This window comes from Roseovarius halophilus (ex Wu et al. 2025) (assembly GCF_047086965.1).
This window is the reverse complement of the sequence record NZ_JBKOTX010000016.1, coordinates 1-53,434: the sequence shown is the minus strand read 5'-3', so window position 1 is coordinate 53,434 and position 53,434 is coordinate 1. Positions and strand designations below refer to the sequence as shown.

Here is a 53,434-nt window from a genome sequence, read left to right as displayed (position 1 = left end):
GCCACCGCGGCCAGCAGCGCCGAGGCCCCCGGCACCGCCAGCACGGGATGCCCGGCCGCACGCACCGCGCGAGCCAGCTGGAACCCCGGATCGGCAAGAAGCGGCGTGCCCGCCTCCGAGACATAGGCGACAGCCTGCCCGGCCGCGATCGCCGCGACAACCTTGTCCCGCGCCCCGACCCCGGAGTGGTCGTGATAGGCCAGCATGGTCCGGCTGCGCGTTTCAAGCCCATGGATTTCCATGAGTTTTCGCGCGGTGCGCGTGTCCTCGGCCGCGATCAACCCGGCGCAGGCCAGCACATCGAGCGCCCGAAGCGTGATGTCGCGCGCGTTCCCGATGGGTGTGGAGACGAGGTACAGACCGGCGTCCAGGGCAATTTCACGGTGATTCATGACTCGAAACTTTCGGCGTGGTCCGTATGATGCAAGTCTGAAGTTGCCGCTCCGCGACCGCCCGCGCGTCGCCGAATGCAAAGGAGTATCTGTCCATGGCTGCCCCTAGCACGCCCGCGCCCCTCTTTCCACGCCGCCTGGCCGCGCGGCTGACCGCCCTGGTATCCTTGGCCTGGCTGGCCGCCTGTGACGTGCCGACCATGCCGGCCTCGGGACCTGGCGGCGGCCAGAGGATCGACCCCGGCGCGACGGTGCAGGTGGCCATGCTGGTGCCCGGCGGCGACAGCAGCGAGATGGCGCGCATCTCGTCCAGCCTCGAGAGTTCCGCCCGCATGGCGATCTCGGAACTGGATGGCGCACGGGTCGACCTGAACGTCTACACCACCAACCGCGACCCGGAAACGGCGGCGGCCATGGCCAATCGCGCCGTGCGTGACGGGGCCAGCATCATCCTTGGCCCGCTGGATGCCCAGAGCGCGATTTCCGCAGGCAACGCCGTGGCCGGGGCCAACGTGAACGTGCTGGCCTTTTCCAACAACCCGGTGGTTACCGAGACCACCGGGTCCAACACCTTTATCCTGGGCCGCACCTTTGCCAATACCGCCCAACGGCTGGTAAGCCACACCATGCGCGACGGTATAAGTGACTACGCCGTTGTCCACCAGGACGACATCGCCGGGCAGACCGGGCGCGATGCCATCGCCAGCTCGGTGCGGGCCAGCGGCGGCACGGTGAGCACGGTCCAGTCCTATACCTTCTCGCAGTCCGGCATCTTCGAGGCGGCCCCGGAAATCGCGAACGCCGTGCGGGGCTCCGGCGCCGGGGCGGTCTTCGTGACCGATACGGTCCAGGGCGGGCTGTCGCTCATGGCAACCTCGATGGTGGATCGGGGAATAGACCCCGCCGAGACACCCTTCATCGGGCTGACCGACTGGGGCGTGACCGGCCAGGCCGCGACGCTGCCACCGCTCCAGAACGGCTATTTCGCGCGGCCCGATGCCAGCCTCGCTGCGCAATTCGAGCAACGCTATGCAGACGCCTACGGTTCTCGGCCGCACCGGCTGGGCGCGCTGGCGCATGACGGGATCGCCGCCATCGGATCGCTGGTGGCCAGTGGTGACCCCGAGGCGCTGACCGCGAGCAGCTTGACGCGGCGCTCGGGGTTTGTCGGGGCCACTGGCATCTTCCGGCTGAACCCCAACGGCACGAATGAGCGCGCCCTGGCCGTGGCCCGCATCCAGGACAATCAGGTGGTGGTCGTTGACCCAGCTCCAAACCGTTTCGGCATCGGCGGCTCCTGACGCCGCAGCGCCCGCCGCGCTGTCCGACACCCTGGTCCGACCGGCCGCCGAGATCGTCGATCCAGCGGTCCTGCGCCAGCGGCTGCGCGCGGCAGTGGAGGCGGCCGGCAGCGATGCCATGGAACGCCGAAAGGCGGCCGTAGCTGTTCTGCGCGACGCCCAGGCCCAGGGGCGCGCGGCGATCGCCGCGGCGTTCCGGGCCAATCCCTTTGCCGCCAGCCCCACCACTCGCGCCTATGCCTGGCTGACGGATCAACTGGTCGGGGCCACCTTCGATCTCGCCTGCGAGGTGCTGCACCCCGCCCCCGCGCCGACCGCCCAGGAACGGCTATGCCTGGTCGCGGTGGGCGGGTACGGGCGTGGAGAAATGGCCCCCTATTCGGATGTCGACCTGCTGTTTCTGGCCCCCTACAAGCTCACGCCCTGGGCCGAGACGGTCATCGAGTCCATGCTCTACGTTCTTTGGGACCTGAAGATGAAGGTCGGCCACGCCAGCCGAACGGTCAAGGACTGCCTGCGCCTGGCACGAGAAGACTTCACCATTCGGACCTCGCTTGTCGAGCGCCGCTACATCGCCGGCGATGCCGAATTGTCCGACCTACTGTCCGAAAAGCTGCAGAACGAGCTTTTCGCCGACACCGTCCCCGAGTTCATCGAGGCCAAGCTGGAGGAACGCGACGCCCGCCACCGCAAGCAGGGCGGCCAGCGCTACATGGTCGAGCCCAACGTGAAAGAGGGCAAGGGGGGCCTACGCGACCTTCAATCGCTCTACTGGATCGGCAAGTATATCCACGGCGTCCACGACGCCTGGGAACTGGTCCGCCACGGGGTCTTCACCCAGGAGGAATACGACAGTTTCCGCGCTGCGCACGCGTTTCTCTGGGCCGTACGCTGTCACATCCACCTGCTGTCCGGGCGGGCCACGGACCAGTTGACCTTCGACATGCAGGTCGAGGTCGCCGCGGCCATGGGGTATCGCGACACGCGGGCCCGCCGCGCGGTCGAGGTTTTCATGCAGGATTACTTCCGCCAGGCCACCGAGGTGGGCGAGTTGACGCGCATCTTCCTGACCGCGCAGGAGGCCGCGCACCTCAAGACCGAGCCCATGCTGCAACGCCTGCTCAAGCGTCGCCGCCGGGCCAGGCCGCCCTACGCGATCAAGCAGAACCGGCTGACCGTGGCCGACCCCGAGGCCTTTCTTGCCGACAAGCTGAACCTGCTGCGCATCTTCGAGGAGGCGCTGCGCACCGGCACCTTGCTGCACCCGGATGCCCTGCGCCTGATCAAGGCCAACCTGGACTGCATCGACGAAGACATGCGCGCGGCCCCCGAGGCCAAGCGCATCTTCCTCGATCTGATGCTCAAGCAGGGCAACCCCGAACGCGCCCTGCGCCGGATGAACGAAATCGGCCTTCTGGGCAGTTTCATACCCGAGTTCGAACCCATCGTCGCCATGATGCAGTTCAACATGTATCACGCCTACACGGTGGACGAACACACCATCCAGTGCATCAGCCATCTGGCCCGGATCGAGCGCGAAGAGCTGGACGAGGAACTGCCCGTCTCCACCGACATCATCCGGGGCGGCATCAACCGGCGGGTGCTTTACGTGGCGCTTTTGCTGCACGACATCGGAAAGGGCCGCGACGAGGATCATTCGGTTCTTGGTGCCCGGATCGCCCGCCGGGTGGCCCCGCGGCTGGGGCTGTCCAAAAGGGAAAGCGCCACGGTGGAATGGCTGGTGCGGTATCACCTGCTGATGTCCGACATGGCCCAGAAACGCGACATCGCCGATCCGCGCACGGTGCGCGATTTCGCCAAGGCGGTGAAAACCCAGGAGCGGCTTGACCTGCTCTGTGTGCTGACGGTCTGCGACATTCGCGGCGTCGGCCCGGGCACCTGGAACAACTGGAAGGCGGCGCTGCTGCGCGCGCTCTACCGCCAGACCCGGACGGCGCTGCAGGACGGCATGGAGGCGCTCAACCGCGAGGAACGCGGCTCGGAGGCGCGCAAGAACCTGCGCGCGGCGCTCACGGGCTGGTCGGACAAGGCGATCCGGCGCGAACTGGCCCGGCATTACCCGCCCTACTGGCAGGGGCTGCATGTCACCGCGCATAGCGATTTCGCCGAGCTTCTGCACGACATCGAGACCGACCAGATCCGCATCCGCCTCACCCCGGACGCCGACCGCGACGCCACCCGCGCCTGCTTTGCCATGGCCGATCACCCTGGCATCTTCAGCCGCATGTGCGGGGCGCTTTCGCTTGTCGGAGCCAACGTGGTGGACGCGCGCACCTTCACCACCAAGGATGGTTTCGCCACCGCTGCCTTCTGGATCCAGGACGCCGAGGGCCACCCCTACGACGAGGACCGCCTGCCGCGCCTGCGCTCCATGATCGAGCGCACACTCAAGGGCGAGGTCGTCCCCAGCGAGGCGCTGGCCGACCGCGACAAGATGAAAAAGCGCGAAAAGGCCTTTCGCGTGCCCACCTCGATCACCTTCGACAACGAAGGGTCCGAGATCTACACGATCATCGAGGTGGACACCCGCGACCGACCCGGCCTGCTGTACGATCTGACGCGCACGCTGGCCGCGCAGAACGTCTATATTTCCAGCGCGGTCATCGCCACCTACGGCGAGCAGGTCGTGGATGCCTTCTACGTCAAGGACATGTTCGGGCTGAAGTTCCACTCCGAAACCAAGCGCCGCGCGCTGGAAAAGAAACTGCGCGAGGCGATCGCCAAGGGGTCGGAACGCGCGCGCTCCTGAGGGGGCCACCGGGTCGCGCGCCTCATGTGTCGGCCGCAGCGCGGCAACGGTGGGGGGAAAAAGACACCCGCCGCGCTTGCGCCGGCCCACGAGAGCGTGGGAAGGCAAGACCAGCCACCGCCGCCGAAGGACTGTCTCCGTTGAAACCCATCCGCCTTGTATCCGGCTTTCTGACCGTCGGCGTCTGGACCCTGCTGAGCCGCATCCTGGGATTCGTGCGCGACATCCTGATCGCGGCCTTCCTGGGGACGGGTCCGGTGGCCGAGGCCTTCCTGATCGCCTTTGCCCTGCCCAACATGTTCCGCCGCTTCTTCGCCGAGGGCGCCTTCAACATGGCCTTCGTGCCCATTTTCTCCAAGAAGGTCGAGGGCGGCGACGACGCCCTGGGCTTTGCCCGGGATGCCTTCGCGGGGCTGGCCACGCTCCTGATCGTCTTCAGCGCGCTGGCCATCCTGGCGATGCCCTGGCTGGTCGTCGCCATGGCGGGCGGTTTCATCGGGGACGCGCGCTTCGACCTGGCCGTGCTCTATGGCCGGATCGCCTTTCCCTACATCCTGTTCATCTCACTGGCCGCACTTTTGTCGGGCGTGCTCAACGCAGTGGGCCGCTTCGTGGCCGCCGCCGCCGCCCCGGTCCTGCTCAACATGCTGTTCATCGGGGCGATGACCTTGGCGGTGCAAGTGGGCTGGAACGTGGGCGATGCCCTGGTCTGGACCGTTCCGCTGGCCGGGATGGCGCAACTTGCGCTGGTCTGGGGGGCGGCGAAACGCGCCGGATACCACCTGACGCCGCGCCGCCCGCGCCTGACCCCGGAACTCAAGCGCCTTGCCGTGATTGCCGCCCCGGCCGCGCTGGCCGGTGGGGTGGTGCAGGTGAACCTGCTGATCGGGCGGCAGGTGGCAAGCTTCTTCGAGGGCGCGATCGCCTGGCTGTCCTACGCGGACCGTCTCTATCAACTGCCGCTGGGCGTGGTCGGCATCGCCGTGGGCGTCGTGCTGCTGCCCGACCTTTCGCGCCGGTTGCGCGCGGGCGACACCGAGGGCGGCGCCCATGCCTTCAACCGCGCGGCCGAGTTTTCGCTGGCGCTCACCGTCCCGGCGGCCGTCGCGCTCGTGGTGATCCCGGTGCCACTGGTCAGTGTGCTGTTCGAACGCGGCGCCTTCGCCTCGGATGACACCGCCGCCACGGCGCTGGCGGTCGCAGTCTACGGGCTGGGCCTGCCCGCCTTCGTTATGCAGAAGACCCTGCAACCGCTGTACTTCGCGCGCGAGGATACGCGGCGGCCCTTCAACTACGCCCTCGTCTCGATGGTGGTGAATGCCGTGGTCGCCATCGGGCTGGCCCCTGTCATCGGCTATATCGCCGCCGCCTTCGGAACCACGCTGGCGGGCTGGGCCATGGTCTGGCTGCTGTGGCGCGGCAGCCGGGGCATGGGAGATGCCGCGGGTCTGGACGCGCGGTTCAAGCGGCGGCTGTGGCGCATCGTGCTGGCCGCGCTTCTGATGGGGGGGCTGCTTTGGGGCGCGGTCCTGATGGTCGGGCCCTGGTTGGGCGTGCCGATGCTGCGCTATGCGGCCCTCGCCCTGATCATCGGGACCGGCATCGCGGGCTATTTCGGGATCGGCCAGCTGTTGGAGGCCTTCCGACTGGGTGAGTTCAAGGCGGCGATGCGGCGCGGCTAACGCTGGCGCACCCGTTCAAGAAACCGCCGCCAGCCGCCGGGGGCGACCATGGGCGCCAGCAGCAGCCCGGTGACAAAGCCCGAAAGCTCTGCGATCCACCAGGGCGTCGGCCCGAACAGCATGGACCAGATCAGCATCAGCCCCATGAGGATACCGATCAGCGTGAAGGCGCGATACTGGTTCTCGCCCAGCCGCCCCAGGGTCAGCCACATCATGTAGGTATAGGCCCCGATAAGCCCGTAGATGCCCGGGTAAGCCCCGATCAATCCCATGTTGCGCGGGCTGGCCAGCCCGTAGATCAGCGCGCCGACAATGGCCGACCCGAAAAACAGAAGCGCGAAGGGCACCGGGCGATAGGCGTCACCGACGAACTTGCCCAGCGCCAGCAGCAGCACACAGGCCCAGAGCGTATGCGTGAAGGAACTGTGCAGGAAGATGTAGCTGACCGGCCGCATCAACATGTCGAGCGACAGGTTGCCCTGGACCATCACCTGATCCAGCACCGCCGGGGCGAAGGCATAGTCCTGCATCGCGCCTGCACGCCAGCCGATGGCCGCGGGGCCGCCGACAAAACCGGCCGCGCCGGACGAAAGGACAAGCTCGACACCGGCGATGATCAGCACCAGCGCCAGGGGCACCGGGGGGATGGCGTTGAAAGGGCTCTGGTTGTCCACTGCTCGGCTGTCCTTCGGTTGACGGGACTTGCCCGCATGGGTAAGCGAGTGCGACCCGCATTTCCAGCCCCCCGCAACGCATATGGCGACCCAACCATGACAGATGTCCAGTTCACCCCGCGCGTCTTTTCCGGGATCAAGCCCTCGGGCGGGCTGACCCTTGGCAACTACCTCGGCGCGATCAAGCGCTGGGTCGCCATGCAGGACGAGGCGAGCGAGAACATCTATTGCGCCGTGGACATGCACGCGGTGACCGTCTGGCAGGACCCCGCCGCGCTGCGCCAGGGCACGCGCGAGATCGCCGCGGGACTTCTGGCCGCGGGGATTGATCCGGCCCGCTCGATCCTGTTCAACCAGTCCCGGGTGCACCAGCACGCCGAACTGGCCTGGGTTTTCAACTGCGTGGCCCGTGTCGGCTGGATGAACCGCATGACCCAGTTCAAGGACAAGGCGGGCGCCAATTCGGAAAAGGCCTCGCTCGGGCTCTATGCCTACCCGTCGCTCATGGCCGCCGATATCCTGCTGTACCATGGCACCCATGTGCCCGTGGGCGAGGATCAGAAACAGCACGTGGAACTGACCCGCGACATCGCCGCCAAGTTCAACCACGACTACGCGGTGGACTTCTTCCCCCTCACACAGCCGGTGATCGAGGGGCCGGGCACCCGCGTCATGAACCTGCGCGACGGATCAAAGAAAATGTCCAAATCGGGTGACAGCGACATGGAGCGGATCAACATGCTCGATGACGCGAACACGCTCGCGAAGAAGTTCAAGAAGGCCAAGACCGACCCCCAACCGCTGCCCGAAACCGTGGAGGGTCTTGTCGGCCGGCCCGAGGCCAAGAACCTTGTCGACATCTACGCGGGCCTGACGGACCAAACCGCCGAGGCGGTCATCGCGGAGTATGCGGGTGCGGGCTGGGGCCTGTTCAAGCCAGCGCTCGCCGAGCTTGCGGTCTCGAAACTGGCGCCCGTGTCGGACGAGATGAAGCGCCTGCTCGATGACCCTGCCGAGATCGACCGCACCCTGGCCGAAGGCGCCGAGAAGGCCCGCGCCATCGCCGCGCCGATCCTCGACCGCACCTGCGAAATCGTCGGGTTCCTCAGGTCCTGACTACCCCGGCCGATCCTGCCCACCCGGATCGCGCAGGCCCTGCAAGCGCAGCGCGGCGTGGCGCGCGAATGTCCGGGTCACGACCTTGCGGCGGGCCCCGGCCAGCGGCGCCTCGGGTCCCATGCGAACGATCTCGGCATCGTAGGCATCGGCCACGATCAGGCCGGTCTCGTCGGGCAAGATATCGATCGGGAAATCGGCATCGACCGCCCAGAAGAACCGGTCGCACCAATCCAGATAGCCGGTCCACTTCCTGTCCGACAGGAAGTCCGCGCGCGAGGATTTGCATTCGACCACCCAGACCTCGCCCGCCGCGCCCAGCGCCATCACATCGACGCGCAGGCCCCGCGTGGGCACCAGTTCCTCCAGGCAGGCAAAACCCTGCGCCTGTCGCAAATGGCGGCACACCCCGCGGGCCAGCAACTGGCCGGGCATCATGACACTGACAGGTCGCTCCTCGGGCATGGGGCGAAGATGAACAATCCATGAACACGATGCAAGCCCGATCGGCCCCCGCCTGTCCGAAATGCGGGACTCCAAACATCCTGTCCGCGACCCCGGTGCCGCACTTTGACGCGCCGACGCGGGCTCGCCCCTTGTCGGCCGGACCAGCGCGCCCTATCTGATGTAGCGGCGGGTTACTGCGCTTCGCGTTATACGGGTTCGTTCCAGTGACCTTACTCAAATCCGAGGGAGCTGGCTCTGTTCAGGCCGTGGTCTGATTACCTGGCGCCCACCTGTTCACACAGGTCCTCGGGAATCGCACACCCATACGGTCGTTGCGGTGCCCGCCACCTTCACCCATCGCGACTCGGATCAGACAGAGCGCGACAGCGCCGCGAACCCGATTCCGCTGGTCAGGAAATTCAGCCCCACAAGCAGGCCCAGGGCCCACATGGCAGTGCCGGGCAGGCCGATGACCAACAGCAGGGCCAACACGAGCGAGGCCACTCCGGACAGCACCATCCAGACCCAGCCGCGCGCCGCGCGGTGGGTCAGCCCCATGCGCAGCTCAATGACCCCTTGGATCGAGAAAAGCACGGCCAGCAGCACTGTCAGCCCAACGAGGCCCGTCATCGGAAAGAAAGCCAGGTAGACCCCCAGCGCCAGGTGCAGCACTGCCACAAGCCCGGCCCAGAGTGCGGCGTTCCAGCTGCGCGCCTGGAAGGCTTGCCAGAGCGTCACTGCCCCGGCCACGAGGATCGCCCAACCGATCATCACCTTCGTGACGATGGAGCCGATGACCGGGAAGACGACCATCAGCGCGCCGATGACGCAAAGGACAATCCCCAGCCAGAACACGCGCCCGCGGTTCTCGCGCAGCTGTTCAAGCAGGTCATTCGGCATCCGGTTCATCGGGTCGGACATGGTGCCCCCGTGGCGTCATGGGGATGGGCAGGGTTCAACCGCGCTGGTCCGTGCTGCGGACCGGGATCGGCTCGGCCAGACGGACCGGCAGGGGCCGACCGCCCTGGTCGTCGTCGTCATCATCGGCCATCGACATGATCGAGATCCCGAACTGGACCCCGGCAAAGACGATGCCGTTGAAGATCCACATCATCAGCACCGCGACGATGCCCATCGAGGACCCTGTGACAAGCCCGCGAAGGCCCACAACATCGAAGGCCAGCAACAGGCTGACGAACACGGCCGAGGCACCAAAGCCGATGGCGCAACTTTTGATGTAGAGTTTGATCAGGTCGGGCGTCTTGTGCTTTTGCATGACAGACCTCCTTTCGTGAAACAACGTAACATCACGCGGACACCTGTCCAGTGCCGCTGCTGGCGGCGGCGGCGATTTGCCGTGGCCCCGCGGCCAACGGCTTGGCATTCCCCGGCCGCCTGCCTAGTGTCGCGCCATGTCGCGCGATGCCCTTACATTTTCGGACGACCAGGCCGAGGCCTGGGATGCGATCTCCGGCGCGCTGCGCACGGCAGGCGTGGACCTCACGGCGGGCAAGACGACCCCGCCGCGTGAGGGCGACGCGGGGCGCATGCTGGCGGTTCTGGGCAAGGCGGGCAGCGGCAAGACCATGCTGCTGGCCAGCCTCTACAGCAACCTGAAGCAGGCCGGGGTGCGCGTGGTTTCGGGCGACTGGGAAGGCCGCCGGCGCAAGGATCAGCGCACGCTGGCCATTCTGGCCCCCACCAACAAGGCCGCCAGCGTGCTGCGCAATCGCGGCGTGCCCGCCACCACGATTCACCGTATCCTCTATACCCCGGTCTATGACCCGGAATACGAAAAGGTCGCCGCCTGGCTGGCCGGCGAGGGCGATCGCCCCGAGATCGAGGGGCTGTCGGACACGGCGCTGGATCGCGCCTGGGAGTCCTACCAGGGGCACAACTCCGTGCCCGCCGCACTGGCTGCCGCCGGGCTGCGCGGCTCGGATTTCATCACCGGCTGGAAGCGGCGCGACGACCCGCTCGATATCGGCTTCGTCGACGAAAGCTCGATGCTGGACGCCCGGCAACTGGAGGACCTGCAAGAGATCTTTCCCACCCTGATCCTCTTCGGGGATCCGGCCCAGCTGCCCCCCGTGAAATCAGAAGGCGGGGGCATGGTCTTCGACGGGCTGCCGGACAAGGGCAAGCGCGCGCTTCACCGCATCCACAGACAGACGGCGGACAACCCGATCCTGGACCTGGCCCACGCGCTGGCCGACCCGATGCTGGATTTCTACGGCTTCGAGCGCATGGTCGAGGAAATCGCGGCGCGCGACGACCGCGTGGTTCTGGCCCAGCGGGTCGAATCCGACCTGATGGCCCGCTCTCCGGTGCTGGTCTGGCGCAACGCGACGCGCATCCGGCTGATCCACGCCTTTCGTGCCGCTCATGGCGCCCCCGAGGATTCGCTGCTGCCCGGCGAACCGCTGATCTGCGACGGCATCGAACTGCCGCTGAAACATCGCAAGAAACGGCTCGACCTGGAGGCGCGCGGCCTGATCAAGGGCGCGCAGGTGATCTACAAGGGGCCGGGGCGCAAGCCGGGGTTCAGCCGCCTGCACGTCATCGGCGCCGAGGACCCGCAGGTCAGCGCCGCCTCGATCGTCAAGATCGAAAGCCAGGTCGCCGATGAGGAACCCTTCATCCCCTTCGCCGCCCGCATGGGGGCCACCTTCCTGCACGGGGCGGCGGTGACCATCCACAAGGCGCAAGGATCGCAGTGGCCCGCCGTGCAGGTTTTTGCCCCCGACATCGAGGTGGCCAGCCGCATGGGCCGCGTCGAGGCCGGCCAGCCGCTGTGGAAACGGCTTGCCTATGTCGCCATCACCCGCGCCGAGGAGCGCCTGCACTGGGTGGTGCGCAATCGGCTGGCCCGTCCCGACGCGCCCCTGACCACCAACGATCTGGAGGCCCCAGCAACGCCGTTTGAACTGGACGCCGAGACGCCGTGACCGCGGTGTCGGTCCTACCGCTGCAACATCCGGAAGGCTGTCGAGGCGCTCCAGCCCGCGGCGATGGCGATGGCCAGTGACATCAACCCGTAAAGTAGCGGTTGGTTGCGCGACATCTCGTAGAGCCAGCGTTCCAACCCCACCTTGTTGACCGCGATGGTGCTCTCGTAGACATCCACGACCGTGCCGTCGCGGGTCAGGAAGATACGTGTCCGGTAGGGACCTTCGGTCAGGTTCGCGGGCAGCGTGACCTGCCCGCGAAAGAGTGTGTCCTCCTCCAGATCCACGGCGGCCTCCAGCACCTGGTAAAGACCCGCACGTTCGCGGATGCGAATGAGCGCGTCGGTGAAGGCCGTGGCATCCGCTACCGTCATTGGGGCACCGACGGACCGGATGGCGCGCGGCATGCTGATATCGTAGCGCAGGTCCTCCACCTCGCGCAGGGCCGCATCCAGCGGCGCGGAACTGAGCACCGCGTAGAAGGACGGGGCCGCGTCCACCTCGACGGCATCGACATTGGCCCAGATGCCCGCGACCCGGTCCTTGCGGCGCACAGTGACGCGTTCCGAAGGGCCGGCCAGGGTCATGATGACCTCCAGTTCGGTCTGGTCGGGAATCGGCGCCTCGCGCTTGATGGCGCCGAAGACAAGGATTTCGGACCCGTCGAAGGTGGCGGTGATCGCCACCTCGTCACGCGACAGCCCCAGCACCACCTCTTCCGCCCGCAGCGGCGCGGCCAGAACCACGAACAGGACCAGCCAGCGCAGCATCAGTGCCCTCCCCCCGACGAGCCGAGCGAATAGATTTCCGAGGGAGTCAGCAGCAGATCGAGCGCGAGCTTGCCGCAGACCACAAGAACCATGGCCGCCAGCAGGATGCGCAATTGCTCGGCCTTCATGCGCGTACCGATCCGGGTGCCGATCTGCGCACCGATCACCCCGCCGACCAGCAGCAGCACCGCCAGCACGATATCCACCGTGAAATTCGTGGTGGCATGCAGCAGGGTGGTGAAGGCGGTCACGAAGATGATCTGGAACAGCGAGGTTCCGACAACCACCTTGGTCGGCATCCCCAACAGGTAGATCATCGCGGGCACCATGATAAAGCCGCCCCCCACCCCCATGATGGCCGCCAGGACGCCCACGAAGACCCCCACGATCAGCGGCGGGATCACCGAGATATAAAGCCCCGAGACCCGGAACTTCATCTTGAAGGGCAGGTTGTGGATCCAGGTGTGGCGCCGCCGTTCGCCCCGCGAGACGCCCCCGGCACTGCGGGTGCGCAGCAGCGCGCGCAGGCTTTCGAGGAACATCAGCCCGCCGACCACGCCCAGGAAGACCACATAGGACAGCCGCACCAGCAAATCGACCTGGCCCTGCGCCTTGAGATAGTTGAACAGCAGCACGCCCAGCGCAGCCCCCACCAGACCACCCACAAGGAGCACGGTGCCCATCTTCAGGTCCACGGTCTTGCGCCGCAGGTGCGCCAACACGCCGGAGAAGGACGAGGCGACGATCTGATTGGCCTCGGTCGCCACGGCCACCGCCGGGGGGATGCCGATGAAGAACAGTAGCGGCGTCATCAGAAAGCCGCCGCCCACGCCGAACATGCCCGAAAGGACACCCACCATTCCGCCCAGTCCCAAAAGGAGAAAGGCGTTCACCGAGACCTCGGCTATCGGGAGGTAGATCAACATATCCCAAATAGCCATGCCACGGGGGCGAGCGCAACTCAAAGGTCGGAAAAACCGCGCCCTACAGCGCCCGCAGAAGCCCCCGCAACACCTTTTCCAGCTTGGCCGCCCCCAGCGGCGCCATGGCCTTGGTATGGGCATGGCTGATCGCCTCGTCGCTCATCCCGGCAGCCATGTTGGTGATGGTCGAGATGGCAGCGCAGCGCAGGCCCAGGAAGCGGCCGAGGATCACCTCGGGCACAGTGGACATGCCCACCGCGTCGGCGCCCATGCCGCGAATCGCACGGATCTCGGCCGGGGTCTCGAAGGAGGGACCAGAATACCAGGCATAGACGCCGTCGTGCAGCCTGACGCCCCCCGCCTTCGCGGCATTTTGCAAAGCGACGCGCAGGTCGGGATCATAGGCTGCCGTCATGGGAACGAAGCGCGCCTCGCTCGGCTCGCCGATCAGCGGGTTGAGGCCCGAGAAATTGATGTGGTCGGACAGGCACATGATCTCGCCCGTGGGCATGTCCGGGTCCAGCGACCCGGCGGCATTGGTGGCGATCATGGCCTCGGCGCCCAGGGCCTTGAGCACCTCGAGCGGCAGGCGCATGATGTCGCCGCGGCCGGTCTCGTAGTAGTGCGCGCGGCCGCCGAAGACGGCAACGCGCTGGCCTTCCAGCTGGCCGATCACCAGCTGCGGGACATGGCCCGAGACGCCCGCCGCGGGAAAGCCCTCAAGCTCGTCATAGGGGATCGAGACGCCATCGACCGCGCCGGACAAGTGCCCAAGCCCCGAGCCCAGGATCAGCCCCAGCCGCACCGGGGCATCGCCCGCGACCTCGCGGATGGTCGCGGCAAGGGCCTCAGCGTTCCCTGACATAGGGCTGCGCGATCGAGGCCGGCGGCATCGCCCGGCCAATGAAACCGCCCAGGATGATGACGGTCAGGATGTAGGGCAGCGTCTGCGTGAATTGCACGGGAATGGTGAACAGACCGAAGACGTCAATGTCGGGATAGAGGTTCGCGACAGCCTCGAGCAGGCCGAACAGAAGACAGGCCCCCATGGCGTGGATGGGGCGCCACTTGGCAAAGATCAGGGCGGCCAGCGCGATGTAGCCGCGCCCCGCGGTCATCTCCTTGCCAAAGCCCGCGGCCTGCGACGTAGACAGGTAGGCCCCGGCGATCCCGCAGAGCAACCCGGTGATCAGCAGCGCCTTGAACCGCATGCCCACCACCGAGATCCCGGCGGTGTCCACCGACGACGGGTTCTCGCCCACCGCGCGCAGGCGCAACCCGAATCGGGTGCGGAACAGCACCCACCAGACCAGCGGCACGGCCAGGAAGGCGACGTAGACCAGCGGCTTGTGCCCCGAGATCAGCTCGGAATAGATCGGCCCCAGCACCGGCACGCCGCTCAGCGCGTCGGCGAGGGGCAGCGTGATCTCGCCGAAGCGGGCGCCGCCTGCCAGCACCGGGGTCTGCCCGCCCTGCCCGTAGATCGCATCGCCCACCACCACCGTCAGGCCCGAGGCGAGGAAGTTGAGCGCCACGCCGGAAATGATCTGGTCCCCGCGATACAGGATCGACGCCACGCCGTGGATCATGGCGAAGACCAGAGAGGCGGCCATGCCCGCGGCCAGCCCCACCCAGACCGAGCCAGTTTCGTAGGCGATGGCGGCGGCCACGAAGGCCGAGATCAGCATCTTGCCCTCCAGCCCGATGTCGACGATGCCCGAGCGTTCGGAAAACAGCCCCGCCAGGCAGGCCAGCAGCAGGACCGTGGACAGCCGCAGAGTGGAATCGAGCGTCAGGAGGAATTGCAGGAAATCCATCAGTCGGACCTCTTCGCGTAAAGGCGCAGGAAAATGCGTTCGATCGGATCACGGGTCATGTTCACCAGCGCCCCGGTGAAGATGATGATGAGCGCCTGGATCACCAGCACCATCTCGCGGCTGATCTGCGGCATTTCCCACATCAGTTCGAACCCGCCCTGGTTCAGAATCCCGAACAGGAACGCCGCCAGAACGATGCCGAAGGGATGGTTGCGCCCCATCAGGGAGACGGCGATCCCGAGAAAGCCCGCGCCCTCGACGAAGTCCTTGATCAGCCGTTCCTGCTGGCCCATCACCGCGTTGATCGCCATCATGCCCGCCAGCGCGCCCGAGATCAGCATGGCGATGATCGTCACCCGCACCGACGAAATCCCGGCGTAGCGCGTGGCGCCGGGGGAATTGCCGAAGGCGCGGATCTCGTAGCCGATGCGCGACCGCCAGATCAGCAACCAGACGAGCACCGCCGCCGCGATGGCCAGAAGGAAACTGATGTTGGCCGGGGCGGACTTGTTGAAGGCGATACCGAAGGGCTGGAGCATCTCGTGGAAGGTCGGCAGACTCGCACCGTCGCTGAAGCTGCGCGACTCCGGCACCTGCTGGCCCGGCTTCTTGAGCGCGCCGTTCAGAAGGAAACCGATGATCGCGGCTCCGATGAAATTGAACATGATCGTCGTGATTACGATATGGCTGCCGCGCTTGGCCTGCAGGTAGGCCGGGATCGCCGCCCAGCCCGCGCCGAAGGCCGCGGCGCCGATCACCGCGACGGGCAAGGCCAGCGTCCAGTGCGGCCAGTCCACCGCCAGCAACACCAGCGCGGCGCCAAGGCCGCCCAGCGCCGCCTGCCCTTCGGCCCCGATGTTGAACAGCTTGGCGTTCATGGCCACGGCGAAGGCCAGCCCGGTAAAGATGAAATTGGTCGTGTAATACAGCGTGTAGCCGATGCCGCTGGTCGAGCCCAGGGCGCCCTTGACCATGAAATAGATCATGTCGAAGGGGTTCTGCCCGATCGCCAGAACCACGAGGCCAGCAACGATAAATGCCAGGGCGATGTTGATCAGCGGCACCAGGACAACGTCCGCCCAGCGGGGAAGTTCGGTCATACTCAGCCCTCCTTGCGCGCCGCGCCGCTGGCCCCGGCCAAACGCGCCTCGACCTCGGCGACCGAATGCTCGCCCTCGGTGTCGGTGATCCCGGCCATCAGCAGACCCAGTTCCTTTTCATCCGTCGCATCGGGCAGGCGCTCGCCCATGATGCGCCCGTCAAAGATGACGGCAATGCGATCCGACAGCCCCAGGATCTCGTCCAGCTCGACCGAGACCAGCAGGATCGCCTTGCCCTCATCGCGCAGCTCGATGATACGCTGGTGGATGAACTCGATGGCGCCGATGTCTACGCCACGGGTCGGCTGACCGACCAGCAACAGGTCGGGGTTGCGCTCGATCTCGCGGGCCAGCACCAGTTTCTGCTGGTTGCCGCCCGAAAAGCTCTTGGCGGCCAGGTCCGGGTCTGGCGGGCGCACATCGAACCTGTCCATCTTGGCCTGGGTCTCGGCACGGATTACGCGGTTGTCCATCAGCAGGGCGTTCGTCTGGTAGGTCGGGTCGTGATGATAGCCGAGGGCGATGTTTTCCCAGGCCCGGAAGTTCATAATCAGGCCCTCGTTCTGGCGATCCTCGGGCACATGGGCGATGCCATCGGCGCGGCGGCTCTGGCCGTCGGACTGCGCGCCGGTCAGGTCGATGGGGCTGCCGTTGACCCGGACTTCGCCGGTGGCCGTCTCGTAGCCGCCCAGAACCTCGAGCAGTTCCGACTGGCCATTGCCGGCCACCCCCGCGATTCCGAGAATCTCGCCGGCGCGGATATCAAAGCTGACATCCTTGATCCGGTGCACGCCCGCGCTGTCGGTGACGTTCAAATCACGCACCTGCACGATGCTCTCGCGCGGCTTTGCCGGGGTCTTGTCTACGCGCAGCAGGACCTTGCGGCCGACCATCAGTTCGGCCAGTCGGGCCGGGTCGGTCTCTGCGGTCTTGACGGTCGCGGTCATCTCGCCGCGGCGCATGACGCTGACGGTATCGGTGATCTCCATGATCTCGCGCAGCTTGTGCGTGATCAGGATGATCGTCTTGCCCTCTTCCTTGAGCCGGGCAAGAATCCGGAACAGCTGATCGGCCTCGGCCGGGGTCAGCACGCCCGTGGGCTCGTCCAGGATCAGGATGTCGGCCTGGCGGTAGAGCGCCTTGAGGATCTCCACCCGTTGCTGCATGCCCACGCCGATTTCCTCGATCAGCGCGTCAGGGTCCACGTTCAAACCGTATTCCCGGGCAAGGTTGGTCAATTCGTCCCGCGCCTTGACCAGCGAGGGCATCAGCATCTCGCCCTCCTCTGCACCCAGCACGACATTTTCCAGCACGGTGAAAACCTTCACCAGCTTGAAGTGCTGGAACACCATGCCGATCCCGGCGCGGATGGCGGCCTGGCTGTCGGGGATCTCGGTCTTCCGGCCATTGATGAAGATCTCGCCCGCATCGGCCTTGTAAAAGCCGTAGAGGATCGACATCAGCGTGGATTTGCCCGCGCCGTTCTCGCCGATGATGCCGTGAATCGTGCCGGGCATCACCCGGATCGAGATGTCCTTGTTCGCCTGCACCGAGCCGAAGGACTTCGAGATGCCCTTCAGTTCGATGGCGGGTGCGGTCTCGGTCATGACACTCCTTCCCCCGGGCGCTGTCTGGCCCCAGCGCGCGGGGCCGCGCCGATCTCTCAGCGCGGCCCCGGCAATCCTACCCCGTGGCCAACCTTCAGAAGTTCAGAACCGGGCAGCTTTCATTGCTATTGTAGTTGTGAACCTCGATCTCGCCCGCCGCGATCCGGTCAGCGGCCTCGTCGACCGCTGCCTGCATATCTTCCGTGACCAGCTCGGCGTTGTTGTCGTCGAGCGCATAGCCCACCCCGCCGTTGTCCAGCGTCATGATCTTCATCTCGCCGGTCTCGATGTCGTCGCCGGCCATGAAGCTCTGGTAGACCACATTATCCACGCGCTTGAGCATCGAGGTCAGGACCTGGCCGGGGTGCAGGTAGTTCTGGTTGCTGTCGACACCGATGGACAGGATGTCCTCGTCCGCTGCCGTCTGAAGCACACCGACGCCCGTACCGCCTGCGGCGGCATAGACCACGTCGGCACCCTGGCTGATCTGCGCTAGGGTCAGTTCGGACCCCTTCACCGGATCGTTCCAGGCGGCGGGGGTGGTGCCGGTCATGTTGGCGATGACCTCGGCGTCCTGGTCCACAGCCTTGACGCCCTGGGCATAGCCACAGGCGAAGTTGCGGATCAACGGGATGTCCATGCCGCCAACGAAGCCGACGGTATCAGTCTCCGAGGCCATGGCCGCCATCATGCCCACCAGGTACGATCCCTGCTCCTCGGCAAATAGAACCGATTGCACGTTCTCGGCTTCGACCACACCGTCGATGATCACGAAACTGGTGTCGGGATACTCGGGCGCGATATCCGACAGCGGGGTCGCCCAGGAGAAGCCGGGCATGACGATGGGGTTGTTGCCATTCTCGGCAAACCGGCGGATCGCCTGTTCGCGCTGCGCGTCGGACTGGATCTCGAACTCGTCGTAGGAGTCACCGGTTTCCTCGGCCCAGCGCTGTGCACCGTTGTGCGCAGATTCGTTGAAGGACTTGTCGAACTTCCCGCCGAGGTCGAAGATCAGGGCAGGCTCGGCCAGGGCGGCACCGGCCGACAGGGCCAGCGCGGCGCTTGCGCCAAGGAATTTCGTCATGAGGGTCATGTGTCTCTCCCGGTTTGTCGTTGTCCGGCGCGGCCTGGACGGCCTGCGCCGCAGTGAAGCGAGCCAATCGCTGTCATGCGCAATTTAGGCAACGGGCGCGGGCGGCGGTCAACCGGTTTTTGCGCCGCAGCAGCGCGGAGCACGGCCTGACCCAGGGTCAGAGGCGCCTTTCAAGCATGAGGGCGTCCACCGCGTCACCCGTAGGGCGGGGATAATAGCCCGACCGCGCGGCGAAAGCGCGATAGCCCTGAGCGGTGTAAAGTCCCAGCGCCGCGGCATTGTCGGCGGCCACCTCGAGGATGACGCGGCCGGCCCCTGCCCCGCGCGCACTGCCTTCGAAGTCGGCCAGCCGGGCCCTGGCCAATCCCCGGCGCCGGTGTTCGGGGTCGGTGAGCACCAGAAATATCTCGGCCTCATCGGCCACGACCTGCCCGATAACGCAGGCCTGCCCGTCCCCGAAAACCAGCGCACCGGGACGCGCGACAAGCGCGGCGAACTCGGCCGCGGACCACAGGCGCGCGCCGGGCATGGCCCGGGCCATCAGGCCGGCCATCTGATCGGGTGTCATGACAGGATCACCGGCCCGGGATCACGCGACGGCGCGGCATCGGCGGGCCGCGCATAGCAGGGGGCCGGGCGGGCAATCGCGACGCCGCGCGCAAGGCGGCAGGCCGCGATCCGCGCCATGGCTGCAAGCGTGGCCGGCCAATCTGGTGGGTCTGCCGCGCCGGGTTCCAGCCGCACGGCCTGCGGCCGGGTGGCCTCGAAACGCTGGCGGTAGACGCGGTCGCGCGGGGCCGGAAGCACCACCTCAACAGGTCGGGGCCTGTCACGGGCCAGCGCCTCCAGCGTCGTGACCCCGATGGCCGGAATGCCCAGCCCCAGCGCAAGCCCACGCGCGGCGCTGACGGAAATGCGGATGCCGGTGAAATTGCCGGGGCCAGTGCCCACGGCCAGCGCGGACAGGTCGGACCAGTCAAGGACGGCGTCGGCCAGCACCGCACCCAGCAGATCCATGAGCCGCTCGCCCTGCCCACGCGCCATCTCTTCGATCCGCAGATCGGTGATGTCATCGCCGCACAGCAAGGCGGCGGCGCAATGCGCCGCCGATGTGTCGAAGACAAGAATGTTCGGGGCGGCCTGCATCGATGATACGCGGCTCGGATCAGGCCGCGATGGGCCGGACTTCGATCACCTCGGGAATGTAGTGGCGCAGCAGGTTCTCGATGCCCATCTTCAGCGTCAGTGTCGAAGACGGACAGCCCGCGCAGGCCCCCTGCATGTGCAGATAAACGATGCCGCGATCAAAGCCGTGAAAGGTGATGTCGCCGCCATCCTGGGCCACGGCGGGGCGCACGCGGGTGTCCAGAAGATCCTTGATCTGGTCGACGATCTGGCCGTCCTCGCCCTCGTGCTCGGCATGGGCCGAGGCGGCGCGTTCCCCCTCGATCACCGGGGCACCCGACTGGTAATGTTGCATGATCGCGCCGAGGATGGCAGGCTTCACATGGTCCCATTCGACCGCGTCCTGCTTGGTCACGGTCACGAAATCCGTGCCGAAGAACACGCCCGTCACACCCTCGACCGCAAAGATGCGGCGGGCCAGCGGGCTGGGCCCCGCGGCCTCGGGGCTGGGAAAATCGGCCGTTCCATTGTCCAGGACGGCCTGCCCGGGCAGGAACTTCAAGGTGGCAGGGTTAGGTGTGGATTCGGTCTGTATGAACATGGGGCCATTCCTTATCGCGTTCGTCAGATATGCGACCCTGCACGCGCGAAGTCAAGGTGATTTAGAACGGTTCCAATCTGATTGGACCCGCAAGGGCGCTTTCAGAGTGCGAAAGACAGGGGCCGGCCCCGCTGGACCGGCCCCGCATGACCTGTCTGGTCCCACGCCCTTACATGGCGTCGTCCTCGATCTCGATCTCGGTCATGGCGGCCATCTCGCCGTCAATCATGACCACGGCCATCACGTCGCTGCGCGGTTCCTGATCCAGATCGACGCGTACATCGGAATTGGCGCCCGCGTTCAGGTCCACGGACGCCAAAAGCTCACCCCGCTCGCCGGTGTGATAGTCATAGACGTCCAGCGTTCCGGCGCTCTCGGCTGTCACATTGTCGATCGTCAGCGTCGTGCCTTCCTCCATCTCGCCGGTGACGCCGAAGTAGCTGTCGGCGGTTACCACGCCAGCGGTGGTCATCAGTGCAGCGGCGGTGGCAGGGAGCCATTTTCTGGTGAACATCTTGAGGTCCTTTCTGCCCGTTGCGGGCGGATTGGAGTTCGAAACAACCGCACTCTTTCGTTGCGGCTCGCCGAATAGGTGGCCGCCTGTCAGCGGCTCGAAAAGGGGGCGTGCAGTCACGAAGTGTTCATCCGGATTTGACCAAGCAATGCTTGAAAGTATTTACCAACCAAGGTTTATAGCCTGGCGGTGGTCACAGGCTCGTCGCGACACAGGCCTGTGTCGCGCCGCGTGTCCGACCCGCCCGCTCAGGTGATCGCTTCGAGGCGTTCCTTGGACATGTCGCCCGGCACGATGGTGATGGGCACCGGCAGCGACCCGGCACTCTTGGTCAGTTGCGTGACCAGCGGCCCGGGGCCCTTCTTGTCAGTGCCCGCCCCCAGGACCAGCACGCCGATCTCGGGGTCCTCCTTGACCTGGTCCAGGATCTCGGCCACCGCCTCACCCTCGCGGATCACCAGTTCCGGGTCCAGCCCCTGCTTGTCACGCATCCACTTCGCGAAGACCTCGAAATGCACCTCGATACGCTCGCGGGCCTCGGCGCGCATGACCTCGCCCACGCCGATCCAGTGGTTGAATTCGTCCGGCGGGATGATCGAGAGGATCTCGACCCCGCCGCCCGACTTGGCCGCGCGCATGGCGGCAAAACGCATGGCGTTGAGGCATTCGCGGCTGTCATCGAGGATTACGAGGAACTTGCGCATTGTGGCTCTCCCTTAGCCGGTTGAGTTTGGCCGAGGCCGCGGGTTGGCGCAAGGTCTTCAACCACTGGCGGCCCAGTCCCAGTAGAGGTCGCGCGCATGGCGGGTGACGGGGCCGACCTGGTATTGGCGGTCATCGAAGGCCGTCACCGGGGTCACCTTCTGCATGTTGCCCGACAGGAAGACCTCGTCAGCCTGCCGCGCGTCCTCGAAGGTCAGCACGCTTTCGTGCACCGTGAGCCCGTCGGCGCGCAGGTTGGCGATATGGCGGGCACGGGTGATCCCGGCCAGGAAGGTGCCGTTGGGGATGGGGGTGAAGACCTCGCCATCCTTGACGAGGAAGACATTGGCGGTGGCGCTTTCGGCCAGGTTGCCCATGGCATCGGCGACCAGGGCGTTCTGAAACCCCCGGCTGCGGGCCTCGGCCAGCATGCGGGCATTGTTGGGATAGAGGCAGGCCGCCTTGGCGTTGACGACTGCATCCTCAAGCACCGGGCGGCGAAACCGCGTGGTTGTGACACCGATGGTATGGTCGGCCGGCGGCATTGGAATCTCTTCAAGGCAGATGGCAAAGCCCGGCGTCCCCTCGCCCGGCACGATGGCGGCCATGCCGCAGGCCCGGCCCCAGTACATGGGCCGGATATAGACAGCCGCCCCCGGAGGATAGGCCGCAAGCCCCTCGTGGATGATCTCGACCATCTGACGGGTCGAGACATGCGGAGCGAGCATCAGCGCCTCGGCCGAGTGGTTGACCCGCGCGCAGTGCTTGTCGAGGTCCGGCGTCAGGCCATTCACGAACCGCGCCCCGTCAAAGACGTTCGACCCCAGCCAGGCGCCGTGATCGGCCCCGTTGATGACCGGGATGTCGCCCTCGTGCCAGGTGCCATCGAAATAAGTGCGGATGTTGGTGCCCGTCGCCATGTGCTGCCCTTCGGTTATGCGGTCGCGGCGACGGTAGGCGGCCCCCTGCACCAGGTCCATCGAAAATGCGCCCGGGCCGGGGGACCCGGGCGCACTCGGAGGGGGCCGGTGGGGCCGACCCGGGCCGAACGAAGCGGGCAGGTGTCGCCGGGCCCCGGATCACCGCGGGACAGGCCGATGATCCGAGCTGAGATATTGGGGTGAGTCGGATTCAGTTTTGTGACGCCGGCCCTTCGACAGGCGGTCAGAACGCCTCGGGCCAGGCCGCGCGGGCCATGTGGTCGAGCACGGCATTGACGAACTTCGGCTCATCGCCCTCGGGGAAGAAGGCCCGCGCGACGTCAACGTATTCGGTTATGACGACCCTTGGCGGGGCATCCTCGCCGGTCAATTCGGCACCCGCCGCGCGAAACAGGGCGCGCAGGGTGGGGTCGATCCGCGCGATGGGCCACTTGGCGACAAGCGCACGGTCGGTGGCTTGGTCGATCCGGGCCTGCAGGTTGATAGCCCCATCGAGGATCGCGCGGAACAGGTCCAGATCGCCCTCGGCCATCTCGACACCTTCGTAGGTTGCGCCAAAGCGATGGGCCTCGAACTCACGGGTGATCCCCTCGACAGTCTGGCCGCTGCTTTCCATCTGGAACAGCGCCTGCACGGCGTAGAGCCGCGCGGCGGACCGCATCCGGCGTTTCTGATTGTTGGACAGGATCATGTCAGCCCGTGCTGTCTGGATCGGAGGAACCGGCCAAGAGGATATCGCGTGTGAAGCCCACCCCCGTCTCGGCGCGGCCCCACTTACGGGCAAGCGCGATCAGGTGCAAGGCCGCCCCGGCGGCCCCGCCGCCCTTGTTCTGGTCCTCGGGATCGGCGCGCACCGCAGCCTGGCCATGGTTTTCCACCGTCAGGATGCCGTTGCCGATGCACAGCCCCTGAAGCCCCAGCAATTGCAGGGCGCGCGAACTGTCGTTGCAGACGGTCTCATAATGCGTGGTCTCGCCGCGGATGACGCAACCCAGCGCGACGTAGCCGTCGAAATCGCTCATCCGCTCGGCGATGCCGACGGCCGGCGCGATCTCGAGCGCACCGGGCACCTCGACGGTTTCATGGGTTCCGCCGACCTTCTCGATCTCGGTGCGGGCGCCGGCCAGAAGATCGTCGGCGATGTCCTTGTAATAGGGCGCGATGACGATCAGCAGCTTCGGCGCCTCGTCAAAGGTCGGAAGGTCGAGACCATGATGCGATGTGGCAGCCATTAGCCAAGCTCCGATATCTTGCGGGTTCCGACGATTTCCAGCCCGTAGGCCTCCAGCCCGACGACCTTGGGCTTGGGCGAATTGGTCAGCAGGACGATATCCGACAGCCCCAGCGAGGACAGGATCTGTGCGCCAAGCCCGTATTGGCGCAGCGTCCTGGGGCTGACCTCGTCGCCCGCATCCATCTTCATCGAGGTGTCGCGCAGCAAAACGACAACGCCGCGCCCTTCTTCGGCGACCGTGCGCATGGCATCGCCGAACTCATCCGCACGCCCCTTGGGGCCGGTGCCGACCACGTCGAGCATCGGGTCCATCGCGTGCATGCGCACCAGGACCGGGGCATCACCCGAGATATCGCCCTTGGTCAGCACGATATGTTCGTCACCATGGGTTTCGTCGGTGTAGACGCGCATCTGCCACTGACCCCCGAATTCGCTTTCGATCACCTCTTCCTTGCAGACCCGCACGAGATTGTCGTTGCGGCGGCGATAGGAGATCAGATCGGAGATGGTGCCGATCTTGAGACCGTGCCGCTGGGCGAAGGCCACAAGGTCGGGCAGCCGCGCCATGGAGCCATCCTCGTTCATGATCTCGCAGATCACGCCGCTGGCGTTCAGCCCGGCCAGACGACTGATGTCCACCGCCGCCTCGGTATGGCCCGCCCGGACAAGAACACCGCCCTCCTGGGCGCGCAGCGGAAAGACATGGCCCGGCGTGGCGATGTCCTGCGGCCCGTTCGACGGGTCGATGGCCACGGCCACGGTGCGCGCCCGGTCGGCGGCGGAAATGCCGGTGGTCACCCCCTCGCGCGCCTCGATGGAGATGGTGAAGGCGGTCTCGTGGCGGCTGCTGTTATTGGTCGACATCAGCTCAAGCCCAAGAGCGTCGATCCGTGTGCCCGGCAAGGACAGACAGATCAGCCCGCGCCCATGGGTCGCCATGAAGTTGATCGCGTCCGGGGTCGCCATCTGGGCCGGGATCACCAGATCGCCCTCGTTCTCGCGGTCTTCGTGGTCGACGAGGATGAACATGCGCCCGTTGCGGGCGTCGTCGATGATCTCCTCGATCGGGGAAATGGCATCCCCCCAATCCTGTTCGACCGGTCCGGGGGCTTCGAAGCTTTGTGTCATGGCTGTGGTCCTTTCGGGCGTCAGGGGGCCAGATAGACAGTCCGGGCCGGTTTGGAAAGGCCAGATAGGACCTCACGGCGCTGCGACAAAAGCCGCGCGCCGGCATGGGAAACGAAAACGGGCGCGGCCAGCTGACCGCGCCCGCTCGTCATGCCCCGGCCGGATCAGCCCTCCAGCACGTCCTCGAAGGTGCGCAGGCCGGTGCGCGGGGCCTGGACCAGCACGGCCATGTTGCCCGGCTTGTGTGCGTTGCGCAGCATCTTGGTATGGGCCTGCGGGATCTCGGCCCAGGGAAAGACCTCGGACATGCAAGGATCGAGGCGGCGCTCGCACATCAGGCGGTTGGCTCCCGCGGCCTGCTTGAGATTGGCAAAATGGCTGCCCTGCAGGCGCTTCTGGTGCATCCACATGTAGCGCACGTCGAAGGTGCAGTTGAACCCGGTCGTGCCCGCGCAGATCACCACCATGCCGCCCTTCTTGACCACCAGGGTCGAGACCGGAAAGGTCGACTCGCCCGGGTGTTCGAAAACCATGTCGACGTTCACGCCCTTGCCGGTGATGTCCCAGATGGCCTTGCCAAACTTGCGCGCTTCTTTCAGCCAAGCATTGTATTCCGGCGTGTTGACCGTGGGCATCTGGCCCCAGCAATCGAACTCCTTTCGGTTGACGACGCCCTTGGCACCCTGGTCCATGACGAACTGGCGCTTGTTTTCGTCTGATATCACGCCGATGGCATTGGCACCGGCGGTATTGGCCAGCTGGATCGCGTAAGACCCCAGCCCGCCCGAGGCGCCCCAGACCAGCACGTTCTGCCCGGGCTTCAATTCATGTGGGTGATGGCCGAAAAGCATTCGATAGGCCGTTGCCAGCGTCAGCGTATAGCAGGCGCTTTCCTCCCAGGTCAGGTGCCGGGGGCGCGGCATCAGCTGCTGGGCCTGCACGCGCGTGAACTGCGAAAAGGACCCGTCTGGGGTTTCATAGCCCCAGATGCGCTGCGTGGGCGAGAACATCGGGTCGCCGCCGTTGCATTCCTCGTCGTCGCCATCGTCCTGGTTGCAGTGAACCACGACCTCGTCGCCGACCTTCCAGGTTTTCACCTTGTCACCCACCGCCCAGACGATGCCTGCTGCGTCGGAACCGGCGACATGGTAGTCGGCCCCATGTCCGTCGAAGGGGCTGATGGGCTGGCCCAGACCCGCCCAGACACCGTTGTAGTTCACGCCCGCCGCCATCACCAGCACCAGCACCTCGTGGCTGTCGATCTGCCAGGTGTCGACCACTTCTTGCTGGAAGGAGTGTTCGGGCTCGCCGTGCCGGTCGCGGCGAATGGCCCAAGCGTACATCTTCTTGGGCACGTAGCCCATGGGCGGGATCTGACCGATTTCGTAAAGGTCCTTTTCCGGGGCATCATAGTTGACCGGGGGCGTCTGATCGAGGGCCATGGGTGTCTCCGTAGGCTGTCATCACGGTTCGCCGCGCCGCAGAATCGGCGCGTTAGCGGAGGGATAACGGCGTGCGCGAAACATTGCAACCAAAGCAGAACATTTTTTGAAACTTTATGTCTTTTCTGTTCCCGCGATTTTGGGCGCGGCGCGGCCGCGGTCCGGGTCGTCGGGGAAATGATGCGCGATCGAACGGGCGTAGAACCCCAGGATATCGGTGCGGCCTTCGTCCATGGTCAGCGCGCCCTCCGCACCCGCGGAAACCAGCCCGCGACAGGCCAGAATTTCGATCCCGTCCGCGACAACCTCGTCCACCGGCCGGCGCGGCATAACCGCGCCGGCGTTTTCCAGACCGCCGACCAGCCGGTCGAGATGCGCATGCACCTCGGCCCGCGATGCAGCCCCGTCCAGCAGGGCATGGGCCACAAGGGGCACGGGCAGAAGCGGCACGACCTCGGCGATGCGGTCCATCAGGGTCCGCCCCAGGGCCTGCACATCCGAAGGATCGGCCATCTCGCGCAGCGACAGGGACGCGCCGAAACTGACTGTGGCCGTACCGAAGCGGCGGAAGCGGCGCGTGATCCGCAGGCCCAGGTGGCGCAGAAGCCGCGACGCGGCGGGCAGCAGCGGCGGACGGAACCGCCGCTTGCCGGTCTTTCCGGCGTCCAGAAGGATCTGATCCTCCAGAACCCGATCATAATTCAGGCCGACCGGGACAAAGACAATGTCGCGCCCCTGGGGCTCGTAGGTCGAGGTGATATAGGACAGGATACCAAGACGCGCCGGGCCCAAGCCCCCGGTCAGGCTCAGCCCGCCTTCGGGGAACACGGCCTGTGTCACGCCGCCTTTGGTCGCCAGTTGCACATAACGCGCCAGTACGCGCCGATAGAGATCACCGCGGGACCTGCGCCGGATGAAATAGGCCCCCATCATCCGGATCAGCGACGAAAGCGGCCAGACCCGCGCCCATTCCCCGACGGCATAGGACAGGGCCGAGGTCTGGCTGACCAGATGGGTGACCAGGACATAATCCATGTTCGAGCGGTGGTTCATGACGAAGATCACCGTCGCCTCTGGGTCGATGCCGTCATAGAGCTCACGCTCGAACCGGCCGACCCGCACATGATACATTGACTGCGACAACCATTTCGCCAGCCGCGCTCCGAACGTGAAATAAAGCGTTGCCGAGAAAGAAGGCACAATCTCGCGGGCATAGCGGCGGGCGCGTTCGAAAGCGACGTTTTCCGGCACGCCGTTGCGGCGCGCGTGATCGTTGATCGCCTCGGCCACCTGCGGATCATAGACCAGCCGCTGGATCATGTCATAGCGCCGGGCCAGCTTGAATGGCTCGATGGGCTTCTGCAGGCGTTCGTTCAACTGCGCGACGACCTTTTCCGCGCGCCGGCGAAAGAACCAGCGCACCGAGGGAAACAGGAAATGCGACGCGAAGGTCACCCCCGCGAACAGCAGGATCAGCAGGAAAAGCCAGAGCGGCAGGGTGACCATTTGGAACATGTTCGCCACGGTGTCAGGAAACCGGCGAGGGGTAAATGCGCACATGCCGCGATGCAGCGAATTGACAGCGCCATAAAATGTCCGGTAAACCGGCTTTCGACGTAAGAAAATTACCCGGATTGATTCACGCCCCTGTGTCACCGGACCGAAATCGCGAGGACCAACATGTCGCAAACGCCGCAAGATGCCCCCAAGGATCGCCCCTGGCTGTTCCGCACCTATGCCGGCCACTCCACGGCGACGGCGTCGAATGCGCTCTATCGGTCGAACCTGGCCAAGGGGCAGACCGGGCTGTCAGTGGCCTTCGATCTGCCCACCCAGACGGGCTATGACAGCGATCACGAACTGGCCCGCGGCGAGGTTGGCAAGGTCGGCGTGCCGATCTGCCATCTGGGTGATATGGCGACGCTCTTCGACAAAATTCCGCTGGACCAGATGAACACCTCGATGACGATTAACGCCACGGCCCCCTGGCTGCTGGCGCTCTATATCGCCGTGGCCGAGCAGCAGGGCGCGGATGTGTCGAAACTGCAAGGCACGGTGCAGAACGACCTGATCAAGGAATACCTCAGCCGGGGCACATACATCTGCCCGCCCGAGCCCTCCCTGCGGATGATCACGGATGTCGCGGCCTACACCCGCGAACACCTGCCCAAATGGAACCCGATGAACGTCTGTTCCTACCACCTGCAAGAGGCCGGGGCGACGCCGGAACAGGAATTGTCCTTCGCGCTGGCCACGGCCACCGCCGTGCTGGACGACCTCAAGACCAAGGTCAGCGAAGAGGATTTCCCGGCCATGGTCGGGCGCATCAGCTTCTTCGTGAACGCGGGCATCCGCTTTGTCACCGAGATGTGCAAGATGCGCGCCTTCGTGGACCTGTGGGACGAAATCTGTCGCGAGCGTTACGGCGTCGAGGATCCGAAATTCCGCCGTTTCCGCTATGGCGTGCAGGTCAATTCCCTGGGTCTGACCGAGCAGCAGCCCGAAAACAACGTCTACCGCATCCTGATCGAGATGCTGGCCGTGACCCTGTCGAAAAAGGCCCGCGCGCGGGCGGTGCAATTGCCGGCCTGGAACGAGGCATTGGGTCTGCCGCGCCCCTGGGATCAACAATGGTCCCTGCGGATGCAGCAGATCCTCGCCTTTGAAACCGACCTTCTGGAATACGACGATCTGTTCGAGGGCAATCCGGCGGTCGAGGCCAAGGTCGCCGCGCTCAAGGACGGCGCACGCGCCGAACTGGCCCAGATCGACAGCATGGGCGGGGCCGTCGGCGCCATCGACTACATGAAATCGCGTCTGGTCGAATCCAACGGCGCACGCATCTCGGGCATCGAGGGCGGCGAGACCGTCGTGGTCGGCGTCAACCGATACGAGAGCGGCGAGCCGTCTCCGCTGACCAGCGGCGAAGGCTCGATCATGACGGTCGATCCGCAGGTCGAGGCCGACCAGATCGACCGGCTGAACGCCTGGCGCGCCAGCCGTGACAGCGCCGCCGTCAATGGGGCGCTGGCAGACCTGCGCGCCGCCGCGACATCGGGCAGCAATATCATGCCGGCCTCCATCGCCTGCGCGAGGGCCGGTGTCACCACCGGCGAATGGGCCGACGTGGTGCGCGATGCTTTCGGACAGTACCGGGGGCCCACCGGCGTCTCGTCCAACCCCTCGAACCGGACCGAGGGGCTCGAGGATCTGCGCGACATGGTCGATGCGGTCTCGGACAAGCTTGGCCGCCGGCTCAAGTTCATCATGGGCAAACCGGGGCTGGACGGCCATTCGAACGGTGCCGAGCAGATCGCCGCCCGCGCCCGCGATTGCGGCATGGACATCACCTACGACGGCATCCGCCTGACCCCGGACGAGATCATCGCGGCGGTGCAACGCAACGATGCCCATGTCGTGGGACTGTCCATTCTCAGCGGCTCGCATGTGCCATTGGTGGCGGATTTCATGGAAAAAATGCGCGCGAATGGCCTCGGCCATGTACCGGTTGTTGCGGGCGGAATCATTCCCGACGAAGACGCCGAGCGGTTGCGCACCATGGGCGTTTCCCGCGTCTATACGCCCAAGGATTTCGAGCTCAATACCATCATGCGCGACATCATCGAATTGGCGGACCCGGGACCGATCGCCGCGGAATAACGCCTAATTCCACCCTTGAGCAAAAATTGTAGCCTTTTGTTCAGGCTTGCTATAAAACTGCTTCACATTTCAGGCTGTGGTGCCTAATTGGTATAATGAAAACTGGCAAATCTGGGATAAGCAAATGTCACTCGACTTGAAAAGTATGACCCGCAAGGAGCTTGAAAAACTCCGCGGCGAAATCGACAAACAGATCGAACAGCTCACGCAGCAGGACCTCAAGAAGGCGCGCGAAGCTGCTGAAAAGGCCGTCGCCTCGATGGGGTTTTCGCTCGACGACGTCGTCGGCCCCTCGGGCAAAAGGAAGACGCGCGGGTCCGGGACGAGCCGGAAATCGGCCGGAACGCCGAAATACGTCAATCCGGACAACCCGTCGCAGACCTGGACGGGCAAGGGCCGCCAGCCGAAATGGTTCAAGGACGCCATCGAAGCCGGCAAGTCGCCCGAAAGCATGGAAATCTGAAAAACCGCGGTGCCCGGGCCCCGTTTTTCGGGTCGCGGGTCACCGTTTTCGCTGGCAGCCCCGACCGGGTATAACGATCCGGCCAAGGCTGTCCTGAGCCTTTTCGCCAGCCCGATGGTCATTCCGTTCGAGAAAGACTTGTTGGCAAACGGCCACCGGCCGCCAAACTTTGCAGCCTGACGCAGAAGACCAAGGGGGCACAGGATGACCATTCATATTGGCGCCGACAAGGACCAGGTCGCGGAAACGGTTCTCATGCCCGGCGACCCGTATCGCGCGAAATGGGCGGCCGAGACGTTTCTGTCGGATGTGGCCTGCATCAACGAAACCCGCGGAATGCTGGGATTTACCGGCACATGGCAAGACAACCGCGTGACGATCCAGGGTTCGGGCATGGGCATGCCCTCGATGTCGATCTATGCCAACGAGTTGATCCGCGACTTCGACGTGCAGACCCTGATCCGGGTCGGCTCCTGCGGGGGCATGCAACCGCATGTCAGGCTGCGCGACGTGATCCTGGCAATGACCGCCTCCTCGGTTGCCACCCCTTCCTCCACCATCTTTCGCGAATTCAGCTTCGCCCCCTGCGCCGACTACGGGCTTCTCGCGGCGGCCGAGCGGGCGGCGCGCGCCCGGTCCATCGACACCCATGTCGGCGGCATCTATTCCTCGGACACCTTCTATGACGAACGCCCCGATCTGGATGAACAGATGCGCCGGCACGGCATCCTGGGCGTCGAGATGGAGGCGGCCGAACTCTACACCCTGGCCGCGCGTCATGACCGGCGCGCGCTGGCCGTGCTGACCGTCAGCGACCACCTCGACACCGGCGCGGCACTGCCCGCCGAGGACCGCGAGCGCAGCTTTTCCGATATGATCGAGATTGCCTTGCAGGCGGCCTTTGCCTAAAGCACGTCGCAGAAAAGGGGGCACCGATTTTTCACGACCCGGACAGAGGTCCAGTGTCATAAAGCTAGAGTGGGTCGCCTGAATACGAACGGGCGCGACAGGCGCTAGGCCCCGTGACTGCCATCATAGCCGTTGACAGGCGGCGACGCCCAGCCCCGAAGCGCCCCGGCTGCCGGCTGGCGGCGCTCCATGCGCAGGGGATAGCAGGCCGCGGCGTCGCTGGAATGCTCGGCACCGCAGTCGCCGCCCGGGCAGGCGCTCAGCACCGCCAGCAAATCCACCTCGGCCAGCAATTCGATGTGGTCGCCCGGCCGAACCGGGCTGGCCTTCATGAAATACTGGCCCGTGTCGCGGGTGAAACCGGTGCACATGAAGACGTTGAGCACGTCATGGACATGGCGTTCGGCCTCCTGCAGCGTCAGCCCGCGCGCTTCGGCCAGAGCGCGTGTCAAATTGGAATGGCAACAGTGGTGATATTGGCTGCCCGAAAGCAAATTGCCAGTGTATGGATCACAGCGCGTCCCGATCACGTCATGCACGGCACCGCCATGCTGGTCGATCCCGTACCAGGCCAATGTATCCCAAACCACCGTCGCCATGGGCCGCAGCGTCGGAAACGACGACCACAGCCGATCGCCCGTCGTCACATGGGTGCCATGCAGAGCGCGCGTCTTGCCGGAATAGAAGCGCTCGGCAAGGTCATGCGCGTTGAACAGGTTCAAATCGCCGACCTGCGGCCCCTCCACCGACATGATCCGCAACAGGGACCCGGCCGGCACCTCGATCGCCGCCGCCGCACGCGGGGCGACCGTGGCGACCTCCACGACCTCCGCCAAGCTACTGGCCGCCTGATAGAGCGCCAGGTCGGGGTGCGGCAGACCCGCTGTCGGATAGCAGATCACCGGGGCCACGGCCCGGCGCGCATCGGCATCATCAGGTTCCATGGGCGAAGCAAACACCAACGCTCGAGATTTGGCAATCGGGCTTCTTTGGGTCAAAAATACCGCCGCCGGAGGCCCCCGCCAAAGACGAGGCGACGCCCGGGTCAGAGCGTCGCCTTGCCGCTGTCCAAACGAGAGTGCGCGGTAGCGCTCCGGTTCGTTGCGCTACCACTGGCCTGGCTACGCCAACGCTGCTTGAGCACAGACCTGTCACGCCGCGGCCCGCGCATCTCAGACCTTGCGTTCGACCATCAGTTTCTTCGTCTCCGCGATGGCCTTGGCCGGGTTCAGACCCTTGGGGCAGGTCTTCGCGCAGTTCATGATCGTGTGACAGCGATACAGCTTGAAGGGGTCTTCCAACTGGTCGAGGCGCTCGCCCGTGGCCTCGTCGCGGCTGTCGATGATCCAGCGGTAGGCATGCAGCAGGGCCGCCGGCCCGAGGTAGCGGTCGCCGTTCCACCAGTAAGACGGGCAGGCGGTCGAACAGCAGGCGCACATCACGCATTCATAGAGCCCATCCAGTTTCTCGCGGTCCTCGATGGACTGCTTCCACTCCTTGGCGGGCCGGTTCGTCTTGGTCTCCAGCCAGGGCATGATGCTGGCGTGCTGGGCGTAGAAATGGGTCAGGTCCGGGATCAGGTCCTTGACCACCGGCATGTGGGGCAGCGGGTAGACCTTGATATCACCCTTCACCTCGTCGGCCCCGTAAATGCAGGCCAGCGTGTTGATCCCGTCGATGTTCATCGCACAGGACCCGCAGATCCCCTCGCGGCAGGACCGGCGGAAGGTCAGGGTCGGGTCGATCTCGTTCTTGATCTTGATGAGGATGTCCAGAACCATCGGCCCGCAATCCTCCATGTCCACCCAGTAGGTGTCCAGGCGGGGGTTCTGGCCGTCGTCGGGGTTCCAGCGATAGATCTGCACCTTGCGCAGGTTCGTGGCGCCCTCGGGCTTGGGCCATGTCTTGCCGGTGGTCATCCGGCTGTTCTTGGGAAGGGTCAGCTGGACCATGGCGGTCTGGCTCCTTTCAGGTCAGGCGGTCAGGGCTTCGGTTGCACAGCTTATGGCCTCGGGCCGCGCCAGCACCGTGCTGGTGATGGTGTTGCGCGAGGCGTCATCATCGGCGGCGACGATCTGTGCCAGTTCGGCATCGGTGGCATTGGCCACGACGCAGTCGGCCAGCGGGCGGGCCACGCGATCGGTCACGACGATGCCACCGGACAATTCAGTGCCGACCATGGCCGAGGTCAGCAGGGATGCCGCCTCGTCGGACGGCGAACTCGCGGTCATGCCAGGCATGTCACAGGCCGCCAATCCGGTGGCGGCGATCAGGGACAGGACAATCTTCTTCATCTCTTCTCACTCCTTGGTCTTCAGCGCAGGCGTGGCGGTCGGATCGGGGCCGCGCCGGTGCGGGAATAGACGCATTGGCGATAGACCTCGACCGGCTCACGCCCGACCACGTAATCGGCCGTCACCCCGATTTGCGCCCCGGCAAAGGGGCCGTCGTTGCTATTGGCCCCGATGCTCACCCGGCCTGTCGGCCCCTGCGCGGCGCGCGCCCGTTCCTCGCAGATTTCCGCCGCCCGGTCCGGGCTGATCGGCTGCGGGGCGCAGGCCGCCAGGGCCAGCATGACGGGCGCGTGGCGCAGCATCAGAAGGTCCGTTCCTTCGGCGCGATCTTCTTGAGGTTGATGCCGCCCGCCTTCTCTTCGGTCAGGGGCGACTCGATCACCGGGCGATAGGACAGATCGACCTTCTCGTCGGCGACCCGCGCGATGGTGTGGACGCGCCAGGTCTTGTCGTCGCGCTCGCCATGATCCTCATGGGCATGGGCGCCTCGGCTTTCGGTGCGCGCCTCGGCGCCGCAGACGGTCGCCAGCGCATTGGGCATCAGGTTGGTCAGCTCCAGCGTTTCCATCAGGTCACTGTTCCAGACAAGGCTGCGGTCGGTCACCTTGATATCCGCCATCTTCGTGGCCACCGCAGTCATCTTTTCGACGCCGTTCTTGAGCGTGTCGCTGGCGCGGAAGACGGCGGCGTCCTCCTGCATGGTCTGCTGCATCTCGAGGCGCAGTTCGGCGGTCGGAGTGCCGCCATCGGCGTGACGCAGGCTGTCGAAGCGGTCGAAGGCCTTGTCGATCTCGGCTTTCCTCGGCGTCGGCACGGCGCTGTCGCGGTCCACCACATCGCCCGCGCGGATCGCCGCGGCACGCCCGAAGACCACAAGGTCGATCAACGAGTTCGACCCCAGCCGGTTGGCCCCGTGGACCGAGGCACAGCCCGCTTCGCCCACGGCCATCAGGCCCGGTACCACTGCGTTGGGCTCCTTGTCGGTGGGGTTGAGCACCTCGCCGAAGTAATTGGTGGGGATGCCCCCCATGTTGTAATGCACCGTCGGCAGCACCGGGATCGGCTCCTTGGTGACATCCACCCCGGCAAAGATCTTGGCGCTTTCCGAGATGCCCGGCAGGCGCAGGTTCAGCGCCTCGGCGGGCAGGTGGTTCAGGTTCAGGTGGATGTGGTCGCCCTTGGGCCCGACACCCCGCCCTTCTCGGATCTCCATGGTCATGCAACGGCTGACGTAGTCGCGCGGCGCCAGGTCCTTGTAGTTGGGGGCATAGCGTTCCATGAAGCGCTCGCCCTCGGAGTTGGTCAGATAGCCGCCCTCACCCCGTGCGCCCTCGGTGATCAGGCAGCCGGCGCCATAGATGCCGGTGGGGTGGAACTGCACGAATTCCATGTCCTGAAGCGGCAGGCCCGCACGGGCCACCATGCCACCCCCGTCGCCGGTGCAGGTGTGGGCGCTGGTGGCGCTGAAATAGGCCCGGCCATAGCCGCCGGTGGCCAGCACGACCATCTTGGCGGCGAAGACATGCATGGTGCCGTCGTCCAGTTTCCAGCACAGCACGCCCTCGCACTGGCCGTCCTCGGACATCAGCAGATCGATAGCGAAATACTCGATGTAGAATTCGGCCTTCTGCTTGAGCGACTGGCCGTAAAGCGTGTGCAGGATGGCGTGGCCGGTGCGGTCGGCAGCGGCACAGGTGCGCTGCACCGGGGGACCCTCGCCGAACTCGGTCGTATGGCCGCCAAAGGGGCGCTGGTAGATCGTGCCCTCTTCGGTGCGGCTGAAGGGCACGCCGTAGTGCTCCAGCTCGTAGACGGCCTTGGGCGCCTCCTTGGCGAGGTATTCCATGGCGTCGGTGTCGCCCAGCCAGTCCGAGCCCTTCACCGTGTCGTACATGTGCCACTGCCAGTGGTCCGGCCCCATGTTCGACAGCGACGCGGCGATGCCGCCCTGTGCGGCCACGGTGTGCGAGCGGGTCGGGAACACCTTGGAAATGCAGGCGGTGCGCAGCCCCTGTTCGGCCATGCCCAGCGTGGCCCGCAACCCGGCCCCGCCGGCGCCCACCACGACCACGTCATATTCATGTGTTTCGTATTCGTATTCAGCCATGTCTCAGTCGTCCCGGGTCAAAGGGCAATGCGCACGATGGCGAAAACGCCGATCGCAGCCGCCGCGTAGGAAAGGCAGGTCATGCCGATGATCAGGGCCTTGCCGGCCAGACCATGGACGTAGTCCTCGATCAGAGTCTGCACACCACCCTTGAAGTGATAGAAGCCCACCAGCAGTGTCAGGATGCCGATGATCGCGGGCGTGGGGCGGCCGTAGTAGGCCAGCGCCTCGTCATAGCCCATGCCCAGCGCCCGCCCGAACGTGAAGACGAAAAGCGGCACGAGCCCGAGAAGGGCCACCGAAGTGACCATCATGCTCCAGTGGTGCTCTGTGCCCGACTTGGCGGTGCCAAGACCCGCGGCGCGCTTGCGGTCGGTCATGTAACGCATCGGACCCTCCTTACAGGATAACTGCGGTGAAAATCGTCAGGAGCACGGCAACGATCACCATGCCCTGCCCGAACATCTCGGACCGCTCGACATCAAGCATGTGGCCGCTGTCCCAGATCAGGTGCCGCAGACCACCCAGCAGGTGATACCAGATCCCGCCGACACTGAGAAACATGACAAGGTCGCCGAACCAGCTGGTCAGGACGCCGTTGGCGAGGGCATAGGCCTCGGGGCCGCGGGCCAGCGCGGCCAGCCACCAGACGACGAGCAGTGCCGAGATCAACAGGGCATTGCCCGTGATGCGCACGAAGATCGAGGTCATCGAGGTCCACTGCGGACGGTAGATCTGCAAGTGAGGCGAAAGCGGGCGGTTCCCGCGGTTCACGTCGGCCATGTAAGGCTCCCTTCTGTCATCGGGTTCATTGCGCCCCTCCGCCGGGCGACGGTATACAATGGCATATCAAACTCTTTGTAGCCATCTTGGCAGAAGAGTCACGCGCTTGCACAGGGGACATTAGGGGTAATCTTGCCGCAGGACAGCATTTTTCCACATTTGTGATCACTAGACTTGGGCGTGTGATCACGCACGCAGGTCCTGTCACCGCCCCCCTCACACCGGGACAAGCGCCCAGTAGTCGAGATCCAGCAACACGCCCGGCAGGTATCTGCCGTCCTCGCCATGGGCGTGGCCCACCTGCCCGTCCTTCGTCGCCACCAGCCGCAGGCGCAGCGCGCCAACGCCCGGCGAAGCGGTCTCGGCCTTGTCCAGAACCTCGGACCAAGCCTTGATCGTGTCGCCCGCGAAACATGGATTGGCATGCGCGCCGCCGTTCAACCCCACGATCATCTGCGCATTGGCCAGCCCGTTGAAGGACAGGGCCCGCGCCATGGAGATCACGTGCCCGCCGTAGATCAGCCGGCCCTCGGGGCGGGTGGTCAGGTCAAAATGCACCTTGGCGGTATTCTGCCACAGCCGCGTGGCCATCATGTGCTCGGCCTCTTCGACGGTGACGCCGTCCACATGGTCGATCACCTCGCCCACCGCGTAGTCGGCCCAGCGATGCGGCTCCCCGGCCAGCGTGAAATCGTAACCCGTGAAATCCAGTCCCGCGGGGATCGTCAGATCCTCGACCGCCAAGGCGGTCTTCAACTCTGGCACGATGGTTTCGGGCGCGGGCGCCTCCGGGTCGCGCTTGCGCACCATGACCCAACGGACGTAGTCCATCACCGCCGCGCCGCGCTGGTTGCTGCCGGTGGTGCGCACCCAGACCACGCCGGTCTTGCCGTTGGAATTCTGCTTGAGGCCGATAACCTCGGAGGACGCGCGCAGCGTGTCACCCGCATAGACGGGCCGCAGCCAGCGCCCTTCGGCATAACCCAGGTTCGCAACAGCGTTGAGCGAAATGTCAGGCACGGTCTTGCCAAAGACGACGTGAAAGGCGGCCAGGTCATCCAGCGGGCTTTCGGGCAGCCCGCAGGCACGGGCGAACGCATCGGACGAAAACAGCGCCTGCCGCGCCGGATAGAGCGCATGGTACAGCGCCCGTTCCCCGGCCCCGACGGTGCGCGGCACTGCGTGCTCGATCACTTGGCCCGGGGTATAATCCTCGAAGAAGCGGCCCGGATTGGTCTTGGTCGTCATTGCTGCCCCAGCTTCATGTCGAGGTGATAGTCCCCCTCGATTTCCTTGGTCACTGCCTGGCCACAGCGCAGCACGCCGTTGGCCTGGTCATAGGTGTATTGCGGATCGCCATGGAGCTCCCATCCCTTGGACAGGGCCTCGGACACCTTGTGGCAAAAGGCCGGTGTATCATCGGCCGTAAGGAAACGGTAAAGCGTCATGGCCTCACCGCGGGAAGGGCCAGACGCCCAGCCAGGCGTGGATGGCGGCGGTCACCGTGAAGGCCACGACCGTGATGACGACCAGCAGAACATTGCGCTTGGGGTCCCCCGGCGCGGGGCGGTCCCAGGCCTCGGCCCGGTTGATCACCGCGACCTCGGCCCCGGCCCAGAGCAGCATCGACCCGAAGAGCACGATCGACGCCAGGTCGCCGTTGACCAGCAGGTGCGCCACGGCCCAGATCTTGACCGCGAGCAGTTGCGGATGACGCAGTCTGCCCCGCAGGCCGCCGGTGGTGGCGGACAGCCCGAACACGAAAAAGGCAATGAGCATCAACAGGTTGTTGATGTGCACCATGAAACTGGGCGGATACCAGATGTTGACGAACGCCGCGCCCCGATAGCCGATCACCATCAGCACCAGACTGACCACAAGGACCAGCGCCACCAGGCCCTTGCCCTTGTCGCCCATGCGGGCGCGCGGCTCCGGTGCCAGGCGTTTGAAAAGGTGGGCGCCCACCCAGAGAAGGATGCCAAGGATAAGTAGTGTCATGCCGATTCCAGTTCCGAGATTGCCTCTGCCTTGGCCAGGGTCGCGCGGGCGGTCTCGACATGCAAGTTCTCGACGATCTTTCCGTCCACGACGGCAACCGCCTGCCCCTCGGCGATGGCCGCGTCGTAGGCCGCGATCTGGCGGCGGGCGGTTTCGATCTCGGCTTCCGTGGGGGCGAAGACGGCATTGGCGATCTCCAGTTGCGCCGGGTGGATCAGGGTCTTGCCGTCCATGCCGAAATCGCGGCCCTGCTCGCATTCGGCGCGCAGGCCCTCGTCATCCTTGAAGGCATTGTAGACCCCGTCCAGCACTACGACATCATGGGCACGGGCCGCCAGAACGCAGGTCTGCAACGCGGTCCAGAGCGGGGCGCGGTCGGCTGTGCTGCGGGTGCCCAGGTCCTTGGCCAGGTCATTTGTGCCGATCACGAACCCCGCAAGCGCGGGATGCGCGGCGATGGCGGCGGCATTCAGGATGCCCGACGGGGATTCAATCATGGCCCAGACCGGCGTGTTCGGCACCAAGGCTGCGACGGCGTCGATGTCCTGGGGGCTGCTTACCTTGGGCAGCAGCACCGCGTCACACTCCATCGCGGCCACCGCGCGGGCATCCTCGGCCCCCCAGTCGGTGTCCAGCGCGTTGATCCGTACCACGCGCAGCCGGGGCCCATAGCCGCCCTTGCCCAGTTCCTCGGCCAGCGTGGCGCGGGCGGCGGGCTTCTCGTCCGGGGCGACGGCATCCTCAAGATCGAAGAGGATCACATCGGCCGCCAGCTCGCGGGCCTTGTCCAGCGCACGAGCCTTGGAGCCGGGAATATACAGGGCCGAGCGGTGAGGTCGGGTCATGGTCTGGCCTCCAGGTAACAATATTGCGCGGAAAGGGCCACATTCGTTGCGATCATGCAAGCCGAAAATGCGGCATTGCAGCAAGACCTACCCCGCAAGGCCACCGCTCAGACCGTCCCAGATCAGCTTGATGGAAATGCCCAGAAGCGCCCAGGTCACGAAGCGGAAGAACAGCGCCTCGGGCAGAACCCTTACCAGCCGGAACCCCACAAAGACCGCCAAGACCGCTGCCGGGGTCAGCATCGCGGCGACGCGCAGGTTATCCAGGCCCAACTGGCCCAGGGCAGCATAGGGTACCAGCTTGAGCGCGTTGACATAGGCAAAGGCGATCGTCGTGGTGCCGGCAAAGGCCAGCTTGGACAGGCGCATCGGCAACACCCAGACCTGCCAGGGCGGGGCGCCGGAATGGCTCACGAAACTGGTGAAGCCGGACACCGAGGTCCAGAACAGTCCGGACGCCTTGTTCGCGGGGCGGGCGGGGGTATCGCGCCCGCGACCCAGCAAACGGCTGGCGGCGAAACTCGCGCCGATCCCGCCGATGATCAGCCGCACCATCCATTCGGGCACGATTTCTGCGGTGGCCCAGCCAATCCCGGTTCCGATGGTCAGCCCCACTACGCCGATGGCCAGGACGCGCCGGTCGAAGGCATGGCGATAGGCCCAGACCCCGAAGACATCGGACACGATGAAGACGGGCAGCATTAGCCCGGCGGCCGTCACCGGATTGATGACCAGCGACAGCAGCGGCACCGACAGCATCGCGACCGCGGGCAGGCCACCCTTGCTGAGCCCCACGCTGACCGCGGCCAGCAGCGCCAGTGTCCAGAACAGGGGTCCTTCCATCGCGTGTCCATCCTCCGGGCCTTTGCGGGAATCAGCGCCGCCGCCGGGGCGTTTGCCGGCGCGGGGTCGCGCCGCCGCGCGCCCGCTTTAGCGCAAACAATCGCGCGGCAACAGCACCCTGCCCGGTCAGGCTTGCGCGGCGGTGTGCAAAGGACTACCCAAGCGGTCACAATACACGGAACGGACAGAGGATCCCTTCACCATGGCCAGACCCAAAATTGCCCTTATCGGCGCCGGTCAGATCGGCGGCACGCTCGCCCATCTCGCGGCGATCAAGGAACTCGGCGACGTTGTGCTTTTCGACATCGCCGAGGGCACCCCCGAGGGCAAGGCCCTCGACATTGCGGAGTCCGGCCCTGCCGAAGGGTTCGACGCCACGCTCAAGGGCACACAAGACTATGCCGATATCGCCGGGGCCGATGTCTGCATCGTCACCGCCGGCGTGCCGCGCAAGCCGGGCATGAGCCGTGACGACCTGCTTGGCATCAACCTCAAGGTCATGAAGGCCGTCGGCGAGGGCATCGGCAAGCATGCCCCCGATGCCTTTGTCATCTGCATCACCAACCCACTGGACGCCATGGTCTGGGCGCTGCGCGAGTTTTCGGGCCTGCCCCGCGAAAAGGTCTGCGGCATGGCAGGGGTGCTGGACAGCGCCCGCTTCCGGCATTTCCTGGCCGAGGAATTCAACGTCTCTATGAAGGATGTCAGCGCCTTCGTGCTGGGCGGGCACGGCGACACCATGGTGCCGCTGACGCGCTATTCCACGGTGGCCGGCATTCCCCTGCCCGACCTCGTAAAGATGGGCTGGACCACGCAGGACCAGCTCGACGCGATCGTGCAGCGCACCCGCGACGGCGGGGCCGAGATCGTCGGCCTGCTCAAGACCGGCTCGGCCTTCTATGCGCCCGCGACTGCCGCCATCGAGATGGCCGAGGCCTATCTCAAGGACCAGAAGCGGCTGCTGCCCTGCGCGGCCCATGTCGACGGCGCCTACGGGCTCAACGGCTTCTACGTGGGCGTACCCACCGTGATCGGCGCGGGCGGCATCGAGCGCGTGGTCGAGATCAATATGAACAAGGACGAGCAGGCCATGTTCAACCACTCGGTCGACGCGGTCAAAGACCTTGTCAGCGCCTGCAAGGGCATCGACGAGTCCCTGGCCTGAGACCCGCCGGACAGAGCCTTGAAGGGGTGCCCCTGCGGGTGCCCCTTTTTGCTGCGCAGCCGAAACCCCGGCACCGTCACAGGCGGTGTGGGTGATTCTGTCGCAACCCGCCGGGCCATAGTTTCAGGATACCGTTGTATACCCAATTTTGTGATCACAGCAAATGAGGTGTGATCACAAATGTCGCTTTTTCCCGGCCATCAGAAAGATAGTCCTTTTGGCCGCCTGGTCCGCTATGTTTGATCTCAGGTAAATCCATCTGATCGAGGGACAACCATGAACATCCACGAATATCAGGCAAAGGCTCTGCTGCGCTCCTACGGGGCGCCTGTCAGCGACGGGCGTGTTGTCCTGAAGGCGGAAGAGGCCAAGACCAAGGCGGGGGAACTGGACGGCCCGCTCTGGGTGGTCAAGGCACAGATCCACGCAGGTGGCCGCGGCAAGGGGTCCTTCAAGGAGGACAGCGCCGGCGAGGCGGGCGGCGTACGCCTGGCCAAATCGGTGGAAGAGGCCGCCGACGAGGCGCGCAAGATGCTGGGCCGCACCCTGGTGACCAAGCAGACCGGCCCCATCGGCAAACAGGTCAACCGCATCTACATCGAGGATGGCTCGGGCATCGAAACCGAGCTTTACCTGGCCCTGCTGATCGATCGCGTGACCAGCCGCGTGTCCTTCGTGGCCTCGACCGAGGGCGGCACCGACATCGAGGAGGTCGCCGAGAGCACCCCCGAGAAAATCCTGTCCTTCTCGGTGGACCCGGCCACCGGCTATCAGCCCTTCCACGGCCGCCGCATCGCCTTCGCCCTCGGGCTGGAAGGCCCGCAGGTCAAGCAGTGCGTCGCGCTCATGGGCACACTCTACAAGATGTTCGTCGAAAAGGACATGGAACAGCTGGAGATCAACCCGCTGATCGTGACCGACAAGGGCGACCTGAAATGCCTGGACGCCAAGATGGGCTTTGACGGAAACGCCATCTACCGCCAGTCCGACATCGGCGAGCTGCGCGACACCACCGAAGAGGACTCCAAGGAACTGGAAGCCTCCAAGTACGACCTCAACTATATCGCGCTCGACGGCGAGATCGGCTGCATGGTCAACGGCGCGGGCCTGGCCATGGCGACCATGGATATCATCAAGCTCTATGGCGCGGAACCGGCCAACTTCCTCGACGTGGGCGGCGGCGCGACCAAGGAAAAGGTCACCGAGGCGTTCAAGATCATCACCTCGGATGACAACGTCAAAGGCATCCTGGTCAACATCTTCGGCGGCATCATGCGCTGCGACGTCATCGCCGAGGGCGTGGTCGCGGCCGTCAAGGACGTGGGTCTGACCGTACCCTTGGTGGTGCGCCTTGAGGGCACCAATGTCGAAAAGGGCAAGGAAATCCTCCGCAATTCCGGGCTCAACGTCATCGCCGCCGATGACCTGAAAGACGGCGCGCAGAAAATCGTCAAGGCAGTGAAAGGCTAACCCGATGGCAATCCTCATCGACGAAAACACCAAAGTGATCTGCCAGGGCCTGACCGGGTCGCAGGGCACCTTCCACACCGAACAGGCCGTCGCCTATGGCACGCGGATGGTCGGCGGCGTCACCCCCGGCAAGGGCGGCACCACGCACCTGGACCTGCCGGTCTTCAACTCGGTCCACGAGGCGATGTTCGAGACGCAGGCCAATGCCTCCGTCATCTACGTGCCGCCGCCTTTTGCCGCCGACTCGATCCTCGAGGCGATCGACGCCGGGATCGAACTGATCGTCTGCATCACCGAAGGCATCCCGGTGCAGGACATGGTCAAGGTGCAGCGCGCGCTGGAGGGCTCCAGCAGTCGCCTTGTCGGGCCGAACTGCCCCGGCGTCATTACGCCCGACGCCTGCAAGATCGGCATCATGCCGGGCCACATCCACAAGCGCGGGTCGGTAGGTGTTGTCTCGCGCTCGGGCACGCTCACCTATGAGGCGGTCAAGCAGACCTCGGACATGGGACTGGGCCAGTCCACCGCCGTGGGCATCGGCGGCGACCCGATCAAGGGAACCGAACACATCGACGTGCTGGACATGTTCCTGAACGACGACGAGACCCAGTCGATGATCATGATCGGCGAGATCGGCGGCTCGGCCGAGGAGGACGCCGCCGAATTCCTGGCCGAACAGAAGAAGAAGGGCCGCTGGAAGCCCACCGCCGGCTTCATCGCCGGGCGCACCGCACCTCCGGGCCGCCGCATGGGCCATGCCGGTGCCATCGTCGCCGGCGGCAAGGGCGACGCCGAAAGCAAGATCGAGGCGATGAAATCTGCCGGGATCGTCGTCGCGGACAGCCCTGCCACGCTCGGCGAAGCGGTGATGGAAGCCATCAAGAAGGGCTGAACCCGAAAGACAAGGATATGAGAGACCCTGACAAACACCAGGCCCGGACGCGGAAAGAGGCCCTTGCCTCGGCCCTTTTCGTCGCGTTGTGCCTGTGTCTGGGTCTGATCGTTCTGGCCGCGCAGGCCCGGGCCGCCACGCCCGGGCCCGTTGCGCAATCGGGGGGCGCCAACCCCTGCTGCATCAAAAGGTAGTCGCGCCATGACCGACCAATCCCCCAACGACGTCTTCCATGCCTCCAGCTTCATGCAGGGGCACAATGCGGAATACATCGAACAGCTCTACGCCAAATACGCCGCCAACCCGGGCGCCGTCGACGAAAGCTGGCGCGCGTTCTTCAAGGCCCTGGGCGACACACCGGCCGACGCCAAGGCCGAGGCCGCGGGCCCCAGCTGGTCGCGCCCCGATTGGCCGCCGCAGCCCAATGACGACCTGACCGCGGCACTGGACGGACAGTGGCCCGCCGACCCCAAGGAGGCCAAGGCCGCCGGGGACAAGATCAAGGCCAAGGCCGAGGAAAAGGGCGTCGGCCTGTCCGAAGAGCAGGTCCGCCATGCAGTGCTCGACAGCATCCGCGCGCTGATGATCATCCGGGCCTACCGCATCCGCGGACACCTTGTGGCCGATCTCGACCCGCTGGGCATGCGCGACCAGACCCCGCATCCGGAACTCGACCCCAAATCCTACGGGTTCGAGGACAAGGATATGGACCGGCCCATCTTCATCGACAACGTGCTGGGGCTGGAAGTGGCCTCGATGCGCGAGATCCTGGCCATCGTCCAGCGCACCTATTGCGGCACCTTCGCCCTGCAATACATGCACATTTCCGACCCCGAGCAGTCGAGCTGGCTGAAGGAACGGATCGAGGGGCTGGGCAAGGAGATCGCCTTTACCCAGAACGGCCGCAAGGCGATCCTCAACAAGATGGTCCAGGCCGAGGGCTTCGAGAAATTCCTGCACGTCAAGTACATGGGCACCAAGCGGTTCGGCCTGGACGGGGCCGAAAGCCTGATCCCGGCCATGGAACAGATCATCAAGCGCGGCGGCAGCCTGGGGCTCAAGGACATCGTGATCGGCATGCCGCACCGCGGCCGGCTGAACATCCTGGCCAACGTCATGGCCAAGCCTTACCGCGCCATCTTCCACGAATTCCAGGGCGGCAGCTTCAAGCCCGAGGACGTGGACGGATCGGGCGACGTGAAATACCATCTCGGGGCCTCTTCGGACCGGGAATTCGACGGCAATTCGGTGCACCTGTCGCTGACCGCGAACCCCTCGCACCTCGAGGCCGTGAACCCGGTTGTCCTGGGCAAGGTACGTGCCAAGCAGGACCAGTTGAACGACACCGACCGCACGGCCGTCATGGGCATCCTGCTGCACGGCGACGCAGCCTTCGCGGGCCAGGGCGTCGTGGCCGAAGGCTTTGGCCTTTCGGGTCTGCGCGGCCATCGGACGGGCGGCACCATGCACCTTGTCGTGAACAACCAGATCGGCTTTACCACCGCGCCGCATTTCTCGCGCTCGTCGCCCTATCCCACGGACATCGCGCTGATGGTCGAGGCGCCGATCTTCCATGTGAACGGGGACGACCCCGAGGCCGTGGTTCATGCCGCCAAGGTCGCCACGGAATTCCGCCAGAAATTCCACAAGGACGTGGTCATCGACATCATCTGCTATCGCCGCTTCGGTCACAATGAGGGCGACGAGCCGATGTTCACCAACCCGATCATGTACAAGAAGATCAAGCAGCAGAAGACCACGCTGACCCTGTACACCGATCGGCTGGTCAAGGACGGGCTGATCCCCGAAGGGGAGATCGACGAGCAGAAGACCAAGTTCCAGAGCTACCTGAGCGACGAGTTCGAGGCCGGCAAGGACTATCGGCCCAACAAGGCCGACTGGCTGGATGGCAAGTGGTCCGAAATGGACCAGAAGGACGAGAATTACCAGCGCGGCGAAACGGCGATCAAGAAAGCGACCTTCGACGAGATTGGACGCGCCCTGACCACGGCGCCCGAGGATTTCACGACCCACAAGACGGTGGCGCGCCTGCTCGAGACCAAGCGCAAGATGTTCGACACCGGCGAAGGCTTCGACTGGGCCACCGCCGAGGCACTGGCCTTCGGCAGCCTGATGGTTGAGGGGTACCCGGTCCGGTTGTCCGGGCAGGACAGCACGCGCGGCACCTTCAGCCAGCGGCATTCGGCCCTGGTCAGCCAGGAGACCGAGGACCGCTACTTGCCGCTCAACCACATCCGCGAGGGGCAGGCCCGCTATGAGGCCATCGACTCGATGTTGTCGGAATACGCGGTGCTGGGCTTCGAGTATGGCTATTCGCTGGCCGAGCCCAATGCGCTGACCCTGTGGGAGGCGCAGTTCGGCGATTTCGCCAACGGGGCGCAGATCATGTTCGACCAGTTCATCAGTTCGGGCGAGAGCAAGTGGCTGCGCATGTCGGGCCTGGTCTGTCTGCTGCCCCACGGCTGGGAGGGCCAGGGCCCCGAGCACAGTTCGGCCCGGCTCGAACGCTTCCTGCAGATGTGCGGCGGCGACAACTGGATCGTGGCCAACTGCACCACGCCGGCCAACTACTTCCATATCCTGCGCCGGCAGTTGCACCGCACCTATCGCAAGCCGCTGATCCTGATGACCCCGAAATCCCTGCTGCGCCACAAGCTGGCCGTCAGCACCGCCAAGGAGTTCCAGACAGGCAGCAGTTTCCACCGCGTCCTCTGGGACGATGCGCAATACGGCGTGTCGGACACCAAGCTCGTGGCGGATGACAAGATCAAGCGCGTTGTCATGTGTTCGGGCAAGGTCTACTACGACCTGCTGGAAGAACGCGATCACCGCGGCATCGACGATGTCTACCTGATGCGGTTCGAGCAGTTCTACCCCTTCCCGGCCCAGTCGGCGGTGAAAGAGCTTCAGCGCTTTCCCAACGCCGACATGGTCTGGTGCCAGGAGGAACCCAAGAACCAGGGGGCCTGGCTCTTCATGGAACCCAACCTCGAATGGGTCCTGACCCGCATCAAGGCCAGGCACACCCGCCCGGTCTACGCGGGCCGCCCCGCCGCCGCGTCGCCCGCCACGGGCCTCGCCTCGCGCCACAAGTCCGAACAAGAGGCGCTCGTGAACGACGCGCTGACCATCGAAGGGAAATGATCCAATGACCGAAGTCCGTGTTCCCACCCTGGGCGAAAGCGTCACCGAAGCCACGGTGGCCACATGGTTCAAGAAGCCCGGCGACAATGTCGCCGCCGACGAGATGCTCTGCGAGCTGGAGACCGACAAGGTGACGGTCGAGGTGCCCGCGCCCGCCGCCGGAACCCTGTCCGAGATCGTCGCCGGCGAGGGCGAGACTGTGGGCGTCGATGCGCTGCTGGCCCAGATCAGCGAGGGCGGCACCCAGACCGAGGAGACCCCGGCGGCCAAGGACGATGCCGCACCCGAGGCCGCGCAAGAGGCGCCCGAGTCGGGCGGCGGCGAGATGGACGTCATGGTGCCCACCCTGGGCGAGAGCGTCACCGAGGCGACCGTCTCGACCTGGTTCAAGAACCCGGGCGAGGCCTTCGACGCCGACGAGATGCTCTGCGAACTGGAGACCGACAAGGTCTCGGTCGAGGTACCCGCCCCCGCCGCCGGTGTCCTGACGCAGGTGCTGGCCGAGGAGGGCAGCACCGTTGAGGCCGGCGGCAAGCTGGCCGTGATGTCCACCCAGGGGGACGCCGCCCCAAAAGACAGCGCGCCCAAGGAACAGGAGTCGGCCCCCGCCGCCACCGGGTCTGAAAGCAGCACCGGCAAGGATGTCGAGAACGCCCCCTCGGCCCGCAAGATGATGGCCGAGAACGACCTCGCCGACGTCAAGGGCACCGGCAAGGACGGCCGCGTCATGAAAGAGGACGTGCTCAAGGCCCTGTCCGAGCCCAAGGCGCAGGAGGCGCCCGCCGCCAAGGCCCCGGCCCGCGCGCCGGTCCCCGCCGACGACGCCAGCCGCGAGGAACGGGTCAAGATGACCCGCCTGCGCCAGACCATCGCCCGCCGCCTGAAAGAGGCGCAGGACACCGCGGCGATGCTGACCACCTACAACGAGGCCGACATGGGCCCCGTCATGGACCTGCGCAACGAATACAAGGACCTGTTCCTGAAGAAACACGGCGTGAAGCTGGGCTTCATGTCGTTCTTCGTGAAGGCCTGCTGCCATGCCCTGCGCGAGGTGCCCGACGTCAACGCCGAGATCGACGGCGATCACGTCGTCTACAAGGACTACGTGCACATGGGCGTCGCCGTGGGCACGCCCAACGGGCTGGTCGTGCCGGTGCTGCGCGACGCACACCTGAAGAGCTTTGCCGCCATCGAGCAGGAGATCGCCGACCTGGGCACCAAGGCCCGCGACGGCAAGCTGGGCATGGGCGACATGCAGGGCGGGTCCTTCACCATTTCCAACGGCGGGGTCTACGGCTCGCTCATGTCCTCGCCCATCCTCAACCCGCCGCAATCGGGTATCCTGGGGATGCACAAGATCCAGGAGCGGCCCATGGCCGTGAAGGGCCAGGTGGAAATCCGCCCGATGATGTACCTGGCGCTGTCCTACGACCACCGCATCGTCGACGGCAAGGGCGCCGTGACCTTCCTGGTGCGCGTCAAGGAAGCCCTCGAAGACCCGCGGCGGCTGCTGATGGATTTGTGAGCGATCCGGATTATGAATGGGACGCCGCAAAGGCCGAACAGAACATGGCCAAACACGGCGTCCCGTTCGAGGCTGTCACCGGGTTCGACTGGCGCACGGCAATCGAGGCGGAGGACACCCGCTATGACTATGGCGAGACACGGATGCAGGCCCTTGGCAAGATCGGCGGCAGATACCACGTTCATGTCTACGCTTGGCGGGGCGACCGTATCCGCGTAATTTCGCTGCGCAGGGCTAATCGGAGGGAACTTCCATGAGCATACGTCCCAAGCCACCCGAAGACTTCGACGAGAACCCGCCCCTCGACGCGGAGTTCTTCAACCGCGCCCGCCCCGCCGCCCCCGGCGAGGCCGCCCGCCTGCGCGCGGTGCTGGAACGGATCGTCGAGGCCCACGACGAGGGCCGCTCCGTGGAGGAAGCCATTGCGCAGGCGCGCGAAACACTTGAGGTGGTGAAGTGAGAGCGCGAGTGTATCGACCTTTCAACGGCACGGGCGCGGTGACCTTCCGGGTGCGCGTGAAAGAGGCCCTGGAAGACCCGCGGCGGCTGTTGATGGATTTGTAATATCGAACTGTCTTGTCAAAAATGAAAAAGGGAGCGCGCCATGTTAGGTGGTCCCACTAATCAGGAAGACCGACATGAAAAGCTCGACATCGTTGGCAATTGCCGGCATAGGACTGGGTGCCTTCGCCGGGTCTTCAATGGGTATTGTAGCATTCGGTGGCGGTATGAACGCGGCTTGGGTTTTTGGTCCAGTAGGAGGGATAATCGGTTGGTTGGTATCGGATAGACTGGGTGGCCAGCCCAACCCGGAACACCAACCGAAAGTCGAGTTGTCACCCAAAGATTGTGAGCTTGAAAAAGAACGGCAGGAGAACACACCGGCATTCGCAAAATTAATTGCATCTACCCTGATGTTACTTGCTTATCTTTGGAATATTCATATCACAACCCTCGAAAAACTGGGCTTATTGGATTCGTTCGTGCGCCAACCCCTTCTTTTCCTTGGTCTTTGCATCCTCGTCTCTTTAGTTTTCCCACCGTTTTTGGGCGTTTATTTCTTCTGTTGGGTGGCAGCAGTAGAATTTGGCGCTAAAGAAGAAACACGATACACCGCGCAACTTAAATGACCCCCGAACTCCTCGCCCTCACCCTCGCCGTTCTGCTGCAGGCCGTGCAGTTCGTGCTTTACTCGGCCCTTGCGCAGAAACAGGTGGGCAGTGACTATGCCGCCTCGCCCCGCGACGTGCCGCGTCAGCTGACCGGCACGGCGGGCCGCGCGCAGCGGGCGCTGAATAACCATTTTGAGAGTCTTGCCCTCTTTACGCCTGCGGTTCTGGTGATAACCCTCGCCGACCAGAGCACCGCTTTCACCGCGGCCTGCGCCTGGGTCTACCTGGCGGCGCGCGTCCTTTACGTGCCCGCCTATCTGCTGGGCTGGGTCCCGTGGCGCAGCCTCATCTGGGCCTTGGGTTTTCTTGCAACCATTGCGCTGCTTCTGGCAGCCTTGATCTGATCGCGGCGCAGCCCGCACCAATAACAAAGGAACACCCCTCATGGCATCCTATGACGTCATAATCATCGGCTCCGGCCCCGGCGGCTATGTCTGCGCGATCCGCTGTGCGCAACTGGGCCTGAAAACGGCTGTGGTCGAGGGGCGCGAGACGCTGGGCGGCACCTGCCTGAACGTGGGCTGCATCCCGTCAAAGGCGCTGCTGCATGCCACGCACATGCTGCACGAGGCCGAGCACAACTTTACCGAGATGGGCCTGAAGGGCAAAAGCCCCTCCGTCGACTGGACTCAGATGATGGCCTACAAGGAAAAGACCATCGGCCAGAACACCCAGGGCATCGAATACCTGTTCAAGAAGAACAAGATCGACTGGCTCAAGGGCTGGGGGTCGATCCCCGAGGCCGGCAAGGTCAAGGTCGGCGACGACACCCATGAGGCCAAGAACATCATCATCGCCAGCGGCTCCGACGTGGCCAGCCTGCCCGGTGTCGAGATCGACGAGGACACCGTGGTCTCCTCGACCGGGGCGCTGAGCCTCAAGAAGCCACCAAAGAAACTGGTGGTGATCGGCGCCGGTGTCATCGGGCTGGAACTTGGCAGCGTCTACCAGCGACTTGGCGCCGAGGTGACGGTGATCGAATACCTCGACACCATCACACCGGGCATGGACGCCGAGGTGCAGAAGGCGTTTCAGAAACTGCTGAAGAAGCAGGGGATGGACTTCATCATGGGCGCCGCCGTGCAGGGGGTCGAGACGCTCAAGACCAAGGCCAAGGTGACTTACAAGCTGCGCAAGGACGACAGCGAGCATATGCTGGACGCCGATACCGTTCTGGTCGCCACGGGCCGCAAGCCCTATACTGACGGGCTGGGGCTGGAGGCGTTGGGCGTCGAGATGAGCGATCGCGGCCAAATCAAGACCGACGCGCATTTCGCCACGAACGTCTCGGGCATCTATGCCATCGGCGATGCCATCGCCGGGCCCATGCTGGCCCACAAGGCCGAGGATGACGGCATGGCCTGCGCCGAGACCCTCGCCGGCCAGGTCGGGCACGTGGACTACAACCTTGTGCCGGGCGTGATCTACACCCACCCCGAGGTGGCCAACGTCGGGCAGACCGAGGCACAACTCAAGGAGGCCGGCCGCGCCTACAAGGTCGGCAAGTTTAACTTCATGGGCAATGGCCGGGCCAAGGCGAATTTCGCCGCCGACGGCTTCGTCAAGATCCTGGCCGACACGGAAACCGACCGCATCCTGGGCTGCCACATCATCGGCCCCATGGCGGGCGACCTGATCCACGAGGTCTGCGTGGCCATGGAATTCGGCGCGGCGGCCGAGGACCTGGCACGCACCAGCCACGCCCATCCGACATACTCCGAAGCCGTGCGCGAGGCGGCCCTGGCCTGCGGCGACGGGCCGATCCACAGCTAGGGCTGGCTGTCGCGCGCCAACGGGGCTCCGCCGTGTGCCGGGGCCCTTTTTCCTTTGCCGCACAGTCCCCTGCCCTGCTCTTGCAGCCGGGGCGCATCGGCCCCACAAATCGCCGCCTCGGGGCCAAAAACCTGCCCCAATGGGGGTTCATCTGTTTGGACGTTGTGTGCGAAGCGGGGAAAGACCTATGCCAGCAGCCATCGTCCGTTTTTTCCCCGCCTTGGCCCTAGTGCTGGCTCTGGCGCCCCCGGCCGAGGCGGGCCTCGCTGACCTCTGGGCGCAAGGGCCTGCCCCCCTTGCGCGGGCTGTCATCGTCGATCACACGGGGCCGGTCCTTGTCGGCCTCGGCGGCCTTGTCGCACTGCTGGCTTGGCGGATCCGCACAGGCCGCAAGCGGCGGCAGCGCAGGGTCTCGGACGCGCTGGCGCTCAATGCGCTGGCGGCGATGACCCATGTCGCGATTTCCGATGGCAATATGGATGACCGCGCGATCAGCCGTATCGCGGCAATCCTGGCGCGTCTGACCGGGCGGGCCTACGCGCCGAGCCGGGTGCGCGACATGATCGAGCAGGTGCAGGCGCATATCGCCGACGTTGATGCCCTGGGCGCGGGCCTGACCGAGGCCGAGAGCCGGATCGTTCTGGAATCCGCGCTGCGCCTTGCCGTGGCCGATGGTCAGATCCGCCCCGGGGCCTACCGGCGGGTCAGTCAGATCGCGCACCGGTTGCGCATCGGTGGGGCAGACTTTCGCGACGCCCTTGAAACGGTCTCCGCGACCCTGAACGAGGACGCCCGCGCGGTCTGATCAGACCTTGAGCATCCGCAGGCCCTGCGTGGCATCGCTGCGCACGGCCAGGCGCAGGCCGGGTTCATCCCCGGCCTTGAGCGCGGCCAGGATCAGCTTGTGGTTATGCGGTGGTTCGGTCCGGCGCAGCTGGCCATAGAGCTTGGACATGGTCGGGCCCAGTTGCAGCCAGACGGTCTCGGCGATGGCCAGCATGGCCGGGGCCTGCGACCGCAGGTATAGTGTGCGATGGAACTCGAGGTTGAGGCGAATGTAACCGCTGGCATCGTGCCGGGCGATCATCTGCCGGACACGGTGGTTGATCTCTTCCAGCCGCTCGATCAGCGCCAGATGGGCCCGCGGCAGGGCGCGGCTGGCCAGTTCCGGCTCCAGCAGGGCCCGCAGGGCGGCCAGTTCCTCGATCCGTTCGTTCGACAACTCGGGCGTGAAGACCCGCCCCGAAGAGGACAGCGACAGCGCGCCTTCGGCCACCAGACGGCGCACCGCCTCGCGCGCGGGAGTCATAGAGACGCCGAAATCCTTGCCGATGCCGCGCAGGGTCAGGTGCTGGCCCGGGTGCATCTCGCCATGCAGGATGCGCAACCGCAGCGCCCGGTAGACCCTGTCATGGGCGGCGCCGGTGGGTTCGGTGGCCTTGGAGTGAATGAGCATGCGCCCATGTGATCACAAATCCGGATGCGGTCAACCGGCCCCGTTACTCGAAACGGATACGGTGCAGCGACGCGCCCTCGTCTCGCAGCCACCGCCGGGGGCCGGCGTGGCCGGGAAAGAGCCGGTCCACCACCGCCCAGAAGGCCGGTGAATGGTCCATATGCGCCAGATGCGCCACCTCGTGGGCCGCGACATAGTCCAACACCGCGTCAGGTGCCATGATCAGACGCCAAGAAAACATCAGATCCCCGCGGGGCGAACAGGACCCCCAGCGCGAGCGCGTGTCGCGCAGGGTGATCCGGCCGTAATCGCGGCCCAACGCAGCGGCATGCCGATCACAGGCCGCGACCAGCGCGTCCCGCGCGCGGGTCTTGAAAAACCCCGCCAGCCGCGGGCCCAGCCGGTCGGCATCCGGCGGGGCAAGCAGCCTCTCGCCGTCCTGCAGCACGCCGCGCCCCGTGCCCGGCGCAAGGATCAGCGACTCACCGCGGTAGGGCAGTGCCTGCCCGAAGGCCGGGCGCTGTTCGGGGACGACACTGGCCAGTTGCGCGCGCAGCCAGCCCGCCCGGTCCTGCACGAAGGCGCGG

General features: G+C 65.4%; 56 protein-coding genes. 19 read left to right on the top strand and 37 right to left on the bottom strand.

The genetic code is table 11. The features are described 5' to 3' along the window. Window positions 1-392: 16S rRNA (cytidine(1402)-2'-O)-methyltransferase (rsmI, locus tag ACH107_RS05425; RefSeq protein WP_412504962.1), on the bottom strand; the 392-nt coding region annotated here is incomplete at its 3' end. Between the two features lie 95 nt (window positions 393-487). Here rsmI and ACH107_RS05420 point away from each other — a divergent pair. The 3 genes from ACH107_RS05420 (at window position 488) to murJ (ending at window position 6,145) form a co-directional block, all read left to right on the top strand. Continuing rightward, window positions 488-1,693 carry a penicillin-binding protein activator gene (locus tag ACH107_RS05420; RefSeq protein WP_412504961.1) on the top strand — a complete coding sequence of 402 codons (1,206 nt, stop codon included), beginning with the start codon at window positions 488-490 and terminating at the stop codon, window positions 1,691-1,693. After that, a complete protein-coding gene (locus ACH107_RS05415; RefSeq protein ID WP_405049832.1) occupies window positions 1,602-4,463 on the top strand; it encodes a [protein-PII] uridylyltransferase in 2,862 nt (953 codons plus the stop codon). The genes ACH107_RS05420 and ACH107_RS05415 overlap by 92 nt, the downstream gene beginning before the upstream one ends. Window positions 4,464-4,603: 140 nt before the next feature. Continuing rightward, window positions 4,604-6,145 carry a murein biosynthesis integral membrane protein MurJ gene (gene murJ / locus ACH107_RS05410; protein WP_412504960.1) on the top strand — a complete coding sequence of 514 codons (1,542 nt, stop codon included), beginning with the start codon at window positions 4,604-4,606 and terminating at the stop codon, window positions 6,143-6,145. Here murJ and ACH107_RS05405 read toward each other — a convergent pair. Next, a complete protein-coding gene (locus ACH107_RS05405) occupies window positions 6,142-6,819 on the bottom strand; it encodes a rhomboid family intramembrane serine protease (protein WP_310690855.1) in 678 nt (225 codons plus the stop codon). The genes murJ and ACH107_RS05405 overlap by 4 nt on opposite strands. Window positions 6,820-6,915: 96 nt before the next feature. Here ACH107_RS05405 and trpS point away from each other — a divergent pair, with 96 nt between their 5' ends. Further along, window positions 6,916-7,935, top strand: a complete 1,020-nt coding sequence (trpS, locus tag ACH107_RS05400; RefSeq protein WP_310690854.1) for a tryptophan--tRNA ligase — start codon at window positions 6,916-6,918, stop codon at window positions 7,933-7,935. On the opposite strand, the gene ACH107_RS05395 is transcribed toward trpS, so the two are convergent. The 3 genes from ACH107_RS05395 to ACH107_RS05385 all read right to left on the bottom strand — a co-directional run bounded on the left by ACH107_RS05395 (window position 7,936) and on the right by ACH107_RS05385 (window position 9,658). Continuing rightward, the gene (locus tag ACH107_RS05395; RefSeq protein ID WP_412504959.1) at window positions 7,936-8,373 is read right to left on the bottom strand and encodes an MmcB family DNA repair protein; all 438 of its coding nucleotides are present in this window, start codon (window positions 8,371-8,373) and stop codon (window positions 7,936-7,938) included. It lies immediately after the preceding gene. A 378-nt stretch (window positions 8,374-8,751) separates the two neighbouring features. Then, a complete protein-coding gene (locus tag ACH107_RS05390; RefSeq protein ID WP_310690852.1) occupies window positions 8,752-9,303 on the bottom strand; it encodes an HdeD family acid-resistance protein in 552 nt (183 codons plus the stop codon). Between the two features lie 34 nt (window positions 9,304-9,337). Then, window positions 9,338-9,658 carry a hypothetical protein gene (locus ACH107_RS05385; RefSeq protein WP_412504958.1) on the bottom strand — a complete coding sequence of 107 codons (321 nt, stop codon included), beginning with the start codon at window positions 9,656-9,658 and terminating at the stop codon, window positions 9,338-9,340. A 136-nt stretch (window positions 9,659-9,794) separates the two neighbouring features. On the opposite strand from ACH107_RS05385, the gene ACH107_RS05380 reads away from it, so the two are divergent. Beyond that, window positions 9,795-11,330 carry an ATP-dependent DNA helicase gene (locus ACH107_RS05380; protein WP_412504957.1) on the top strand — a complete coding sequence of 512 codons (1,536 nt, stop codon included), beginning with the start codon at window positions 9,795-9,797 and terminating at the stop codon, window positions 11,328-11,330. 14 nt (window positions 11,331-11,344) lie between these two features. On the opposite strand, the gene ACH107_RS05375 is transcribed toward ACH107_RS05380, so the two are convergent. From ACH107_RS05375 to ACH107_RS05290, 18 genes are all read right to left on the bottom strand, one after another. Further along, window positions 11,345-12,100, bottom strand: a complete 756-nt coding sequence (locus tag ACH107_RS05375) for a TIGR02186 family protein (RefSeq protein WP_310690849.1) — start codon at window positions 12,098-12,100, stop codon at window positions 11,345-11,347. Next, a complete protein-coding gene (locus tag ACH107_RS05370) occupies window positions 12,100-13,026 on the bottom strand; it encodes a sulfite exporter TauE/SafE family protein (protein ID WP_310690863.1) in 927 nt (308 codons plus the stop codon). The genes ACH107_RS05375 and ACH107_RS05370 overlap by 1 nt, the downstream gene beginning before the upstream one ends. Window positions 13,027-13,084: 58 nt before the next feature. After that, window positions 13,085-13,888 carry a purine-nucleoside phosphorylase gene (locus ACH107_RS05365; protein WP_412504956.1) on the bottom strand — a complete coding sequence of 268 codons (804 nt, stop codon included), beginning with the start codon at window positions 13,886-13,888 and terminating at the stop codon, window positions 13,085-13,087. After that, entirely contained in the window at window positions 13,872-14,840 is a 969-nt protein-coding gene (locus tag ACH107_RS05360; RefSeq protein WP_412504955.1) for an ABC transporter permease, read from the bottom strand. Before ACH107_RS05360 ends, ACH107_RS05365 begins: the two co-directional genes overlap by 17 nt. Beyond that, on the bottom strand, window positions 14,840-15,940 hold the full coding sequence (locus tag ACH107_RS05355) for an ABC transporter permease (RefSeq protein WP_310690846.1): 1,101 nt from the start codon (window positions 15,938-15,940) through the stop codon (window positions 14,840-14,842). Before ACH107_RS05355 ends, ACH107_RS05360 begins: the two co-directional genes overlap by 1 nt. A 2-nt stretch (window positions 15,941-15,942) precedes the next feature. Beyond that, complete coding sequence (locus ACH107_RS05350) at window positions 15,943-17,547, bottom strand: ABC transporter ATP-binding protein (RefSeq protein ID WP_412504954.1); 1,605 nt, start codon at window positions 17,545-17,547, stop codon at window positions 15,943-15,945. 94 nt (window positions 17,548-17,641) lie between these two features. Continuing rightward, the gene (locus ACH107_RS05345; RefSeq protein WP_412504953.1) at window positions 17,642-18,640 is read right to left on the bottom strand and encodes a BMP family lipoprotein; all 999 of its coding nucleotides are present in this window, start codon (window positions 18,638-18,640) and stop codon (window positions 17,642-17,644) included. A 157-nt stretch (window positions 18,641-18,797) separates the two neighbouring features. After that, window positions 18,798-19,208, bottom strand: a complete 411-nt coding sequence (locus ACH107_RS05340) for a GNAT family N-acetyltransferase (RefSeq protein WP_412504952.1) — start codon at window positions 19,206-19,208, stop codon at window positions 18,798-18,800. Further along, window positions 19,205-19,786, bottom strand: a complete 582-nt coding sequence (gene tsaB / locus ACH107_RS05335; protein ID WP_412504950.1) for a tRNA (adenosine(37)-N6)-threonylcarbamoyltransferase complex dimerization subunit type 1 TsaB — start codon at window positions 19,784-19,786, stop codon at window positions 19,205-19,207. The genes ACH107_RS05340 and tsaB overlap by 4 nt, the downstream gene beginning before the upstream one ends. A gap of 19 nt (window positions 19,787-19,805) precedes the next feature. Continuing rightward, window positions 19,806-20,366 (bottom strand): NifU family protein, encoded by a 561-nt coding sequence (locus tag ACH107_RS05330; RefSeq protein ID WP_412504949.1) that lies wholly within the window; start codon window positions 20,364-20,366, stop codon window positions 19,806-19,808. Window positions 20,367-20,535: 169 nt separating this feature from the next. Further along, on the bottom strand, window positions 20,536-20,880 hold the full coding sequence (locus ACH107_RS05325; protein ID WP_412504948.1) for a hypothetical protein: 345 nt from the start codon (window positions 20,878-20,880) through the stop codon (window positions 20,536-20,538). A gap of 248 nt (window positions 20,881-21,128) precedes the next feature. Continuing rightward, window positions 21,129-21,584, bottom strand: a complete 456-nt coding sequence (locus ACH107_RS05320) for a universal stress protein (RefSeq protein ID WP_310690839.1) — start codon at window positions 21,582-21,584, stop codon at window positions 21,129-21,131. Between the two features lie 57 nt (window positions 21,585-21,641). Beyond that, window positions 21,642-22,502 carry a branched-chain amino acid aminotransferase gene (locus ACH107_RS05315; protein WP_310690862.1) on the bottom strand — a complete coding sequence of 287 codons (861 nt, stop codon included), beginning with the start codon at window positions 22,500-22,502 and terminating at the stop codon, window positions 21,642-21,644. Window positions 22,503-22,746: 244 nt separating this feature from the next. Further along, entirely contained in the window at window positions 22,747-23,214 is a 468-nt protein-coding gene (nusB, locus tag ACH107_RS05310) for a transcription antitermination factor NusB (protein WP_310690838.1), read from the bottom strand. A gap of 1 nt (window position 23,215) precedes the next feature. Then, a complete protein-coding gene (locus tag ACH107_RS05305) occupies window positions 23,216-23,755 on the bottom strand; it encodes a 6,7-dimethyl-8-ribityllumazine synthase (protein ID WP_412504947.1) in 540 nt (179 codons plus the stop codon). Continuing rightward, window positions 23,755-24,885 (bottom strand): 3,4-dihydroxy-2-butanone-4-phosphate synthase, encoded by a 1,131-nt coding sequence (ribB, locus tag ACH107_RS05300; RefSeq protein ID WP_310690836.1) that lies wholly within the window; start codon window positions 24,883-24,885, stop codon window positions 23,755-23,757. The genes ACH107_RS05305 and ribB overlap by 1 nt, the downstream gene beginning before the upstream one ends. 164 nt (window positions 24,886-25,049) lie before the next feature. Continuing rightward, entirely contained in the window at window positions 25,050-26,327 is a 1,278-nt protein-coding gene (ccrA, locus tag ACH107_RS05295) for a crotonyl-CoA carboxylase/reductase (RefSeq protein ID WP_310690835.1), read from the bottom strand. A gap of 114 nt (window positions 26,328-26,441) precedes the next feature. Next, window positions 26,442-27,842 (bottom strand): 1-acyl-sn-glycerol-3-phosphate acyltransferase, encoded by a 1,401-nt coding sequence (locus ACH107_RS05290; RefSeq protein WP_412504946.1) that lies wholly within the window; start codon window positions 27,840-27,842, stop codon window positions 26,442-26,444. Between the two features lie 165 nt (window positions 27,843-28,007). Between ACH107_RS05290 and ACH107_RS05285 the strand changes: the two genes are divergently transcribed. The 3 genes from ACH107_RS05285 (at window position 28,008) to deoD (ending at window position 31,359) form a co-directional block, all read left to right on the top strand. Next, entirely contained in the window at window positions 28,008-29,987 is a 1,980-nt protein-coding gene (locus ACH107_RS05285) for a protein meaA (protein ID WP_310690833.1), read from the top strand. Between the two features lie 124 nt (window positions 29,988-30,111). Further along, window positions 30,112-30,450, top strand: a complete 339-nt coding sequence (locus tag ACH107_RS05280) for an H-NS family nucleoid-associated regulatory protein (protein ID WP_412504945.1) — start codon at window positions 30,112-30,114, stop codon at window positions 30,448-30,450. Window positions 30,451-30,654: 204 nt separating this feature from the next. Beyond that, a complete protein-coding gene (deoD, locus tag ACH107_RS05275) occupies window positions 30,655-31,359 on the top strand; it encodes a purine-nucleoside phosphorylase (RefSeq protein WP_310690831.1) in 705 nt (234 codons plus the stop codon). A 104-nt stretch (window positions 31,360-31,463) separates the two neighbouring features. Here the strand turns inward: deoD and ACH107_RS05270 are convergent, their stop codons facing one another. The 12 genes from ACH107_RS05270 to ACH107_RS05215 all read right to left on the bottom strand — a co-directional run bounded on the left by ACH107_RS05270 (window position 31,464) and on the right by ACH107_RS05215 (window position 40,229). Next, window positions 31,464-32,303, bottom strand: coding sequence for an urea carboxylase-associated family protein (locus tag ACH107_RS05270; protein ID WP_310690830.1), 840 nt, complete (start codon window positions 32,301-32,303; stop codon window positions 31,464-31,466). A gap of 228 nt (window positions 32,304-32,531) precedes the next feature. Then, on the bottom strand, window positions 32,532-33,311 hold the full coding sequence (locus tag ACH107_RS05265) for a succinate dehydrogenase iron-sulfur subunit (RefSeq protein ID WP_310690829.1): 780 nt from the start codon (window positions 33,309-33,311) through the stop codon (window positions 32,532-32,534). A gap of 21 nt (window positions 33,312-33,332) precedes the next feature. Beyond that, the gene (locus ACH107_RS05260; RefSeq protein WP_310690828.1) at window positions 33,333-33,653 is read right to left on the bottom strand and encodes a hypothetical protein; all 321 of its coding nucleotides are present in this window, start codon (window positions 33,651-33,653) and stop codon (window positions 33,333-33,335) included. A 20-nt stretch (window positions 33,654-33,673) separates the two neighbouring features. Further along, window positions 33,674-33,955: a hypothetical protein gene (locus ACH107_RS05255; RefSeq protein WP_412504944.1), complete on the bottom strand. Its 282-nt coding sequence runs from the start codon at window positions 33,953-33,955 to the stop codon at window positions 33,674-33,676. Next, entirely contained in the window at window positions 33,955-35,760 is a 1,806-nt protein-coding gene (gene sdhA / locus ACH107_RS05250; protein WP_412504943.1) for a succinate dehydrogenase flavoprotein subunit, read from the bottom strand. Before sdhA ends, ACH107_RS05255 begins: the two co-directional genes overlap by 1 nt. A gap of 17 nt (window positions 35,761-35,777) precedes the next feature. Further along, the gene (gene sdhD / locus ACH107_RS05245; protein WP_412504942.1) at window positions 35,778-36,149 is read right to left on the bottom strand and encodes a succinate dehydrogenase, hydrophobic membrane anchor protein; all 372 of its coding nucleotides are present in this window, start codon (window positions 36,147-36,149) and stop codon (window positions 35,778-35,780) included. Between the two features lie 10 nt (window positions 36,150-36,159). Continuing rightward, the gene (gene sdhC / locus ACH107_RS05240; protein WP_310690824.1) at window positions 36,160-36,543 is read right to left on the bottom strand and encodes a succinate dehydrogenase, cytochrome b556 subunit; all 384 of its coding nucleotides are present in this window, start codon (window positions 36,541-36,543) and stop codon (window positions 36,160-36,162) included. 216 nt (window positions 36,544-36,759) lie between these two features. Next, the gene (locus ACH107_RS05235) at window positions 36,760-37,791 is read right to left on the bottom strand and encodes a MaoC family dehydratase (RefSeq protein ID WP_310690823.1); all 1,032 of its coding nucleotides are present in this window, start codon (window positions 37,789-37,791) and stop codon (window positions 36,760-36,762) included. Then, window positions 37,788-37,991 carry a DUF1737 domain-containing protein gene (locus ACH107_RS05230; protein WP_412504941.1) on the bottom strand — a complete coding sequence of 68 codons (204 nt, stop codon included), beginning with the start codon at window positions 37,989-37,991 and terminating at the stop codon, window positions 37,788-37,790. Before ACH107_RS05230 ends, ACH107_RS05235 begins: the two co-directional genes overlap by 4 nt. A 4-nt stretch (window positions 37,992-37,995) precedes the next feature. Continuing rightward, the gene (locus ACH107_RS05225; RefSeq protein WP_412504940.1) at window positions 37,996-38,541 is read right to left on the bottom strand and encodes an NnrU family protein; all 546 of its coding nucleotides are present in this window, start codon (window positions 38,539-38,541) and stop codon (window positions 37,996-37,998) included. Continuing rightward, window positions 38,538-39,386 (bottom strand): HpcH/HpaI aldolase/citrate lyase family protein, encoded by an 849-nt coding sequence (locus tag ACH107_RS05220; protein WP_412504939.1) that lies wholly within the window; start codon window positions 39,384-39,386, stop codon window positions 38,538-38,540. Before ACH107_RS05220 ends, ACH107_RS05225 begins: the two co-directional genes overlap by 4 nt. Before the next feature lie 87 nt (window positions 39,387-39,473). Beyond that, complete coding sequence (locus ACH107_RS05215) at window positions 39,474-40,229, bottom strand: sulfite exporter TauE/SafE family protein (protein ID WP_310690819.1); 756 nt, start codon at window positions 40,227-40,229, stop codon at window positions 39,474-39,476. A 202-nt stretch (window positions 40,230-40,431) separates the two neighbouring features. Here ACH107_RS05215 and mdh point away from each other — a divergent pair, with 202 nt between their 5' ends. The 11 genes from mdh to ACH107_RS05160 all read left to right on the top strand — a co-directional run bounded on the left by mdh (window position 40,432) and on the right by ACH107_RS05160 (window position 52,196). Beyond that, entirely contained in the window at window positions 40,432-41,394 is a 963-nt protein-coding gene (gene mdh / locus ACH107_RS05210) for a malate dehydrogenase (RefSeq protein WP_412504938.1), read from the top strand. Window positions 41,395-41,670: 276 nt separating this feature from the next. Then, window positions 41,671-42,864, top strand: coding sequence for an ADP-forming succinate--CoA ligase subunit beta (sucC, locus tag ACH107_RS05205; RefSeq protein ID WP_310690817.1), 1,194 nt, complete (start codon window positions 41,671-41,673; stop codon window positions 42,862-42,864). 4 nt (window positions 42,865-42,868) lie between these two features. After that, a complete protein-coding gene (gene sucD, locus ACH107_RS05200) occupies window positions 42,869-43,756 on the top strand; it encodes a succinate--CoA ligase subunit alpha (protein WP_412504937.1) in 888 nt (295 codons plus the stop codon). 201 nt (window positions 43,757-43,957) lie between these two features. Beyond that, window positions 43,958-46,921, top strand: coding sequence for a 2-oxoglutarate dehydrogenase E1 component (locus ACH107_RS05195; protein WP_310690815.1), 2,964 nt, complete (start codon window positions 43,958-43,960; stop codon window positions 46,919-46,921). Between the two features lie 4 nt (window positions 46,922-46,925). Continuing rightward, window positions 46,926-48,446 (top strand): 2-oxoglutarate dehydrogenase complex dihydrolipoyllysine-residue succinyltransferase, encoded by a 1,521-nt coding sequence (gene odhB / locus ACH107_RS05190; protein ID WP_412504936.1) that lies wholly within the window; start codon window positions 46,926-46,928, stop codon window positions 48,444-48,446. Further along, complete coding sequence (locus ACH107_RS05185) at window positions 48,443-48,703, top strand: BrnT family toxin (protein ID WP_412504935.1); 261 nt, start codon at window positions 48,443-48,445, stop codon at window positions 48,701-48,703. The genes odhB and ACH107_RS05185 overlap by 4 nt, the downstream gene beginning before the upstream one ends. Further along, window positions 48,700-48,906 (top strand): hypothetical protein, encoded by a 207-nt coding sequence (locus tag ACH107_RS05180; protein WP_412504934.1) that lies wholly within the window; start codon window positions 48,700-48,702, stop codon window positions 48,904-48,906. The genes ACH107_RS05185 and ACH107_RS05180 overlap by 4 nt, the downstream gene beginning before the upstream one ends. A gap of 178 nt (window positions 48,907-49,084) precedes the next feature. Continuing rightward, window positions 49,085-49,576, top strand: a complete 492-nt coding sequence (locus ACH107_RS05175; RefSeq protein WP_412504933.1) for a hypothetical protein — start codon at window positions 49,085-49,087, stop codon at window positions 49,574-49,576. Next, window positions 49,573-49,962, top strand: a complete 390-nt coding sequence (locus tag ACH107_RS05170) for an MAPEG family protein (RefSeq protein ID WP_412504932.1) — start codon at window positions 49,573-49,575, stop codon at window positions 49,960-49,962. Before ACH107_RS05175 ends, ACH107_RS05170 begins: the two co-directional genes overlap by 4 nt. 40 nt (window positions 49,963-50,002) lie before the next feature. Continuing rightward, window positions 50,003-51,391, top strand: coding sequence for a dihydrolipoyl dehydrogenase (gene lpdA, locus ACH107_RS05165; RefSeq protein ID WP_412504931.1), 1,389 nt, complete (start codon window positions 50,003-50,005; stop codon window positions 51,389-51,391). A gap of 187 nt (window positions 51,392-51,578) precedes the next feature. After that, on the top strand, window positions 51,579-52,196 hold the full coding sequence (locus tag ACH107_RS05160; RefSeq protein ID WP_412504930.1) for a TerB family tellurite resistance protein: 618 nt from the start codon (window positions 51,579-51,581) through the stop codon (window positions 52,194-52,196). Here the strand turns inward: ACH107_RS05160 and ACH107_RS05155 are convergent, their stop codons facing one another. Both ACH107_RS05155 and ACH107_RS05150 read right to left on the bottom strand, forming a co-directional pair. Then, a complete protein-coding gene (locus tag ACH107_RS05155) occupies window positions 52,197-52,847 on the bottom strand; it encodes a GntR family transcriptional regulator (protein ID WP_310692232.1) in 651 nt (216 codons plus the stop codon). Between the two features lie 43 nt (window positions 52,848-52,890). Then, window positions 52,891-53,434: M48 family metallopeptidase (locus ACH107_RS05150; RefSeq protein WP_412504929.1), on the bottom strand; the 544-nt coding region annotated here is incomplete at its 5' end.

Excerpts from the sequence above, each read along its gene's own strand:
- mdh (WP_412504938.1), top strand. The coding sequence starts at position 40,432 with ATGGCCAGACCCAAAATTGCCCTTATCGGCGCCGGTCAGATCGGCGGC.
- ccrA (WP_310690835.1), bottom strand. The coding sequence starts at position 26,327 with ATGGCCCTCGATCAGACGCCCCCGGTCAACTATGATGCCCCGGAAAAG.
- ACH107_RS05375 (WP_310690849.1), bottom strand. The coding sequence starts at position 12,100 with ATGCTGCGCTGGCTGGTCCTGTTCGTGGTTCTGGCCGCGCCGCTGCGG.
- ACH107_RS05230 (WP_412504941.1), bottom strand. The coding sequence starts at position 37,991 with ATGACGCTTTACCGTTTCCTTACGGCCGATGATACACCGGCCTTTTGC.
- ACH107_RS05155 (WP_310692232.1), bottom strand. The coding sequence starts at position 52,847 with ATGCTCATTCACTCCAAGGCCACCGAACCCACCGGCGCCGCCCATGAC.
- ACH107_RS05270 (WP_310690830.1), bottom strand. The coding sequence starts at position 32,303 with ATGGAACCTGATGATGCCGATGCGCGCCGGGCCGTGGCCCCGGTGATC.
- ACH107_RS05365 (WP_412504956.1), bottom strand. The coding sequence starts at position 13,888 with ATGTCAGGGAACGCTGAGGCCCTTGCCGCGACCATCCGCGAGGTCGCG.
- ACH107_RS05215 (WP_310690819.1), bottom strand. The coding sequence starts at position 40,229 with ATGGAAGGACCCCTGTTCTGGACACTGGCGCTGCTGGCCGCGGTCAGC.
- ACH107_RS05370 (WP_310690863.1), bottom strand. The coding sequence starts at position 13,026 with ATGTTGATCTACCTCCCGATAGCCGAGGTCTCGGTGAACGCCTTTCTC.
- trpS (WP_310690854.1), top strand. The coding sequence starts at position 6,916 with ATGACAGATGTCCAGTTCACCCCGCGCGTCTTTTCCGGGATCAAGCCC.
- ACH107_RS05255 (WP_412504944.1), bottom strand. The coding sequence starts at position 33,955 with ATGCTGCGCCACGCGCCCGTCATGCTGGCCCTGGCGGCCTGCGCCCCG.
- nusB (WP_310690838.1), bottom strand. The coding sequence starts at position 23,214 with ATGATCCTGTCCAACAATCAGAAACGCCGGATGCGGTCCGCCGCGCGG.
- ACH107_RS05420 (WP_412504961.1), top strand. The coding sequence starts at position 488 with ATGGCTGCCCCTAGCACGCCCGCGCCCCTCTTTCCACGCCGCCTGGCC.
- sucC (WP_310690817.1), top strand. The coding sequence starts at position 41,671 with ATGAACATCCACGAATATCAGGCAAAGGCTCTGCTGCGCTCCTACGGG.
- ACH107_RS05220 (WP_412504939.1), bottom strand. The coding sequence starts at position 39,386 with ATGACCCGACCTCACCGCTCGGCCCTGTATATTCCCGGCTCCAAGGCT.
- sdhA (WP_412504943.1), bottom strand. The coding sequence starts at position 35,760 with ATGGCTGAATACGAATACGAAACACATGAATATGACGTGGTCGTGGTG.
- ACH107_RS05235 (WP_310690823.1), bottom strand. The coding sequence starts at position 37,791 with ATGACGACCAAGACCAATCCGGGCCGCTTCTTCGAGGATTATACCCCG.
- sdhC (WP_310690824.1), bottom strand. The coding sequence starts at position 36,543 with ATGGCCGACGTGAACCGCGGGAACCGCCCGCTTTCGCCTCACTTGCAG.
- ACH107_RS05160 (WP_412504930.1), top strand. The coding sequence starts at position 51,579 with ATGCCAGCAGCCATCGTCCGTTTTTTCCCCGCCTTGGCCCTAGTGCTG.
- ACH107_RS05170 (WP_412504932.1), top strand. The coding sequence starts at position 49,573 with ATGACCCCCGAACTCCTCGCCCTCACCCTCGCCGTTCTGCTGCAGGCC.
- ACH107_RS05315 (WP_310690862.1), bottom strand. The coding sequence starts at position 22,502 with ATGGCGACGGGCACCAACATCCGCACTTATTTCGATGGCACCTGGCAC.
- ACH107_RS05325 (WP_412504948.1), bottom strand. The coding sequence starts at position 20,880 with ATGTTCACCAGAAAATGGCTCCCTGCCACCGCCGCTGCACTGATGACC.
- ACH107_RS05340 (WP_412504952.1), bottom strand. The coding sequence starts at position 19,208 with ATGACACCCGATCAGATGGCCGGCCTGATGGCCCGGGCCATGCCCGGC.
- ACH107_RS05385 (WP_412504958.1), bottom strand. The coding sequence starts at position 9,658 with ATGCAAAAGCACAAGACGCCCGACCTGATCAAACTCTACATCAAAAGT.
- ACH107_RS05360 (WP_412504955.1), bottom strand. The coding sequence starts at position 14,840 with ATGGATTTCCTGCAATTCCTCCTGACGCTCGATTCCACTCTGCGGCTG.
- ACH107_RS05195 (WP_310690815.1), top strand. The coding sequence starts at position 43,958 with ATGACCGACCAATCCCCCAACGACGTCTTCCATGCCTCCAGCTTCATG.
- ACH107_RS05175 (WP_412504933.1), top strand. The coding sequence starts at position 49,085 with ATGAAAAGCTCGACATCGTTGGCAATTGCCGGCATAGGACTGGGTGCC.
- sucD (WP_412504937.1), top strand. The coding sequence starts at position 42,869 with ATGGCAATCCTCATCGACGAAAACACCAAAGTGATCTGCCAGGGCCTG.
- sdhD (WP_412504942.1), bottom strand. The coding sequence starts at position 36,149 with ATGCGTTACATGACCGACCGCAAGCGCGCCGCGGGTCTTGGCACCGCC.
- ACH107_RS05355 (WP_310690846.1), bottom strand. The coding sequence starts at position 15,940 with ATGACCGAACTTCCCCGCTGGGCGGACGTTGTCCTGGTGCCGCTGATC.
- ACH107_RS05305 (WP_412504947.1), bottom strand. The coding sequence starts at position 23,755 with ATGGCTGCCACATCGCATCATGGTCTCGACCTTCCGACCTTTGACGAG.
- ACH107_RS05330 (WP_412504949.1), bottom strand. The coding sequence starts at position 20,366 with ATGTTCATACAGACCGAATCCACACCTAACCCTGCCACCTTGAAGTTC.
- ACH107_RS05380 (WP_412504957.1), top strand. The coding sequence starts at position 9,795 with ATGTCGCGCGATGCCCTTACATTTTCGGACGACCAGGCCGAGGCCTGG.
- ACH107_RS05395 (WP_412504959.1), bottom strand. The coding sequence starts at position 8,373 with ATGATGCCCGGCCAGTTGCTGGCCCGCGGGGTGTGCCGCCATTTGCGA.
- ribB (WP_310690836.1), bottom strand. The coding sequence starts at position 24,885 with ATGACACAAAGCTTCGAAGCCCCCGGACCGGTCGAACAGGATTGGGGG.
- ACH107_RS05285 (WP_310690833.1), top strand. The coding sequence starts at position 28,008 with ATGTCGCAAACGCCGCAAGATGCCCCCAAGGATCGCCCCTGGCTGTTC.
- ACH107_RS05345 (WP_412504953.1), bottom strand. The coding sequence starts at position 18,640 with ATGACCCTCATGACGAAATTCCTTGGCGCAAGCGCCGCGCTGGCCCTG.
- deoD (WP_310690831.1), top strand. The coding sequence starts at position 30,655 with ATGACCATTCATATTGGCGCCGACAAGGACCAGGTCGCGGAAACGGTT.
- ACH107_RS05260 (WP_310690828.1), bottom strand. The coding sequence starts at position 33,653 with ATGAAGAAGATTGTCCTGTCCCTGATCGCCGCCACCGGATTGGCGGCC.
- tsaB (WP_412504950.1), bottom strand. The coding sequence starts at position 19,786 with ATGCAGGCCGCCCCGAACATTCTTGTCTTCGACACATCGGCGGCGCAT.
- ACH107_RS05265 (WP_310690829.1), bottom strand. The coding sequence starts at position 33,311 with ATGGTCCAGCTGACCCTTCCCAAGAACAGCCGGATGACCACCGGCAAG.
- ACH107_RS05415 (WP_405049832.1), top strand. The coding sequence starts at position 1,602 with ATGAGCGCGCCCTGGCCGTGGCCCGCATCCAGGACAATCAGGTGGTGG.
- lpdA (WP_412504931.1), top strand. The coding sequence starts at position 50,003 with ATGGCATCCTATGACGTCATAATCATCGGCTCCGGCCCCGGCGGCTAT.
- ACH107_RS05290 (WP_412504946.1), bottom strand. The coding sequence starts at position 27,842 with ATGTTCCAAATGGTCACCCTGCCGCTCTGGCTTTTCCTGCTGATCCTG.
- ACH107_RS05390 (WP_310690852.1), bottom strand. The coding sequence starts at position 9,303 with ATGTCCGACCCGATGAACCGGATGCCGAATGACCTGCTTGAACAGCTG.
- ACH107_RS05350 (WP_412504954.1), bottom strand. The coding sequence starts at position 17,547 with ATGACCGAGACCGCACCCGCCATCGAACTGAAGGGCATCTCGAAGTCC.
- ACH107_RS05320 (WP_310690839.1), bottom strand. The coding sequence starts at position 21,584 with ATGCGCAAGTTCCTCGTAATCCTCGATGACAGCCGCGAATGCCTCAAC.
- odhB (WP_412504936.1), top strand. The coding sequence starts at position 46,926 with ATGACCGAAGTCCGTGTTCCCACCCTGGGCGAAAGCGTCACCGAAGCC.
- ACH107_RS05225 (WP_412504940.1), bottom strand. The coding sequence starts at position 38,541 with ATGACACTACTTATCCTTGGCATCCTTCTCTGGGTGGGCGCCCACCTT.
- ACH107_RS05180 (WP_412504934.1), top strand. The coding sequence starts at position 48,700 with ATGAGCATACGTCCCAAGCCACCCGAAGACTTCGACGAGAACCCGCCC.
- ACH107_RS05280 (WP_412504945.1), top strand. The coding sequence starts at position 30,112 with ATGTCACTCGACTTGAAAAGTATGACCCGCAAGGAGCTTGAAAAACTC.